Annotated in this window: 50 protein-coding genes, 1 tRNA gene and 1 riboswitch (1 of these 52 only partly in view); of the genes, 22 read left to right on the top strand and 29 right to left on the bottom strand. The window is 66.9% G+C overall.

All coding sequences use genetic code 11. The features are described from left to right. From infB to AUL32_RS10600, 4 genes are all read left to right on the top strand, one after another. Nucleotides 1-517, top strand: part of the annotated coding region (gene infB / locus AUL32_RS10615) for a translation initiation factor IF-2 (protein WP_082659520.1) (this coding region is incomplete at its 5' end). 1,995 nt of the annotated region lie to the left of the window's left edge; 517 of its 2,512 annotated nt are in view. 330 nt (nucleotides 518-847) lie between these two features. After that, nucleotides 848-1,276, top strand: coding sequence for a 30S ribosome-binding factor RbfA (gene rbfA, locus AUL32_RS10610; RefSeq protein ID WP_062114626.1), 429 nt, complete (start codon nucleotides 848-850; stop codon nucleotides 1,274-1,276). Continuing rightward, a complete protein-coding gene (gene truB / locus AUL32_RS10605; protein ID WP_062114623.1) occupies nucleotides 1,276-2,259 on the top strand; it encodes a tRNA pseudouridine(55) synthase TruB in 984 nt (327 codons plus the stop codon). The genes rbfA and truB overlap by 1 nt, the downstream gene beginning before the upstream one ends. Nucleotides 2,260-2,357: 98 nt before the next feature. Further along, entirely contained in the window at nucleotides 2,358-3,296 is a 939-nt protein-coding gene (locus tag AUL32_RS10600; RefSeq protein WP_062114620.1) for an alpha/beta hydrolase, read from the top strand. A 149-nt stretch (nucleotides 3,297-3,445) separates the two neighbouring features. Here the strand turns inward: AUL32_RS10600 and AUL32_RS10595 are convergent, their stop codons facing one another. Then, nucleotides 3,446-4,120, bottom strand: coding sequence for an HAD family hydrolase (locus tag AUL32_RS10595; RefSeq protein WP_061972905.1), 675 nt, complete (start codon nucleotides 4,118-4,120; stop codon nucleotides 3,446-3,448). 201 nt (nucleotides 4,121-4,321) lie between these two features. Between AUL32_RS10595 and AUL32_RS10590 the strand changes: the two genes are divergently transcribed. Together AUL32_RS10590 and AUL32_RS10585 are read left to right on the top strand one after the other, a co-directional pair. After that, the gene (locus tag AUL32_RS10590) at nucleotides 4,322-7,615 is read left to right on the top strand and encodes a GAF domain-containing protein (RefSeq protein ID WP_244497797.1); all 3,294 of its coding nucleotides are present in this window, start codon (nucleotides 4,322-4,324) and stop codon (nucleotides 7,613-7,615) included. 3 nt (nucleotides 7,616-7,618) lie between these two features. After that, entirely contained in the window at nucleotides 7,619-8,011 is a 393-nt protein-coding gene (locus AUL32_RS10585; protein WP_062114614.1) for a hypothetical protein, read from the top strand. A gap of 488 nt (nucleotides 8,012-8,499) precedes the next feature. On the opposite strand, the gene AUL32_RS10580 is transcribed toward AUL32_RS10585, so the two are convergent. Together AUL32_RS10580 and AUL32_RS10570 are read right to left on the bottom strand one after the other, a co-directional pair. After that, entirely contained in the window at nucleotides 8,500-10,971 is a 2,472-nt protein-coding gene (locus AUL32_RS10580) for an AMP-binding protein (protein WP_082659516.1), read from the bottom strand. Between the two features lie 1,013 nt (nucleotides 10,972-11,984). Beyond that, nucleotides 11,985-12,069 (bottom strand) — tRNA-Leu (locus AUL32_RS10570). Between the two features lie 369 nt (nucleotides 12,070-12,438). Between AUL32_RS10570 and AUL32_RS10565 the strand changes: the two genes are divergently transcribed. Then, nucleotides 12,439-13,464 (top strand): complex I NDUFA9 subunit family protein, encoded by a 1,026-nt coding sequence (locus AUL32_RS10565; protein WP_062114605.1) that lies wholly within the window; start codon nucleotides 12,439-12,441, stop codon nucleotides 13,462-13,464. A gap of 378 nt (nucleotides 13,465-13,842) precedes the next feature. Here the strand turns inward: AUL32_RS10565 and AUL32_RS10560 are convergent, their stop codons facing one another. Continuing rightward, on the bottom strand, nucleotides 13,843-14,649 hold the full coding sequence (locus tag AUL32_RS10560) for an undecaprenyl-diphosphate phosphatase (RefSeq protein ID WP_061972846.1): 807 nt from the start codon (nucleotides 14,647-14,649) through the stop codon (nucleotides 13,843-13,845). Nucleotides 14,650-14,919: 270 nt separating this feature from the next. On the opposite strand from AUL32_RS10560, the gene AUL32_RS10555 reads away from it, so the two are divergent. From AUL32_RS10555 to AUL32_RS10540, 4 genes are all read left to right on the top strand, one after another. After that, nucleotides 14,920-15,612: a glutathione S-transferase family protein gene (locus AUL32_RS10555; RefSeq protein WP_061972845.1), complete on the top strand. Its 693-nt coding sequence runs from the start codon at nucleotides 14,920-14,922 to the stop codon at nucleotides 15,610-15,612. 157 nt (nucleotides 15,613-15,769) lie between these two features. Continuing rightward, nucleotides 15,770-16,981, top strand: coding sequence for a tRNA epoxyqueuosine(34) reductase QueG (gene queG / locus AUL32_RS10550; protein ID WP_082659514.1), 1,212 nt, complete (start codon nucleotides 15,770-15,772; stop codon nucleotides 16,979-16,981). Further along, nucleotides 16,981-17,874: an SDR family oxidoreductase gene (locus AUL32_RS10545; protein ID WP_062114602.1), complete on the top strand. Its 894-nt coding sequence runs from the start codon at nucleotides 16,981-16,983 to the stop codon at nucleotides 17,872-17,874. Before queG ends, AUL32_RS10545 begins: the two co-directional genes overlap by 1 nt. Nucleotides 17,875-18,067: 193 nt before the next feature. Beyond that, a complete protein-coding gene (locus tag AUL32_RS10540) occupies nucleotides 18,068-18,460 on the top strand; it encodes a septal ring lytic transglycosylase RlpA family protein (protein ID WP_061972840.1) in 393 nt (130 codons plus the stop codon). 130 nt (nucleotides 18,461-18,590) lie between these two features. Here the strand turns inward: AUL32_RS10540 and AUL32_RS10535 are convergent, their stop codons facing one another. From AUL32_RS10535 to AUL32_RS10500, 8 genes are all read right to left on the bottom strand, one after another. Then, entirely contained in the window at nucleotides 18,591-20,024 is a 1,434-nt protein-coding gene (locus AUL32_RS10535; RefSeq protein WP_062114600.1) for an HD-GYP domain-containing protein, read from the bottom strand. Nucleotides 20,025-20,297: 273 nt separating this feature from the next. Beyond that, a complete protein-coding gene (locus AUL32_RS10530; protein WP_061972837.1) occupies nucleotides 20,298-20,831 on the bottom strand; it encodes a MucR family transcriptional regulator in 534 nt (177 codons plus the stop codon). A gap of 369 nt (nucleotides 20,832-21,200) precedes the next feature. Next, the gene (gene tenA / locus AUL32_RS10525; protein WP_061972835.1) at nucleotides 21,201-21,875 is read right to left on the bottom strand and encodes a thiaminase II; all 675 of its coding nucleotides are present in this window, start codon (nucleotides 21,873-21,875) and stop codon (nucleotides 21,201-21,203) included. Further along, nucleotides 21,872-22,522: a TenA family protein gene (locus AUL32_RS10520; protein WP_062114597.1), complete on the bottom strand. Its 651-nt coding sequence runs from the start codon at nucleotides 22,520-22,522 to the stop codon at nucleotides 21,872-21,874. Before AUL32_RS10520 ends, tenA begins: the two co-directional genes overlap by 4 nt. Next, nucleotides 22,519-23,337, bottom strand: coding sequence for a bifunctional hydroxymethylpyrimidine kinase/phosphomethylpyrimidine kinase (gene thiD / locus AUL32_RS10515; protein ID WP_062114594.1), 819 nt, complete (start codon nucleotides 23,335-23,337; stop codon nucleotides 22,519-22,521). The genes AUL32_RS10520 and thiD overlap by 4 nt, the downstream gene beginning before the upstream one ends. Beyond that, nucleotides 23,334-24,278 (bottom strand): ABC transporter substrate-binding protein, encoded by a 945-nt coding sequence (locus AUL32_RS10510; protein WP_374700945.1) that lies wholly within the window; start codon nucleotides 24,276-24,278, stop codon nucleotides 23,334-23,336. The genes thiD and AUL32_RS10510 overlap by 4 nt, the downstream gene beginning before the upstream one ends. Then, entirely contained in the window at nucleotides 24,275-25,060 is a 786-nt protein-coding gene (locus AUL32_RS10505) for an ABC transporter permease (RefSeq protein WP_062114589.1), read from the bottom strand. Before AUL32_RS10505 ends, AUL32_RS10510 begins: the two co-directional genes overlap by 4 nt. A gap of 138 nt (nucleotides 25,061-25,198) precedes the next feature. Next, a riboswitch (TPP riboswitch) is annotated at nucleotides 25,199-25,300 on the bottom strand. Nucleotides 25,301-25,742: 442 nt separating this feature from the next. Further along, nucleotides 25,743-27,113, bottom strand: coding sequence for a UDP-glucose dehydrogenase family protein (locus AUL32_RS10500; protein WP_156421424.1), 1,371 nt, complete (start codon nucleotides 27,111-27,113; stop codon nucleotides 25,743-25,745). A gap of 310 nt (nucleotides 27,114-27,423) precedes the next feature. Here AUL32_RS10500 and AUL32_RS25220 point away from each other — a divergent pair, with 310 nt between their 5' ends. Continuing rightward, on the top strand, nucleotides 27,424-27,585 hold the full coding sequence (locus AUL32_RS25220) for a hypothetical protein (RefSeq protein ID WP_156421423.1): 162 nt from the start codon (nucleotides 27,424-27,426) through the stop codon (nucleotides 27,583-27,585). Nucleotides 27,586-27,592: 7 nt separating this feature from the next. Here AUL32_RS25220 and cysQ read toward each other — a convergent pair whose 3' ends face one another. The 12 genes from cysQ to AUL32_RS10440 all read right to left on the bottom strand — a co-directional run bounded on the left by cysQ (nucleotide 27,593) and on the right by AUL32_RS10440 (nucleotide 39,247). Then, nucleotides 27,593-28,393: a 3'(2'),5'-bisphosphate nucleotidase CysQ gene (gene cysQ / locus AUL32_RS10495; RefSeq protein WP_062114638.1), complete on the bottom strand. Its 801-nt coding sequence runs from the start codon at nucleotides 28,391-28,393 to the stop codon at nucleotides 27,593-27,595. A gap of 126 nt (nucleotides 28,394-28,519) precedes the next feature. Beyond that, a complete protein-coding gene (locus AUL32_RS10490; protein WP_244493197.1) occupies nucleotides 28,520-29,149 on the bottom strand; it encodes a sugar transferase in 630 nt (209 codons plus the stop codon). A gap of 726 nt (nucleotides 29,150-29,875) precedes the next feature. After that, a complete protein-coding gene (locus AUL32_RS10485; protein ID WP_062114585.1) occupies nucleotides 29,876-30,208 on the bottom strand; it encodes a hypothetical protein in 333 nt (110 codons plus the stop codon). A gap of 186 nt (nucleotides 30,209-30,394) precedes the next feature. Next, complete coding sequence (locus tag AUL32_RS10480; RefSeq protein WP_061972825.1) at nucleotides 30,395-30,919, bottom strand: chemotaxis protein CheD; 525 nt, start codon at nucleotides 30,917-30,919, stop codon at nucleotides 30,395-30,397. Between the two features lies 1 nt (nucleotide 30,920). Continuing rightward, on the bottom strand, nucleotides 30,921-31,313 hold the full coding sequence (locus AUL32_RS10475) for a response regulator (RefSeq protein ID WP_061972823.1): 393 nt from the start codon (nucleotides 31,311-31,313) through the stop codon (nucleotides 30,921-30,923). A gap of 18 nt (nucleotides 31,314-31,331) precedes the next feature. Then, the gene (locus AUL32_RS10470) at nucleotides 31,332-32,396 is read right to left on the bottom strand and encodes a protein-glutamate methylesterase/protein-glutamine glutaminase (protein ID WP_280137575.1); all 1,065 of its coding nucleotides are present in this window, start codon (nucleotides 32,394-32,396) and stop codon (nucleotides 31,332-31,334) included. Further along, a complete protein-coding gene (locus AUL32_RS10465; RefSeq protein ID WP_082659512.1) occupies nucleotides 32,393-33,295 on the bottom strand; it encodes a CheR family methyltransferase in 903 nt (300 codons plus the stop codon). The genes AUL32_RS10470 and AUL32_RS10465 overlap by 4 nt, the downstream gene beginning before the upstream one ends. A 2-nt stretch (nucleotides 33,296-33,297) precedes the next feature. Then, nucleotides 33,298-33,762: a chemotaxis protein CheW gene (locus AUL32_RS10460; RefSeq protein WP_061972822.1), complete on the bottom strand. Its 465-nt coding sequence runs from the start codon at nucleotides 33,760-33,762 to the stop codon at nucleotides 33,298-33,300. Between the two features lie 6 nt (nucleotides 33,763-33,768). Further along, nucleotides 33,769-36,048 (bottom strand): chemotaxis protein CheA, encoded by a 2,280-nt coding sequence (locus tag AUL32_RS10455; protein ID WP_062114582.1) that lies wholly within the window; start codon nucleotides 36,046-36,048, stop codon nucleotides 33,769-33,771. A gap of 12 nt (nucleotides 36,049-36,060) precedes the next feature. Then, a complete protein-coding gene (locus AUL32_RS10450; protein ID WP_061972819.1) occupies nucleotides 36,061-36,426 on the bottom strand; it encodes a response regulator in 366 nt (121 codons plus the stop codon). After that, the gene (locus AUL32_RS25975; protein WP_244497787.1) at nucleotides 36,426-37,268 is read right to left on the bottom strand and encodes an STAS domain-containing protein; all 843 of its coding nucleotides are present in this window, start codon (nucleotides 37,266-37,268) and stop codon (nucleotides 36,426-36,428) included. Before AUL32_RS25975 ends, AUL32_RS10450 begins: the two co-directional genes overlap by 1 nt. Continuing rightward, nucleotides 37,268-39,247: a methyl-accepting chemotaxis protein gene (locus AUL32_RS10440; protein WP_062114579.1), complete on the bottom strand. Its 1,980-nt coding sequence runs from the start codon at nucleotides 39,245-39,247 to the stop codon at nucleotides 37,268-37,270. The genes AUL32_RS25975 and AUL32_RS10440 overlap by 1 nt, the downstream gene beginning before the upstream one ends. 469 nt (nucleotides 39,248-39,716) lie before the next feature. On the opposite strand from AUL32_RS10440, the gene AUL32_RS10435 reads away from it, so the two are divergent. From AUL32_RS10435 to AUL32_RS10400, 8 genes are all read left to right on the top strand, one after another. Next, nucleotides 39,717-39,995: an STAS domain-containing protein gene (locus tag AUL32_RS10435; RefSeq protein WP_061972815.1), complete on the top strand. Its 279-nt coding sequence runs from the start codon at nucleotides 39,717-39,719 to the stop codon at nucleotides 39,993-39,995. A 62-nt stretch (nucleotides 39,996-40,057) separates the two neighbouring features. Next, the gene (locus AUL32_RS10430; RefSeq protein WP_061972814.1) at nucleotides 40,058-40,426 is read left to right on the top strand and encodes a response regulator; all 369 of its coding nucleotides are present in this window, start codon (nucleotides 40,058-40,060) and stop codon (nucleotides 40,424-40,426) included. 5 nt (nucleotides 40,427-40,431) lie between these two features. Further along, the gene (locus AUL32_RS10425; RefSeq protein WP_062114576.1) at nucleotides 40,432-42,477 is read left to right on the top strand and encodes a chemotaxis protein CheA; all 2,046 of its coding nucleotides are present in this window, start codon (nucleotides 40,432-40,434) and stop codon (nucleotides 42,475-42,477) included. A gap of 11 nt (nucleotides 42,478-42,488) precedes the next feature. Then, a complete protein-coding gene (locus AUL32_RS10420; protein ID WP_061972810.1) occupies nucleotides 42,489-42,953 on the top strand; it encodes a chemotaxis protein CheW in 465 nt (154 codons plus the stop codon). Between the two features lie 71 nt (nucleotides 42,954-43,024). Beyond that, a complete protein-coding gene (locus AUL32_RS10415) occupies nucleotides 43,025-43,546 on the top strand; it encodes a chemotaxis protein CheW (RefSeq protein ID WP_061972809.1) in 522 nt (173 codons plus the stop codon). Nucleotides 43,547-43,619: 73 nt separating this feature from the next. Further along, on the top strand, nucleotides 43,620-44,447 hold the full coding sequence (locus AUL32_RS10410) for a CheR family methyltransferase (RefSeq protein WP_192845083.1): 828 nt from the start codon (nucleotides 43,620-43,622) through the stop codon (nucleotides 44,445-44,447). 5 nt (nucleotides 44,448-44,452) lie between these two features. Beyond that, nucleotides 44,453-45,565, top strand: a complete 1,113-nt coding sequence (locus AUL32_RS10405; RefSeq protein ID WP_061972805.1) for a protein-glutamate methylesterase/protein-glutamine glutaminase — start codon at nucleotides 44,453-44,455, stop codon at nucleotides 45,563-45,565. Between the two features lie 5 nt (nucleotides 45,566-45,570). Beyond that, nucleotides 45,571-47,373, top strand: a complete 1,803-nt coding sequence (locus tag AUL32_RS10400; RefSeq protein WP_062114574.1) for a hypothetical protein — start codon at nucleotides 45,571-45,573, stop codon at nucleotides 47,371-47,373. Nucleotides 47,374-47,573: 200 nt separating this feature from the next. Here the strand turns inward: AUL32_RS10400 and AUL32_RS10395 are convergent, their stop codons facing one another. Further along, nucleotides 47,574-48,455: a LysR family transcriptional regulator gene (locus AUL32_RS10395; RefSeq protein WP_062114572.1), complete on the bottom strand. Its 882-nt coding sequence runs from the start codon at nucleotides 48,453-48,455 to the stop codon at nucleotides 47,574-47,576. Between the two features lie 109 nt (nucleotides 48,456-48,564). On the opposite strand from AUL32_RS10395, the gene AUL32_RS10390 reads away from it, so the two are divergent. Together AUL32_RS10390 and AUL32_RS10385 are read left to right on the top strand one after the other, a co-directional pair. Next, on the top strand, nucleotides 48,565-50,061 hold the full coding sequence (locus AUL32_RS10390) for a CoA-acylating methylmalonate-semialdehyde dehydrogenase (RefSeq protein WP_062114571.1): 1,497 nt from the start codon (nucleotides 48,565-48,567) through the stop codon (nucleotides 50,059-50,061). Between the two features lie 684 nt (nucleotides 50,062-50,745). Beyond that, on the top strand, nucleotides 50,746-51,675 hold the full coding sequence (locus AUL32_RS10385; RefSeq protein ID WP_061972799.1) for an AEC family transporter: 930 nt from the start codon (nucleotides 50,746-50,748) through the stop codon (nucleotides 51,673-51,675). Between the two features lie 7 nt (nucleotides 51,676-51,682). Here the strand turns inward: AUL32_RS10385 and AUL32_RS10380 are convergent, their stop codons facing one another. From AUL32_RS10380 to AUL32_RS10365, 4 genes are all read right to left on the bottom strand, one after another. Continuing rightward, entirely contained in the window at nucleotides 51,683-52,327 is a 645-nt protein-coding gene (locus AUL32_RS10380; RefSeq protein WP_062114569.1) for a nucleoside triphosphate hydrolase, read from the bottom strand. A gap of 44 nt (nucleotides 52,328-52,371) precedes the next feature. Continuing rightward, entirely contained in the window at nucleotides 52,372-53,838 is a 1,467-nt protein-coding gene (cysG, locus tag AUL32_RS10375) for a siroheme synthase CysG (protein WP_244497799.1), read from the bottom strand. Between the two features lie 40 nt (nucleotides 53,839-53,878). Then, entirely contained in the window at nucleotides 53,879-56,551 is a 2,673-nt protein-coding gene (locus AUL32_RS10370) for a nitrate reductase (RefSeq protein WP_062114563.1), read from the bottom strand. Between the two features lies 1 nt (nucleotide 56,552). Beyond that, the coding region (locus AUL32_RS10365; RefSeq protein WP_441294106.1) for a cyanase at nucleotides 56,553-56,775 on the bottom strand (223 nt) is incomplete at its 5' end.

The raw sequence follows: 56,775 nt of genomic DNA, 5'->3' as shown, positions 1-56,775 counted from the left end.
CCGCATCGTGCATTCGGGCGCCGGTGCCATCACCGAGTCCGACGTGCAGCTGGCCGCGACCTCCAAGGCCGCGATCATCGGCTTCAACGTCCGCGCCAACGCCCAGGCCCGTCAGGCGGCCGAGCGCGAAGGCATCGAGATCCGCTACTACAACATCATCTACGATCTGGTGGATGACGTGAAGCAGGCGATGTCGGGTCTTCTCTCGCCCGAGCGTCGCGAGACGTTCCTCGGCAATGCCGAGATCCTGGAGGTGTTCCACATCACCAAGGTCGGCAAGGTCGCGGGCTGCCGCGTCACCGAAGGCAAGGTCGAACGTGGTGCGGGCGTCCGCCTTATCCGCGACGGCGTGGTCATTCACGAGGGCACGCTCAAGACGCTCAAGCGCTTCAAGGACGAAGTGTCCGAAGTGCCGGGCGGCCAGGAGTGCGGCATGGCCTTCCAGAACTACGACGATATTCGCCAGGGCGATATCATCGAAAACTTCCGCGTCGAGCACATCGCCCGCACGCTGTAACACCCAAGGCGGGCCGGCTGACCGGCCCGCGCCCCACGAGGTCTGGTTCAGATACTCCTGGGGGCGGAAGCGTCGAATGCCGAACACTGGCCTCGAAAAGGCCATGTCGGCACGCACGATGGGGCGACCGGCTCGGGCCGGGCCTCCCGTCCGAGAGTGGACTTGGAAGCCCGGCGGCGACGCCGGGCTCTTCTCTTCGTGCGTGGATGGAAGTCGCTTGCCTTCAGACGAAGGCGGCAGGACGTCGCTGAGCTGGAAACATCTCCGTTCGAACCGGTGCGGTCGCTCCCCGAGGGGGCGGCCGGCGGCGCAGCGTTGCAAGAGGCAAACATGGCAAAACACGCCAAGACTCCCAAGGGGCCGTCGCAGCGCCAGCTGTCGGTGGGCGAGAAGGTCCGCCACGCGCTGACCGAAACGTTGCAGCGGGGGGACCTGCGCGACCCGCTCCTGGAACGCGCCGTCATCACCGTGTCGGAAGTTCGCATGTCGAACGACCTGAAGCTCGCCACCGCCTATGTGACGGTGCTCGGCCAGAGCGAGATGAAGCCTTTCGTGGAGGCCCTGAACGGGCACGCGAAATATCTGAGGGGTCGGCTTTCGCCGGCTCTTCGGCAGATGAAGTACATGCCCGAGGTTCGCTTCCGCGAGGACGACAGTTTCGACAATTACGCCCGGATCGACGCGCTTCTGCGCTCGCCCGACGTGATGCGAGACCTGGAAGCGGCTGAAGGCGAAGACGACAACAAGGAAGAACGCTGATGGCACGGCGCGGCAAGAAGCCGAAGGGGCGCCCGATCTCGGGCTGGGTGATCTTCGACAAGCCGGTGGGCATGGGCTCCACCGAGGCGGTCGCCAAGATCAAGTGGCTGTATTTCGCGCAGAAGGCGGGCCATGCCGGCACGCTCGATCCGCTGGCGTCCGGCATGCTGCCGATCGCGCTCGGCGACGCCACCAAGACGGTTCCCTTCGTCATGGACGGGCGCAAGACCTACCGGTTCGCGGTGAGCTGGGGCGCCGAGACCACGACCGACGACACGGAAGGCCCCGTGACGAACTCCTCCGACATGCGCCCGAGCCGGACCGATGTCGAGGCGCGGCTTCCCGCCTTCATCGGCGAGATCCAGCAGGTGCCCCCGGCCTTCTCCGCCATCAAGATCGACGGCGAGCGCGCCTATGACCTTGCGCGCGCCGGCGAGACCGTGGAGATCGCCGCCCGCACCGTGACGGTGCACCGGCTCGAGATAGTATCCATGGACGAGGGCACGACCGTGTTCGAGGCGGATTGCGGCAAGGGCACCTATGTCCGCTCCATCGCGCGCGATCTTGGCCGCGAGCTGGGCTGCTTCGGCCACGTCACCGAACTGCGCCGCGTTCGCGTCGGCGCCTTCGACGAGGACGACCTGATCACGCTGGACGACCTGATGGACGCGGCGGAAGAGGGACTGGAAGAGCTGACGCAGGAGGCGATCGATTCCGGTGCGCGCCCGCGCGTCGTGCGCTTCGAGGCGCTGGACGAGTTCGTGCTCGACGCTGCCACGGCGCTGTCGGACCTTTACGAAGTGGCGCTGAGCGACGACCAGGCGGGCCGGGTCCTTTCGGGCAATCCGGTTCTCCTGCGCGGGCGCGATGCGCCGGCCTTCTGCGAGGAAGCCTATGCGACCGGCCATGGCCGCCTCGTCGCGCTCGGCTCGATCGACCAGGGCGCCTTCCATCCCAAGCGCGTCTTCGGCGGGCGCGGCTAAAGCGACGATTTCGCTGAAGCGCGAAACCTTCTTCGGCCCGGCTGCTTTAGAAGCGGCCGGGCCTTTGCTTGTCCGGGCCAACCGGATGAGGACGACGCATGAGGATCGACCCCGAGGCCGAGGCCGTGCTGCGCGAGATCGAGCGGGCTGCGAAGGGGCGCCCCGACCCGCGCAACTCCGCCGAGAAACTGGCCCAGGCGCGATCCGACACGGCCTCGCTCGCCCGCTTCTCCGCCCCGCCGCCCGCCTCGGTCCGCATCGAAGAGACGGAGGCGCCCGGGCGTAGTGGCCAAGCCATTCCCCTTCGGCTCTACCGCCCGGCCAATGGGGAGAAACTTCTCCTCTGGTTCCACGGCGGGGGCGCGATCGCCGGCTCGCTCGACACGCACGAAGCGCCGCTCATGGCGCTGGCCGAGCGCACGGGCCGCGTGATCGTCTCGGTCGGCTACCGTCTGGCGCCCGAAACGCGCTATCCCGGCCAGCACGAGGATTGCCTCGACGCGGCGCGGTTTCTCGTTAGCGGCGCGCTTGGCCTGCCAGCCGCCGGCTGGGCGATCGGCGGGGATTCGATCGGCGGCCTCTACGCCGCCTCCACCGCGCGGGCTCTACGCCGCGAAGGCGCGAGCCTGCTGCCCGAGGCGCAGGTCCTCCTTTATCCCAACACCGATCTTCGCGACACGCGCGCATGGCCCTCGCTGCGCGAGAACGAGGGGCGGATCATGACGCGCGATTCGCTGCGCTACGAGGCCGATCAGTCCGTGCCGCGCCATGCCGACCGCCTCACCCCCGTTGCCTCGCCGCTGCTCGCCGATGATCTCGCCGGGCTGCCCTGCAGCTTCCTCGCGGCATGCGAAGCCGACCCACTGCGCGACGAGGGAGAGGCCTTCGGTCGACGCTTAGACGCCTGCGGCGTGCCGCTGACGCACCGACGATACGACGGCATGATCCACGCCTTTCTCCAGATGAACGGGCGAATCAAACGCGCCGACAGGCTGATGGACGACATCGCCGCCTTCCTGCGCGGCGAGCGCGGCTGATGCCCGGCGCGGCGCAGAGGCGAAAAGGCGGCGTCGCCGCAACGGAACTGCCAGTCCCAGCCTCGGCTCTAAAGCCCTCGGCGGATTCGATGCCCGCAGCGTCGGCGCGCGGGAAAAGCGAGGAAGCTCCAGCCGCCCCGACCGCGCCACTAGAGACGACCGCCGACCTCGTCGAGATGGGCGAGCATGTCGGCGGGGTCCTCGTAGACGCGGTAAGCGCCCGCGCGCTCCAACTCGCCCGCCCCATAGCCCCCGCACAGGAGGCCGACGCCGAGCGCCCGGCAGCGCTGCGCGGCGAGCATGTCCCATATGGAATCGCCGATCACCATGGCCGTCTCGATCGGCGTGTCGAGACGCTCGGCTGCGGCAAGGAAAAGGTCCGGGTCGGGTTTGGCGTATTTCACCAGATCGCGCGTGATGACGGGGACCTTAGCCGGATCGACGCCGAGGGCTGCGAGATTGTGCGAGGCGGTTTCCATGCGGCCGCTGGTGGCGATCGCCCATTTGATACCGGCGTCGGTCAGCGTCTGCAGGAGGGCGCGCGCGCCGGGCAGCGGGCGGATGCGATCGGCCTGCCGGCCATAGGCCGCCGCGTGCCGCTGGCGCAGGCGCTCCAGGAGTTCGGGGCTGATGTCGGTCTCGGTCTCACGCAGCAGCTGGTTGGTGAACAGGCCGCCGCTCATGCCGATCTTGCGATGGATGCGCCAGACCGAAAGGTCGATGCCCTCCGCGTCCAGCGCTTCCTGCCAGGCGAGAACGTGATGATAGACGCTGTCCACCAGCGTGCCGTCGAGATCGAAGAGGAAGGCGGGTTCGATGCGCATGGCCGAGGCCTCTTTGATGGGTTGGCTCGTCCATCTTTTGTAGGGTCGCCTCACCAACCCGACAGAGCTTTTCTCGCCAGTGTCTCCCCAGCACAACCGGAGATACCGAAGCCGGCCCCTGTGGCCGCGAAGCGACTTTCCATCGCGCGAAAAGGAAGTTACGAACGCGCAGAGGCCTTCGGGCAGCAGGGGGCGTGCGCCGTGAGAGACGAGCCGGCAGGGGCTGGGGAAGACCTGGGCGCCGGGAAGAACCGGGGCGCTGGGGAAGACCGGGGCGCAGCGGAGGCCGCGCGGCTGGCGGCGCTTGCCGAATACGGCATTCTCGACACACAGCCCGAGCAGGGCTTCGAGGACATCGTGCTCTTGGCGCGCACGCTCTGCCGCGCTCCTGTCGCGCTGGTCAGCCTTGTGGACAAGGACCGGCAATGGTTCAAGGCGCGCTCTGGCTTCGACCCCTGCCAGACGCCGATCGAGCAGTCCGTCTGCCGGCATGTCCTGTCGCAGACCGAGCCGCTGATCATCCCCGACCTCACCCTCGATCCCCGCACGCGCCAAAACACGCTGGTCACCGGCGAGCCGCATCTGCGATTCTATGCCGGCGCGCCGCTGGTGACGCCCGCCGGCCAGGTGCTTGGCTCGCTCTGCGTGCTGGACCACGTGGCCCGGCCTGACGTCTTGAGCACGGGCGAGCTCGAAGGGCTCGTCGCCTTGTCGTGGCAGGTCATGAGCCAGCTCGAACTGCGCCGGGCGGTGGCCGATCGCGACCGCGCGCTTCTGCAGAAGCGCGAGGGCGACCGGCATCATCGGATGATCCTCGACAGCGCGCTGGACCATGCGATCCTCTCGCTCGACCGGGACGGGCGCATCACCGCCTGGAGCCGGGGCGCGGAGGCGATTCTCGGCTGGCGCCAGGACGAGATGCTCGGCGCCTCGGCGGATCGGTTGTTCACCCGCGAGGACCGTGCGAACGGCGTGCCGGCGCAGGATCTCGCCCGCGCCCGCAGCGAGGGGCACGCGCTGCGCGAGGGCTGGCGCCCGCGCCGGGACGGCTCGCGCTTCCTTGCCTCCAGCGAAACGCGCCCGCTTGTGTCCGAAACCGGCGAGCCCATCGGCTCGCTGCTGATCCTGCGCGACCGCACGGCCGAGCGCCAGCGCGAGCACCGGCTGGCGCTTCTGGCGGAAGTCTCGGCGGCGCTGCTTTCGGCCCCGACCACGGGCGACGGGCTTCGGCCCATTCTGCAGGCGGGGGCCGAGATCATCGGCTTCGACGAATGCTGCCTGTTCGACATCGCGCCCGATGGCTGCCACCTCTTCCTCACCCATGAGACCGGCCTCGACGAGGACACGCGCCGGCGCCTGACCGAGACCTCCGTGGAATGGCCGCTCTGCGGCATCGTGGCGCAAACCGGCGAGCCGCTGATTCTCTCCAGTCTTCTCGATGGCGACGAGCCGCGCCACGCCATCGCGCGCGAAATGCGCTTCGACAGCTATGCCGGCTTCCCGATCCTCAGCCAGGGCGTCGCCAAGGGCGTCCTGTCCTTCAGCCGGCACGAGGCGAAGCCGTTCGACGAGGAGACGGTCGCCTTCTTCGCCACCGTGGCGCGCTTCCTGTCGATCATGCGCGAGCGGATGGATGCCGACGAGAGCCTGCGCGCCAGCGAGCGCAAGTGGCGCGAACTGTTCGAGGAGCTACAGGAAGGCTTCGTGCTCGGCCGGCTCCTGCGCGACAAGGCGGGCGCGGTGGTGGACTGGCGCTACGAGGCGGTGAACCGCGCCTGGTGCGAGTTGACCGGCCTGTCCGCTGAGGCCGTGATCGGCCGCACGGTGCGGGAGCTGTTTCCCGATCTCGGCCCGGAATGGGTGAAGGGCGCTGCCGCCGCCGTCGAGGAAAAGAAGCCGCTGCGCTTCCTGCGAACGGTGGAGGCCATGGGCCGCTCTTTTGAGGGCGTCGTGCAGCCCGCCGGGCAGGACGGGTTCACGGCCCTGTTCGTCGAGGTGACCGACCGCGCCAAGTCCGAAGCGCGACGTGACGCGCTGGCCCGGCTCGGCGACCTTCTCCTACGCCATGACGACGAGGCGACCTTGCTTCGCGGGGCGGCCGAACTGGTCGGCGGCGCGCTGCAGGTGGCGCAGGCCGCCTATTGCGGCGTAACTCCAGACGGCACGCCCTCCGTGCGCCACGAATGGCGCCGGGGCGAAGCGCCGGCCAGTTCGCAACCCGGTGCCGATGCGCCGGCCCTCACCATCGAGCCAAGGCTCGGTCAGGGCCATACGATCACCGTGGAAGACGCCAGCGAATCCGGGGCGGGGGGAGGGGACCTGCGCGCCTCCATCCGGCATCCCGTGACCGAAGGCGGCCGGCTCGTCGCCGTGCTGGAGGTCGGCGACACGCGGCCGCGACGCTGGACGGAGGAGGAACTCGCCTTCGTCAGCGAAGCCGCCGCGCGCATTCGCGCCGCCATCGAGCGCGGGCGCGTCGAAACGCTGCTGCGCGACAACGAGCGGCGCCTTCTCACGCTGGTCCAGGCCCTGCCGCTGGGCGTTCTTCTGGCCGAGGCCAAGACGAGCCGCGTCATCGCCAGCAATCGGCGCATGGAAACCATCCTCGGCCGCACGGCCGCCAGCGTCCTGGCGCCGGGCGGCGACCATCTCTTCCTCGCCTATGACGGCGAGGGTCGGACCATCGACCCGTCCGCCTGCCCGCTGCCGCGCATCCTCAAAGGGGAGGCCGAGCGCGCCACGCTGGAAATGCAACTGGAACGGCCGGACGGCAGCCGAATCTGGATCGAGGTCGTGGGCGAAGCCATTCGCGACGCCACCGGACGGCTGCGCGGCGCGGTGGTCTGCGCCAGCGAGATCGAGGATCGCAAGCGCGCCGAGGCGCAGCAGCGCATCCTGGCGCGCGAACTCTCTCACCGATTGAAGAACACGCTGGCCGTTGTGCAGTCGATCGCGACGCAGACGTTGCGCTCGGCCACCGACATCGAGACCGCGCGCGTCACGCTCTCCCAGCGCATCCAGGCGCTGTCGCACGCGCATGAAATCCTCCTGATCGGCCAGCACGATTCAGGATCGGTCGAGGCCATCGTGCGCGGCGCGGTGTCCGCCCACGATCCCGGCGGGCGGATCGACTTAGAGGGGCCGAGCGTGCTGATCGGCCCCAAGGCCGCGATGGCGCTGGCGCTGATCGCCCACGAGCTGTCCACCAATGCGGTCAAGTACGGCGCGCTGTCGGTTCCCGAGGGACGGGTGACGATCCGCTGGTCGGTAGCCCCGTCCGCCACCGGCCTTTCGCCCACTCTGGAGTTCGACTGGTGCGAGACAGGCGGTCCGCCTGTCGTGCCGCCCAGCCGCAAGGGCTTCGGCACGCGGCTCGTCGGCATGGGCCTGTCGGGCGCGGCGGGCGGCGCGGTCGATCTCGCCTACGATCCGGGCGGCCTGCGATGCCGCATCACCGCGCCCTTGAGCGAACTCGAGATGGACGAGGAGACGTGACCCATGAGCCATTCCTTCCTGTCCGACCCTGAAACCGCCGTCGTCCTTCGCATCTGCCAGACCTCGCCGGGCTTCGTGCCCGTGATCCTGCGTGGCCGGCTGTTTCCGGTGCGCGAGATCAATATTGCCGACTATCCCGTCTCGTCCGACCTGTCGGTGGAAGACTTCGTGCTCGGCCTGGAAGTTCTGGGCTGCCGGCTGGTGCGCAATCGGGTGGACGACGTGACCGTGCGCGAGCCCCCCCATTTCCGCTCGCCCGCCTGGGCCGAGCGTGCGCGCCAGATTCAAGCTGTGATGTCGGATGCCTGGGAAGGCCGGCGCACGGCGCTTTCGGACTATCTGCACGACCGCGAAGACTTGGCCGGCGCTGAAACGCCGACGTTATCGGAGCGCTGACGCCGGGCTTAGGGTCGGCATCTGGGCGCGATGGCGCGTCTTCGTAGGGCGCTGATGCTACGTTCCCCGCTGCGATCTGTTGGTCGCAGCGGCCGGAAAAGACTTCGTTTGGACGTTTCCGAAGATGTCTATGAGGTGCACCGCCCTACTGGCAGAGCGCACCGAACTGTAGAAAAGATGGTTCCGCGAGCAATGACGCTTAAATTTTTCAAGACATCATCCAAATGAAACGAGCGATCGCAGCAAACTGCCAGTTAAAGCCGACTGGTTTTTCGGCGCGACCTATACGATCTGCTTTGGTAACGCGTAGCGCGTGGGCAAGCTTGTCATCGGCGGCTAAATTTACAGCCACCGAGTTTGCGGAATTGTGCAAAGGGAAAAGCCCTCGCTTAGGGCCGCCCGGTTACCCGTTCAGACCTTAAGCATCAGAAGAACCAGTGAGCTTGGTAAGGCTCAAAGCTGGAACCTTGTTTGAGACAGGCACATCCTCAACGCTGTTGCACGCGACGATTTGCATAAGTCTTCGCTATGGGTAGCGCCAGCTTGATGGTGTGGGAGATGGCAATCCCGATGGCGACCAACACGATTGTTAGGATGGTTGGTGGCATAACCTCGCGCAGACGCGGAATGGTCAGAGAATGCGAGATATATATAGCAAAACTTGCAAAGCTGATTTCCAAGAATAACCGTCTTACCAAGTCCGGCATCACCAGAACTGGAACGGCAACGAGGAGCATCACGGCCGCCAACTTATAAGCACCACGCATTTCACCCCCAAAACCGCCCCACCAAGGTACCGAAGCATAGTTGAGAAATGCCGCAAAGGCGGCGATACCCACAACCAGCGCAGTGCGCGTCCATGTGTTGGCGAAGTATATGCACCAGCCAAATGCGAAGAGATAGATGAATTGGTCGGGCGTCCGGTTCAGAAGTTCGTCGTGATCGAACGTAAGAATTGCAATGATCTTGATACCAATGGCCGCCGCGAGAAAGGCGAAACCGAATTTTGCAGGCTGGTCGCGAATAAATGTTCTGACCGCTGGTATGCAGGCAAATAAAATCAGAACCAGAATGCTCTGGATGTAAGCCTCAATGAACCAAAAGGGCGTCAGCAAGCTACCGACACGCCCGACAAAATTGCTGACCAGCAGGAACTCCGCGACGCTCCCATCCATCCGGCGCAGGCTGAAGGCGACGAGAACGAGGTAGTAGGGCAGCACGATCTTGAGGAAGACATCGCGCAGGATCGTCCATCGCTTCGACGATACGAGCCGCGCGCGTTGGACCCGCGCCATGCTGAGCCCAGCCAACATGATCAGAATGTCTACGCCAGCACCGACCTCCGCCTTGAAGGTATGGTGTGCCACCACCATAAGGGTCGCGATCGCGCGCATCGCGGTTTCCATGCTGATCGAGCGCATGGCGAGGACCCCGCCACTCTGTTCCCTGGGTTTGGGAAACAGCGCCTCAAGGTTCGCAAGCGGCAGGACTTCCCAGCCTTTGGGCAAGCTACCGAACCGGTCCTCGATCGCCGCGCTGATCACCACGAAAGTCAGAGAATCTCCCCCGAGCGAAACGAAGCTGTCTTCGTCGCGGATACATGGGCGATTGAACTCCGCCTCGAACAGGGCCCGTATCGTGTCGGCGTCCTGCGGCGCGATAGCCCGATCGATCTGGTCATGCAGCGAACGATCGGTTTCCTCCCGAACGAAGTTCTCGCCGAGAATGCGCCGCTGCACCTTGCCTGTCGCCGTGACGGGAAAGCGTTCGACCTGCGTTAGCTTCAGCGCATTGCCGACCACGAGCCCTCGCTTGCGCAGCACCGCTTCGGTGGCCGCGCGCAACGCCGCCTCGTCATGAGGACCCGGCAGATGGGCCAGAAGCATTCCATCCCCGCGCAACGGATCGGGAATGCGCGCGAGCGAGACGGCGGGCGAGGAGGTAAGCGCCTCGCGCAGCTCGGCTTCGATCAGTTCGGGCGAGATCTTGATGCCGCCGCAATTGATAAGATCGTCGGCTCGGCCCTGGTAGAAAAGATTGCCGTCCCGCATCTCGCCGAGATCGTTGGTGGTCAGCCAGCCGTCCGCATCCGTAAGGGGCGAAAAGGCTCCGTCGGCCATAGCGAATTTTGCCACATGCGGCCCGCCGATGCGGATGCGTCCGTCCTCGGCGATCTCGACGCGGGTCTGTCCGACGGGCCGGCCGACCGATTCCAGTCCCTCACCCTCCGTGGCGTTCAAATCGAGGAAAGTTGTGCGGGACGCTTCGGTCAAACCGTAATGTTGCACGATGCGCGCATTGGGAAAGAGCGCCTTCAACGCCTCTTTCTCCGAGCGCGACATGTACTGACTGCCAATTTCGATCCACCGCATGTTGCGCCCGGACGATCCGATCGCGTCGGCATTCTTGAGGAGAATTCGCAGCAGCGTCGGTACGGCCGAAAGCGCGTTGATTTCCTCACGCCGAAGCATGGCGGCGATTTCAGCGACATCGAAGCCGCGTGGGGGGATGAAGGCCTGACCGCCAACGGCCGCACAAGCTCGGAACCGTCCCAACCCGAAGGAATAGTTCGGCGGAACACCGACATACTCGCGCACGGAACCGTCGAGCGACATCACTGTATTGAGGCGCTCTACCGTGTCGTTTAGGGCCTCGTAGGTTAAGCAGATGCCCTTCGGCATGCCCGTCGTACCCGAGGTGAAGGTCACCTGCGCTATATCGGAGCCGCCAGGGAATCTTCGCAAGCCGGATACCCAACCCGTCCGGTCGTCCGGCTCGACCACATCGACAAGCTCAAGACCAGGCCGCTTTTCGCTTATTCCGCTTGCCGAAACGATCAAGAAAGGTCGGCGCTTTTCATAGAGTTCGAACACCGCCTCCACGAAGCCTACGGAAGACTTTGCAATTATTGCCGTCACGGCGATCGAACGAGGCGGGATGTTTCCTGCTAGACGGTCCAACGGGACACTCCGATGCGTTGGTATATAGCTAGACCGGGCTTTGTGGAGGATGGCGCGGATCTGGGTAGCTTAATGAATCATCTATATCACATATTGCATTGCATACCTCTCTTGCGGCAATTGCGAGAGAGGCGACACGCCGAACGGGTGCGTCCATATAATGCGAGAAACCCCCGGGCCGTGCAGTTGACCTCGCTTGCGAACTCGCCCCGCCAAGGATCGAAGCTACGAAGGCACAGGGCATAGCTGATCCGCGTGCTTACAGGCCCAACATCTACGGACTGCGCTGCATTGCCGTCTTGGCTGCAGTTTTGTTCCACGCTGCCCGTTTGCCGGGCGGGTTCGTGGGTGTCGATATCTTCTTTGTCATCGCCGGTTTTCCGATTTCGCGTATCATCCTCCGCGCAGTGGACAGGGGCGACTTCTCGATTGCCCGCATTTGCGAGTGCCACATCGTGCCGGCGCTTGGCGGAGTAATTGGCGCCCGCCCGCGTGACGATCTTCGAATTTGTGTCTGAGCAGCGCTATGACGCGCCTCGTGCGCTTACCATGAACAAACTCTATGGGTATCTTTCGGATACGACCCTACCTCTCCATATGCATAATTGGAGTCAGGCTCCGTCTCGGGAGGCTCTGGCTGAAGTCGCAGCGCACCACCCCTGCCGCACCCTTGATGTTGGAGCGCATCTTGTGACGCACAGGGTTGGGCCCGCGAGCCTTCCTAGGGTCTGCGGTATCGATCGTCCTAGAGGAAAGGCTAATGTCGGGGAGGGTTCGCGAGTCCGTCATAGCAACGGTCTGGGCCCGGAGCGGGATTGCCAGCTTCATCCCCCGGCACCTTCGCCTTCACGTCGGCTGGGATGCGCTGAACGAACTGCTGATTTTTAGTACCGGGACGCTTCATCGGACGGGCCATCGCAAGGGGCATGTTGTGCAGTCCTGTTGTACAGGCCGCCCCATGCAATCCCTTGTAATCGCTTAAGTCTCGGGCTTCCCTGAACAATCAGGGGAATTGGTGCCCAGGAAAGGACTCGAACCTTCACGCCTCGCGGCACACGGACCTGAACCGTGCGCGTCTACCAATTCCGCCACCTGGGCACGAGCGGTTCAATAGAAGGCGGCGGCGGCCGTGTCAATCGCGTTCGCGACAGGTTTGTGAAATGGGGGTGAGAAAATGGGGAGGGGCTTGGCCAATCATCTCCTCGGATTCCATTAAGTCATTGAGATCGATGACTTAATGGCCTCTCTAAGAGAAGAGTAAGAGCGGCGGCTTGGTCGCTCGGAGATGGATGGGAGTCGATTCACGGGAGGGAAAGCCCCTCGAATCGCGGTGCGGGCGGGGCGACAAAAGGGCTTTTGCGATGCGGCTTCTTTTCCGATTCACGCATTGCAGCTAAAGCAGAGCGCAACACATGGCGGGGTGCCGGACGTGAAGTGCCGGCTCTCTTGAAACGAGGCGATGAGGTCATGGCAGTCGATACGAAGAAGCAGATCACGGTGTTCGGGGGATCGGGCTTCCTCGGCCGATACGTCGTCCATGCGCTCGCCAAGCGCGGCCATCGCATCCGCGTCGCCTGCCGCCGGCCCGACCTCGCCTACCACCTCCAGATCGCCGGCACGCTCGGCCAGATTCAGGCCGTGCAGGCCAATCTGCGCTATCCCTGGTCGATCGACCGGGCGATGGAAGACGCCGACCATGTGGTGAACCTCGTCGGCATCCTGGCCGAAGCCGGCAAGCAGACCTTCACCCATCTCCAGGCCGAAGGCGCCGGGCTGATCGCGGAAGGGGCCGCCAAGCGCGGCATCGGCATGGTGCAGCTGTCGGCCATCGGCGCCGACGCGCAGTCCCCGTCCGAATATGCCCGCACCAAGGCGGAAGGCGAGGCGCGGGTCTTCGCCGCGCGGCCGGATGCGGTGGTGCTGCGCCCCTCCATCGTCTTCGGCATGGAGGACCAGTTCTTCAACCGCTTCGCCAACATGGCGCGCCTGTCGCCGTTTCTGCCGCTGATCGGCGGTGGCAAGACGCGCTTCCAGCCCGTCTTCGTCAACGATGTGGCGACGGCCGTGGCCGATGCGGTGGAAGGCAAAGTCGCGGGCGGGCGCGTCTATGAACTCGGCGGCCCGAACGTTCTGACCTTCCGGGAGATGATGGAAGAGATGCTGCGCATCGTGGAGCGCCGCCGCCGCTTCCTCGATATCTCGTTCAGCCGTGCGGCCTCGCTCGCCAAACTCGTGGGCAAGCTGCCCGGCGCGCCGCTGACGCCCGATCAGGTCGAGCAACTCCAGCACGACAATGTCGTGTCGGACGCGGCCAAGCAGGAGGGGCGCACCTTCGAGGCCTTCGGCATCAGCCCCCGCACGCTCGATGCCGTGCTGCCGACCTATCTCGTGCGCTTCCGTCCGCAGGGACAGTTCTCCAAGCCGCAGCCGCATGACGACCGCCCGGCCGAGGACACCTCGCTCCCCGGCGACCGGGGCGTCGCCAAGCCCTGAGCCCTCGCTTTGGTCCAAATCGGAGGCATGAAAAAAGGAGGGCGCGAGCCCTCCTTTTTGTTGGTGCAGAGGGCTGCTTGGCCGCCCTTTTCGCTGGGCCCGCTCAGCGCAGGGCCAAGAGGACGCCGATGCCGATCGCGCCGACCACGATGCGCCACCTCATGAAAAAAAGGACGGCGTGAGCCGTCCTTTTTTGTTGGTCGCAGAACGAGTTGGCTGCCTCCGGCCGGGCAGCGCCGGCTCAGCGCAGGGCCAGGAGGACGCCGATGCCGATGGCACCGACCACGATGCGCCACCTCACGAAAAAAGGACGGCGTGAGCCGTCCTTTTTTGTTGGTCGCAGAACGAGTTGGCTGCCTACGACCGGGCGGCGCCGGCTCAACGCAGGGCCAGGAGGACGCCGATGCCGATCGCGCCGACCACGATGCGCCACCAAGCGAAGGGGGCGAAGCCGTAGCGCGAGACGAAGGACAGGAGCGAGCGTACGACGACAAGGCCGGAGAGAAAGGCCATGACGAAGCCGATCGTGATCGTCACCGCGTCGTCGGCATTGAGATACTGATAGTTCTTCAGGAGGTCGAAGGCGAAGGCGCCGGCCATGGTGGGCATGGCGAGGAAGAAGGAGAACTCGGCCGCCGAGCGCTTGTCCGTGCCGAGCAGCAGCGCGCCGGCGATGGTGGAACCCGAGCGCGAGGTGCCGGGGATCATGGCGAGGCACTGGAAGAAGCCGATCTTCAGGCAGAGCGAGAGCGGATAGGATTCGATGTCGGTGTAGCGCGGCTGGCGCGGGATGCGGTCAATGACGAGGAGCAGGACGCCGCCGACCAGCAGCGCCACGCAGATCACCATCGGCGTTTCGAACAGGACGCCCTTGATGAAGCCGTGGGCGAAGGCGCCGATCACCGCCGCCGGCAGGAAGGCGACGAGGATGCCGAGCACGAAGTGGCGGGAGCGGGGCGAGGAGGGCAGCGTCACCGCCAGATGCCAGAGCTTGCCGAAATAAACGGACAGGACGGCGAGCACCGCGCCGAGCTGGATCAGAACCTCGAACGTGTTGGCGGTGGACTTGAAGCCCATCAGTTCGCTGGCGAGAATGAGATGGCCGGTCGAGGACACGGGGATGAATTCGGTCAAGCCTTCGATCAAGCCGAGGATCAAGGCTTCGAAAATATGGATACTGTCCATGCATCGTCCTGTTGGGCGCAGGCCCGGGTGGCGGCTGCCCGAGCGGGTCGGGCGGGGCGGGTCATCTTATGGGCGACGAAGCTTTCCGCGGTATGACGCCGCTTGCCCGTCTTGCGCATTCGAACGATTCGATTATGTGCTCGCCAAGCTGCGGATCGCAATCGTCTTCACGATCCGCCAAGGTTTTCGGTCGTAGGGTTGCCGCTCTGCGGCTGTGCCGTTCGTCCGTCTGGTCCGATCCGCCCGGAAGCATCGAGTTCGTCGCCGTTCATGTTGACCCTCCATCATCATCCCATGTCCGCCGCCTCCCGTTTCGTGCGGCTGATTCTCGGCGAGTACGGCGAACGCGCGGAGCTGATGGACGAGCGCCCCTGGGAGCGCCGGCCCGAATTCCTGGCGCTGAACCCCGCCGCGACCGTGCCCGTGCTGGTCGAGGACGGCGTGACGCCGATCGTCGGCGGTATGGTGGCGGCCGAATATCTCGACGAGACGCGCGGCGCTTTCCAGCGCGAGCGCCGGCTTCTGGCCGAAAAACCGGCCGAGCGCGCCGAGATTCGCCGCCTGACCGAGTGGTTCCTCGGCAAGATGGACTCGGAGGTCACGCGCTATCTCGTGCGCGAGCGCGTCTTCAAGCTGGAGATGCGCGCCAACGAGGGCGGCGGCTCGCCCGACGCCTCAGCGATCCGGGCCGCGCGCGCCAATCTCAAGAACCACATGCGCTATATCGGCTGGCTCGCCGAAAGCCGGAACTGGCTGTCCGGCCCCAAGCTCTCCTACGCCGATCTCGCGGCGGCCTCGGCCGTGTCGATCCTCGACTATCTCGGCGAGGTCGCCTGGGAGGAGGAGCCGGCCGCCAAGGACTGGTACATGCGCATGAAATCGCGCCCCGCCTTCCGGCCCTTCCTGGCCGAGCGCGTGCGCGGCCTGCCGCCGGCGGCGCATTATCCCGAACTCGATTTCTAATCGCGGTCTCGAACTCGATTTTTAATCGAGGTCCCGAAGCGGGCTTTGAGGCTAGGCCGGGACGAAGCTTGCGAGCAGAGCGCTCATTGGTCCTTCGCGAAGGGGACGAACGCCGCCCCGCTGCCCATCCGGTGCGCGATGGCCTATATCCCGCCTCATGGCCGATCCGCTTTCCCTTTCCGCCCTGAGGCGATTCCTGGACGACGACGCCCGTCGCCTGGGCTTTTCCGCGCTGGGCGTGGCGCCGGCGGCGGAGCAGGGCCTCAGCGGCGCGCGGCTCGACGCCTTCATCGCGGACGGGTTCCACGGCACGATGGGCTGGCTGCCCGAGACCGCCGAGCGCCGCCGCTCCGTCGAGGCGCTCTGGCCCGAGGCGCGGGCGGTGATCGTGCTCGGCCTGAACTACGGGCCGGACGAGGACCCGCTGGCCCTCCTCGATCGACCCGACCGAGGTGCGATCTCGGTCTATGCCCGGCACCGCGACTATCACGACGTCATCAAGGGCAAGCTGAAGGAACTGGCCGGGCGGCTCGTGGCGCGCGCCGGCTCGCGCACCGATGGGCGCCTGCATGACGCCAAGGTCTTCGTGGACACCGCGCCGCTGATGGAAAAGCCGCTGGGCGAAGCGGCGGGGCTCGGCTGGCAGGGCAAGCACACCAATCTCGTCTCGCGCGCATTCGGCTCGTGGCTCTTCCTCGGCTCGATCGCCACCACGATCCCGCTCCTGCCCGACCGGCCGGGGCGCGATCTTTGCGGCTCCTGCCGCGCCTGCCAGGACGCCTGCCCGACACAGGCTTTCCCCGAGCCTTACCGGCTCGATGCGCGGCGCTGCATCTCCTATCTCACCATCGAAACGCGCCATCCCATTCCGCGCGCGTTTCGCGCGCCCATGGGCAATCGCATCTATGGCTGCGACGACTGCCTCGCCGTCTGCCCCTGGAACAAGTTCGCTCAAAGCGCGGCGGAGGCGAAGCTGCGCGCGCGCGAAGACCTCAAGGCACCGGCGCTCGCCGAGCTTCTCGAACTCGACGATGCCGGCTTTCGCGCGCTGTTCTCGGGCTCGCCGGTGAAGCGCGTCGGGCGCGACAAGTTCGTGTCGAACTGCCTGATCGCTGCCGGCAATAGCGGCTTGCCCGCGCTTCTGCCGAGCGTGGAGCGCCACCTCGCCGACGCCGCCCCGATCGTGCGCGCCATGGCGGTCTGGGCGCTGGCGAAGCTCGATCCCCTTCGTTGTCTGGACCTTCGACCAAGCGCGCTGGCGGGGGAGGAGGACCTGATGGTGCGTGAGGAATGGGACGCCGCCCTCGATCCGCTGGAAATTCCGCCTTCCGCGCCCGATCCGACCTTCCCGCAACGGAGCCATGCCTGATGAATCTCGCCGCCTCGCCCCGCCCGCTCGGCCCCCCCGACACGCGGCTCTTCACCTTCGGCTGCGGCTACAGCGCGGGCCATTTCGTGTCGGGCCTGCCGGTGGAGGAGGTGGTGGGCGTCACCACGCGCTCGCTGGAAAAGGCCAAGGGGTTCGCGGCGCGGGGGCTGCAACCCTTCCTCTTCGACGGGACGGGGCCGGGCGAGGGGATCGAAGCGGCGCTGGCCGAGACCACGCATCTTCTCGTCTCGATCGCGCCCGGCGAAGAGGGCGATCCCGTGCTGCGCCAATATGGCGAGCTGATCGGCTCCGGCATGCCCGACCTCCAGTGGATCGGCTATCTCTCGACGGTCGGCGTCTACGGCGACCATGGTGGCGAATGGGTGGACGAGACCACGCCGCTGCGCCCCGTCTCCAAGCGCTCGCGCGAGCGGGTCGAGGCGGAGGCGGACTGGCTTCTTCTGGCGCGGCGGCGCCGCGTGCCGCTGTCCATCCTGCGTCTGTCCGGCATCTACGGGCCGGGGCGCAACACGTTCGAGAACCTAAAGGCCGGCAAGGCGCGCCGCTTGGTAAAGCCCGGCCAGGTCTTCAACCGCATCCATGTCGAAGACATCGCGGGCGCGCTGCGGCTGCTGGCGGCGCGCCGCGAGAACGCCATCGTCAACGTCACCGACGACGAGCCCGCCCCGCCGCAGGATGTGGTGACCCATGCAGCCGCGATCGGGGGATTCGACTTGCCGTCGGAGGTGGATTTCGATTCGGCGGATCTGACGCCGATGGCACGATCTTTCTATGGAGAGAACAAAAGAGTGGGAAATGCGCGCCTGAAATCGCTCGGTTACGAATTTTTTTTCCCGACGTTTCGTGAAGGGCTGGCGGTTCTGAAGCCTTGAGTCAAAAGGGATTCGTTCACCGATTATTTCATTAATATGTCAGTAATTTATTTTTCGTGATGGAACGGTCCCTTTTTCGCCTTTTCCGACCCGCACTCGGGTCCGGTCGAACGGCGGGGGCCACGAGGGGATTTCGTTAAGGAATTCAAAAGGCTCGGCCCGCGCGCGTAGGAAACGGATCGGGTCCGGACATTTGAACGCAAGAACGCTCGTCGTGGCAGCTTCCACCTTGGCCACGTTGTCTCTTCTCGCCACCCCGCAGGCGGCCATGGCCGCTGGCAAATCCAGCTGCGGGGGCGCCTCCTGGTACGCGCTGACCTCGCGCACCGCATCGGGCGAGAGAATGAACCCATCGGCCATGACGGCGGCCCACAAGACGCTGCCGCTCGGCTCCAAGGTGAAGGTCACGAACCTGCGCAACAACCGCTCGGTCGTGGTGCGCATCAACGATCGCGGTCCCTTCATCAAGGGCCGTCTCATCGACCTGTCGAAGGGCGCCGCCGCCAAGCTCGGCTTCGTTTCCGCCGGCCATACGCAGGTCCAGATCGAGCCCGCCGACGGCTCCAGCCCAGCCACCTGCGGCTGACACTCTCCCACTCTTCTATCCGCGTGTCCCGGCCGTCTCCCCGGCCTTTGCGCACGCGCCCGAATCGGGCGGCCGCTGCCGCCCGTTCTCCTCACTCGATGCTCTCTATTCCTTATGCCGGGCTGTCGCCTCAGGCGACGATGCGCAGCGGCGCCGCGCTTGCCGCGATCGATCCGTCCTGCCGCAGCTCTTCCGCCGAGCCGGCGCCGATCAGCGAGGCGTCGATACGGGCCAAGCCGAGCTTCAACGCCTCGACGCAGACGGGGTCCACCGCCGTTCCGCTGTCGGTATCCAGGATCGCCAGCGCCCGGCTGACCGGCATGGCCGCGCGATAGGGCCGATCGGCCGTCAGCGCGTCGAAAATATCGGCCACCGTCACGATACGGGTTTCCAGGCCGATCTCATCGCCCTTCAGCCCCAGCGGATAGCCCTTGCCGTCGAGCCGCTCGTGATGGCCGCCGCCGACTTCGGCCAGTTCCGCGAAGGCCGAGATTTGCGAGAGGATGGTGCGGCTGTGGCTGGAATGCTGGCGCATCACGGCGAACTCCGCGTCGGTCAGCGGCCCCGGCTTGTCGAGGATCGTGTTGGACACGCCGAGCTTGCCGATATCGTGCAGCAGCGCCGCGCGCTTCATCCAGCGCCGCCGGTCGGCCGAAAAGCCCAACGTCTCGCAGATCAGGTCCGTGAACAGAGCGACGCGCTTGCAATGCCCCGAGGTGAAGGGGCTCTTGGAATCCACGACCTCCGCGAAGGCCTCGGCGATGTCATCGAGATAGTCCTCGTCCACGAAGGCGGAGCGGTCCTCGTGCGGGGGAAAGAGATCGGCCTCCGCGCCTTCCAGACGCGACCAGAAGTCGGGCTGGGCGGCGCAGGCGCGAAAGGCGGCAACGAGACCGGGGTCGAACCACCGCCCGCTGCGCGCCTCCACCTCGCCCAGCGCCGCCTCGCGCCCGGCGCCGCGATGAAATACGTCCGCCACCTGGGACAGGAGAGCGATGCGCGCGAAGAGCGGAATGGCCTCGCCGGTCTTCCCCGCCGGCCGTCCCTTGCCGTCCCAATGCTCGTCCAGCGCATGAATGCCGCTGGCGACGCTTTCCGAAAAGCGCAGGCGCCGGGCGATGCCCGCGCCCCGGTCGCAGCGCGTTTCGATCAGCTCGTTCGAGATGTCGCCGCCGTGGCGAAAGATATGGGCGATGGCGCGGAAGCGCTCGGCAAGGCCTGCGGTCAGGCCGGTCTGCTCGATGACGAAGCGCAGTACCTGCGGCAGGCCATCGTCCAGCCGCTTGAATTCGCGTTTGAAGGCGAGATCGTCCGCGAGATAAAGCTGGCAGAGCCGCGCCGCGTTGGAGGAGCAGCCGAGATCCTTGAGGGTGACGGTGTAGCGAAGCTCCTGAAGCGTCGCCTCGTCCAGCCCGATGGCGGCACCGATGCGCGTGCCGATGAAGGAGGCTCGCACGCAATGGCCGGCCGGCTGGCCTTCGGTGAGATCCAGCGCGTGGCTGAGCGCGCCGATCAGCTCTGACAGGCGGATGGAGGACGCGAGGCGCGGAAAGGCTGGACGCATGGAAACCGGCGGCTGACAGAGCTGCCGACAGTCTTAAGCCACGGACACTTAAAGCGCGTTTAGGGGAATGGCGAAAAAGCGCGGGGTTGGCGACGGCGAGGCGAGCCGCGCTGGAATTCCGGCTTGCGCTAGCCTCGGGGTACGGCCTCATGGCGCCCCGCGCGCGCCGTCTCACACCGCCTGTCCCCCAACGCAAATCGTCCCCCGGCAGGAGCCTGCCGGGGGACGATGCGGTCGGATCGGAAGAGCGAAGCGCTCAGGCGAGCAAAGCGCTCAGGCGTCGGTGTCGGCCGCGGCCTTGCTCTTGCGCGGCGCGCGGCGCTTGGCGGACTTTTCCTCAGCGGGCGCTGCTTCGGGCTCCGGCGCGGGCGTCGGCTCGACGACCGCTTCGGGGGCCGCGATCTTGCGGCCGAGACCGATGCTCTTGGCCAGCTCCGAGCGCTTGGCCGCATAGTTGGCGGCCACCATCGGATAGTCGGCCGGCAGGCCCCACTTCTGACGATAGGCCTCGGGCGTCAGATCATAATGTGTCATGAGATGGCGCTTCAAAGATTTGAATTGCTTACCATCTTCGAGGCAGACAATATAATCCGGCGTCACCGACTTCTTGATCGACACGGCGGGCACTAGCGGCGCCGCCTCGGCTTGCGCTGCCTCTGTGGGGGTGTCGAATTTCAGCGCGTCAAAGACGATGCTGATCAGGCTGGGCAGATCATCGCGCGGAACGTGATTGTTGCTAACATAGGCTTTGACGATCTGCGCCGCGAGATAACGCTGGGACGACACCTGATCCGAATTGTCTTCCATGTCCTGACAGACCCCTTACAAGATGGATAGCCACGGCCGGCTGGGCAGAAAAATAACTGATCGTGTATTTGCCTTTATCACTCTTGTATTTCAAGCCGGCATCGAGAATTTCTTAGACCTTTTGCCGCAGGAGAGGGCATCGGAGACGAGATCGGCTGCCGCGCCCATCGAAAAACGCGTATCGCGCCTGTCGATACGCGCATAAGGCGAAAGATCAACCCCAAATCGAATCACTCAAATTCTTGGAAAAAGACGGATTGGGTGAAGTAGGCGGAGCAAATCCTTTTGCTCCCGTAGCAAAGATCGCGGCCAGAACGCCGGATCATTCAGGGTTATGATTGCAAGAACTCTTGCAACCCATAAGCCTTGTCAGGCGTCGGACCCGAGGCCCATCTGCCAGAAATCGCGCTCCAGCCGACAGGCCGTCGCGAACAGACCCACCAACTCCTCGAAGCGGCGCTCCGTCATCGAGCGGGCGGCGAGGTCTTCGAGATGGAGGCGCGCCGCCTCGGCGACGCCCTGATAGGCCTCGCCCGCATATTCCCCGATCCATTCGCGATAGGGATGATTCTCCAGATGCTCCGGCCCGAGCGAAGCGGCCAGCCGCGCGCCGATCTCGCCATAGCCGATGACGCAAGGGGCGAGCGCGGTCTGAAGGTCTAGCAGGTCGCCCGAGGCGCCGCAGTCGAGCACGAAGCGCGTGTAGGCGGTGGTGGCGGGCTCCTCGCGCGCCTGCTCCAGATCCCGCGCCGACAGGCCCCAGCGCTCCGACAGGCGAAGATGAAGGTTCAGCTCGACATCCAGAATGGCCGAGAGGCCCGTCTGCGCCCGGCGCATGTCGGCCAGCGAGCGGCTCTTGTAGGCGGCGAGCGCGTTGGCTCGGGCGAATTGGATCAGGAACAGGTAGTCCTGCACGAGATAGCGGCGAAAGGCGCTCTCCGGCAGGGCGCCGACGCCCATGTGCCAGACGAAGGGATGGTTGACATAGCCGTCCCAGTCTTCCTGCGCCGCCGCCTTCAATCGTTCGAAGACGGTGCCGGTCATCGACCGGTCTCCCGGTAGGCGGCGTCGAAGAAGCGGCGCTCCAACGCCACCGCGCGGCCGAACAGATCCTGACACAGCGCGGCCTCGGCCGGACCCACCCGGTCGAGTTCGGCGCGCAGGAAGGCCACGAAGTCGCGAAAGCCGGGATTGTCGTGCAGCGTGATCCATTCCCGGTGGACGAAGCTCTCGGGCAGGGGCGCGACGGCGCGCGAGGCCCAGTCGAGATAAAGCCATTCGGCCACCGTCAGCACGCTGAGCGCTGCGGCATAGGAGCGCCGCTCCGCCGCCTCGCGCATCAACCCCTTGAAGCCGGCGGTGGCCTCCGTGTCCGGCTCGCCGGCGCGCCGCTCGGCGGAAACGCCGAGCGCGGTGAAGGCGCGCTCGAAATAGGTGTTCTCTTCGCCCGCCACCAAGCCGGCGAAGCGGGCAAGGCGCAGCCGCGCCTCGAACCGATCGCTCGCCGCCATGGCCGCGCCGATCAACGTCAGAAAGGCGTCGAGAAAGCGGTGATCCTGGATGAGGTAGTCCGCCATGATGTCTGGCGCGACGGTGCCCTCTATGAGCTCGCGGGTGAAGCGGTGCCCCGCCGCCTCGCTCCAAAGCGGCTCTGTGCCGGCGCGCAGCTGGTCGGTGAAGCGAGGGCTCATGAGACGTCCTGTCCGGCCTTGGGCCAAAGCGCGTGGAAGTGATGCACGGGACCACGGCCCGAGCCAAGGCGCCAGGCGGCGCCGGCCGCGAGCGCGGCCTGGAGATAAAGACGCGCCTCGCGCACCGCGCTTTCGAGGTCCAATCCCTTGGCAAGGCCCGCCGCGATGGCCGCCGCCAGGGTGCAGCCCGTGCCATGGTCGTTGTTCGTCTCGACTCGTGGAAAGGCAAGGCGCAGCAGGCTAGAATTGGACACGAGAAGATCGACGCTGTCCGGCCCTTCGCGGTGCCCCCCCTTCATGAGAACGGCGCGCGGGCCGAGGGCGAGCAGCCGCTCGCCCTGCCCGAGCATGGCCTCCTCGCTCGCGGCAGGCTCAGTGCCCAAGAGAAGGGCGGCTTCCGGCAGGTTGGGGGTCAGCACGTCGGCGAGCGGCAGAAGCTCTTCGCGCAGCGCCTCCAGCGCGTCCGCGTCGATCAGCCTGTCGCCCGAGGTGGCAATCATGACCGGGTCCACGACGGCGCGCCGCCCATGGGCGCGCAGGCGCTCGGCGATCGTGCGGATCACCGGCTCGCTCGACACCATGCCGATCTTGATGCCGCCCACCGTGAAGTCGCCGAGCACGGCGTCGATCTGCGCGGCGACGATGGCGGGGGGGAGCGTCTCGACGGCGGTGACGCCGCGCGTGTTCTGCGCGGTGACGGCGGTGAGAACGCTGGTGCCGAAGACGCCAAGCGCGGAGAAGGTCTTGAGATCGGCCTGGATGCCCGCGCCGCCCCCCGAATCCGAGCCCGCGATGGTCAGCGCGACCGGGATCACCGCTTCAGCTCCACCGCATAATCCGCGATCGGCGGCACGGCGGGGATCAGCCCCTTGTCCTTGAGGAAGCCGGCGAAGCGGTTCATGCCGGCCGTGTCCAGCGCGCCGGGGCGCTTGGCGAAGCGCGGCAGCGTGTCGGCGAAGGCGGTGCGGTTCAGCGTGTCGTCGAGATCGGGATAGGCCTTGAGGAAAAGCTGAAGCGCCTCGTCGGGATGGTTGGTGAGGAAGAGCGTCGCCTCTTCCACCGCGTCGAGGAAGCGCGGCAGGCGCGGGTCGGTGGCCAGATCGCGGCGCGTGACGTAGATCAGCTCGTCATAGGGCGGCACGCCGTTCTCCTCGGGAAAGAAGAAGCGACCCTCGTGCTTTTCGAGCCGCATCTGCGTCGCCTCGAAATTGCGATAGGAGCCGATCGTGGCGTCCACATTGCCGGCGCTGAGCGAGGCGGTGAGCGCGAAGTTGACGTTCACCAGCTCGACGTCGGGCAAAGCGAGGCCGGCCGAGCCGAGCATGGCGGAGAGAACCGCCTCCTCCACGCCCGCAACGGAATAGCCGATGCGCTTGCCCTTCAGATCGGCCAGCGTCTTGATCGGCCCGTTCGCCAGCACCGCGACCGTGTTGAGCGGCGTTTCCACCAGCGTGCCGAAGCGCACGAGCGGCAGCCCGGCCGCATGGTCGAGCATCAGGCTCGGCTGGTAGTGGAGTGCGATATCGGCCTGGCCCGCCGCCAGAAGGCGCGGCGGCGCGGACGGGTCGGCCGGCGGCACCAGTTCCACGTCCAGCCCGTGGCTGGCGAAGATGCCCTTCTCCTTGGCGACGACCAGCGGCGCATGGTCGGGGTTCACGAACCATTCGAGCAGGACGGTCAGCTTGTCGGCTGCGAGAGCCGGCGTCGCCAGGAGCGAGACGGCCAGCGCGGCGGCCGAGAGGAAAGGACGCATCAGGAGGACTTTCTTCGAAGGAGGGAGGGAAAGGGGGAGGGGCCGCTTTCGGCGGCCCAAGGGGCGAGGCGGGGGGCGAACTCGTCCACCAGTGCGCGCAGCGCCAGCGTCATCGCGGCGAGGATGGCCAGCGCCGCGAACATCAGGTCGGTTTGCATCCGGGCATTGGCCTGGATCATCACGAAGCCGAGCCCGCCCGAGGCGCCGACCCATTCGCCGATCACCGCGCCGAGCGGGGCAAGGGGGGCGGCGACGCGAAGGCCGGTGATCAGCGCCGGCATGGCGAGCGGAATGCGAACGAAGCGCAGCGTCTGCCAGTGGCTCGCCACGGTGAGCGCGGTGGCGTCGAGCAGTTCGGGCTCGGTGCGTCGCAGCCCGTCCGCGAAGGCCGAGGCGACGGGAAAGAACAGAACCAGCGAGGCCATCATGACCTTCGAAGCGAGGCCGAATCCGAGCCAAAGCACGAGCAGGGGCGCCAGCGCGAAGACCGGCATGGCCTGGAGCACGAGAAGCAGCGGCCAGGCCACGCGCCCGAGGCGCGGCCAGAGCACCACGCCAAGCCCCGCCAGCGCGCCGGCCAGCGAGCCGAATAGGAGGCCGAGCACCGTCTCGATCAGGGTCAGCCAGCCATTGGCCAGAAGAAAGCCGGCGCGTGTCCAGAGCACCTCGGCGACCCGAAGCGGCCCGGGCAGCATGTAGGGCGGCGGCTGCGCCAGCGCGACGAAGAGCCCCCAGGCCAGAAGCACCGCTAGAAGCCCGAACAGGGTAGCGCGAAGGGCGCGCATATCGGCCTAGACCCCGCAGCAGGCGAGGCGGGGCCAGTCGGGGCGGCAGGGCGGATGGTGGCGCATGCGATCTCCTCAGCCCCAAAGCAGGGTCCGCAAGAGATCCGGAGTGAAGCGAAGAAGGTGCGCGGGCAGCAGAGCGCCGCCCATTCCCGTTCCTACGCCGGTATGACCCGGATCAGGTTCAAGGGTTCGGCTCCCGCCATCTCAGCGCCTCGCGGCACACCCCTCGGAATGAGCCAAGTGATGCCGGCCTCGTTCTGCTTTGTCAACCGAAGCGCCCAGGGGGGGGGGCGGCCCAAAGCGTGCCGTTCGACGGCGGAACGGTGCCGCGTGATGCCTCGTCGTTCGCGTGCCGCCAAACGCTCGGGATGCGAGAACGTATCGGCGAAGACGAGCAACAGTCCCAGTGTCCATAGCGACAGACGAACCTCTGCCCGTGTGGAACGGCTCGCCTTTGGACGGCGGCGGAACGTCGCCAAACTGCCGGACCCGACCGGGTCGTAAGCAGTCTCTTGGGACTTGGAACGAAACCTACCGGGATTGGATGCCTTGAGCCCTTTGTCCCGCCCCGTCGTCGCGCTTGCTTGAGCGAAGCCACCGGCATCCCTCAAGCCTTGCTCTTCGTGAACAGGCCAAAATCCCTAGCCCATCCTCTGCCCACCGGTCTCGTCCCGATGTCTCAGGCCGGCAGAAGCTCGGGCGCGGGCACGCCGGCCCGGCCGATCGAGAGATAACCGAGCCCCGCCTTCGCCACTTCGGCCGGCACGAAGACGTTTCGGAAGTCGACGATCATGGGCGTGCGCAGGAGCCGCTTGTAGTCGGCCAGCGGGCGCTCGGCGAACTCGCGCCATTCGGTGGCGAGCACGCAGAGATCGGCCCGGTCCAACGCGGCGTCCATGCTCGGCGCATAGTCCACCGCCTCGCCCAGAAGCTCGCGCGCATGGTCCATGCCCTGCGGGTCGTAGGCGCGCACCAGCGCGCCCTGGCCGGCGAGCTGTTCGGCCACCAGAACGGCCACGCTGTCGCGCACGTCGTCGGTCTCGGGCTTGAAGGTGAGACCAAGCAAGGCGACCGTCTTGCCACGCACGTCGCCGCCGGCGGCCGCCACGACCTTGGCCACCATGCGATGCGGCCGGGCGCGGTTCACCGCGATCACGGCCTCCACGATGGTCGCCGGGCTCAGCGCCTTCTCGCCGATATGGACCATGGCGAGCGTATCCTTCGGGAAGCAGGAGCCGCCATAGCCGGGGCCGGGCTGCAGGAAGGCGCGGCCGATGCGCTTGTCCGAGCCCATGCCGCGCGAGATGTCGGAAATATTGCCACCGACCTTCTCGCAGATGTCGGCCATCTCGTTGATGAAGGAGACCTTCGTCGCCAGAAACGTGTTGGCGGCATATTTGATGAGCTCGGCCGAGACGATGTCGGTCGAGATCAGCTCGAAGCCCTGGGCGGTGAACGGGCGGTAGAGCGCCTCCATCATGGCGCGGGCGCGCTCCGTTTCCGTGCCGACCACGATGCGGTCGGGCTTCATGAAATCGGACAGCGCGTTGCCCTCGCGCAGGAATTCCGGGTTCGAGGCGATGTCGAAATCCAGCGTCGGATTTTCGCGCGCGATGATCCGCTTGATCTCCATGCCCGTGCCGGCCGGCACGGTGGACTTCGTCACGATCACGGCCGGGTGACTCAGCGCGCGGGCGATGTCGCGGCTGGCGGCGAAGACATATTGAAGGTCGGCATTGCCGTCGAGCTTGCGGGTCGGCGTGCCGACCGCGATCATGACGATGTCGGCGCCCGATACGGCTTCCGCGATATTGGTGGTGAAGCCCAGGCGACCGGCTGCCGCGTTGCGGTGGACGACCTCGTCCAGCCCCGGCTCGTAGATGGGAATGAGGCCGGCGCGCAGCTTCTCGATCTTGGCCGGAACCTGATCGACGCAGATGACATGGTGACCGGCCTCGGCCAGGCAGGCGCCGGAAACGAGACCGACATAGCCCGTGCCGATCACGGCGAGTTTCAGGGCGGAGCGTTCGGGGAGCGGCATGTCGTGCATGGCACAATCCATCCTTGGCTAAGTCATGATCGCCGAACTGCTTCTTCGCAGATGCAGCATGGAACTCGTGCTCTTTTACGCGCTGCGCTTCTCACCCGCAATCAACGCGAAGGCGAAACTTTATTCTTTATTTACTGTGTTCCGTCGAAGCCGACGCGCGCGGCTTGCTCGCCGAAAGATGGACGCAATTTGACGGATCGACGCAAGTATCCGTTCAGCCCTGGGGCTTAGTCTCTCAAAACAGGCACGTGTCGGCTCGGCTCCTTAAGGGGTGCCGTCGTCGGCGAGCGCAGCAAGGCGAGGTTTCGAGATGTCCCATTTGACGGCAGGTTTCGCGCCCGGTCTGGTTGGCGCTTCGAACAGTCGGGCAAGCGACGCGCACGAGCGGCTGAAGCCGGCGAAGGGCATCCTCCTCGGTCTGGCGATCTCGTCCGGCTTCTGGGCCGGGCTCGCCGTTCTGGTTCTGCGCTGACCGCGCCTTACCCGAGGGTTCTGTGTAAGCCGGGGTCACCGATCGCCAGAAAGGCGCCGTTCTCGAAGTCGGTGTCCTGGCAAATGCCTCGCTTGCCATAGCGCAGGGGCTGCCCGTCGGGTGTGATGACGCGTCCGCCGGCGCTTTGCAGAATCGCCTGCCCCGCTGCCGTGTCCCATTCCATGGTGCGGCCGAAGCGGGGATAAAGATCGGCCTCGCCCGCCGCCAAGAGGCAGAATTTCAGGGACGACCCGCGCGAGGCGACATCGCAGATCGCATGGCGATCCAGCCAATCCGTGGTCTCGGTCGAGCAATGCGAGCGGCTGGCGACGGCCACCGGCGGATGCGGCGCCGGGCGCACGCTCATGGCGCGACGCGAGACGACCTCTCCTGCTTCGACCTCTCCCTGCCACGCGTTTTCGCCTTCGCCTGCGAACACACGGCCGAGGCAGGGGGCGTAGATGACGCCGAGCGTCGGCGTCCCGTCCTCCACCAGCCCGATATTGACGGTGAACTCGCCGTTGCGGCCGATGAACTCGCGCGTTCCGTCCAGCGGATCGACCAGGAAGAAGCGGGAGCCGATGGCGGGAACGCGGCCCTCGGCGGCTTCCTCTTCGGCGACAACGGGTATGTCGGGGAAATGGCGGCCGAGCGCGTCCAGAAGAATCGCCTCGGCCACGCGGTCCGCCTCCGTGACGGGGCTTCCGTCCGGCTTGGTTTCCACAGAGGCCCCGCGCTCGTAGACCGCCATGATGGCGGCTCCTGCTCGCAACGCTGCGGAAACGATAAGATCGAGGCGTTCAGACATGACGATGCCGGACATTCCTTTGATCGGACGGCCCGGCTCTTAACGTGTGCTGCCCAAGGCGCCAAGGGCAATGGGCGGTATCGCAGGGTCTCGAAGCCGCGCCGGAGCGCGGCGTGAGGTCAGACTTTAGCAGCTGCCGTCGCGCTTGAGAACGACGCCGATCGTCTTGAAGAGAATGCGCAGGTCGAGAAGGATCGACCAGTTGCGGACATAGTAGCTGTCGAACTTCACGCGGGAGCCGTAGCTCGTGTCCGAGCGACCATTGACCTGCCACATGCCGGTGACGCCGGGGCGAACACGCTTGTAGGCGGAGATGCGGTGCGAATAGCGCGGGATCTCGTCGTCGACGATCGGGCGGGGGCCGACGAGGCTCATGTCGCCGCGCAGCACGTTGATGAGCTGGGGAAGCTCGTCGAGGCTGGTCTCGCGGAGAATTCGGCCAAGGCGGGTAACGCGCGGATCGTTGCGCAGCTTCTGCGAGGCTTCCCATTCGGCCTTCGCGACCGGATCGCTCTGCAGCAATTTTTGCAGCAGTTCGGCCGAGTTGGTCGCCATCGACCGGAACTTGAAGCAATGGAAGTGCTTGCCGTCGAAGCCGACGCGCTTGTGGCCGAAGAAGATCGGACCGGGATCGGTGATCTTCATCAGCATCATGATGAAGAGCATCAGCGGGCTGAGAATGACCAGCGCGCTGGCCGCGACCAGGATGTCCAGGCCGCGCTTCGCGTGGCCGCCCAGCGGCACGTAGGCTGCCACGGGTACGTCCTTGCTGACATCAGTCAGGGATGAGAACTTTGCCATGCCCATGCCTCGAAACGGTTGGTTCGTGTGTGGAGAGCTTTATGGCGTGGAGGCCACTATCGGCAAGCAACTCTACGCAACCTGGGCCTACGTTGGCAATAATTGGTTAACCTTCGTTATAGGTAACCTACCGAAGGATCATCCGCTCTGTTCTTACCCGTTCGAGTTGTGATGAAAGAATTCGTGGAAGAAGATCATGGTGACTTCTGATGCCCAATCCGATCAGTGAATGTCGATCTGCTTGCTTTGGAGGATGATTTTTCGACCGCAATGTAAACAATGATTAACTTTAAATGGGTTTGCAGTGCAATACGATGAGAGCTGAACTGTCGGACGACAAAGGGAGTATCCTTAAGCGATAATAAGTATAGATGGCCTCGGGCTGCCTGATATGAATCGAAGTGTACAAGCCTGTAAGGAGGATGGCGAAAATGAGAACTTCACCCGATCGGGGTATCTCAAGGGTACCTTACGAAAGCATAGGGTCGTAACGGAGCCCGATTTTTGCAGTTGCTCCCATCGAGTTCTCACGCGCGTTGTGCTCTGCAGCAAAACGTGATCTTCGACATAAAACGTGATCGAAAAATTGGGGTTTGAAAGCGCGTTCACCCAAATGAATCGATTTTTATCCCCGGTTTAACCTCGAAAACACGTCCGATGTGGCTTGGGCAGCACGTGCCCTCAGAAGAAATCGACCTCGCCTGATTCGGTATTCTCTTCGGCATCGCCCAAAAGGCGGGCGCGAAGACCCGACAGGGTCATGGGCTCGAAACAGGACGCTGGCGCGAAAGCATCACCCGCCGAGCCGGAGAGGCATTGGAGCAGGCCGGAAAGCTCGCCCAGATGCTGGGAGGACGTATCGATTGCCTGGGCGGTGACGAGCGCCTCGGTCGAGGGCCCGGAGCCCGCCTCCACAAGGGCGTGAAGCGAGCGCACGGCTTCGGCTTGGCGCGACAATTCCTGCCCGATCCGCTCGAGCACGAGCGACAGCGAAACAGCGGAAGGCTGGGACATGAAACTCTCCTTGCCGCCTCGTTCGGCGGTCTTTCAGGATAGGCGCAAGGGGAGCGGCCGCGGCCGGAAATCCCTCGGCGGATCGGAGCGGGCATGTCGCACGCCAAAGTGCGGTGCAGCAAGGCCTGGGCTGGGATGCGAGGGCTGAAAGGCGACGCCCGTTCGACACCGCCATGGATCATGGAATCAGAAGAACTCGACCTCACCCTGCACCGAGGATTCGGCCGGGACAGGCGGGGGAGCGGGATCGGGAACGTCGATGAAGCGCTGGCGGGCCCGCCCGCCGACGGGCCAGAACTCGACGCGTCGGACTTTCGTCCCGCCCAGGCTCGCGCTGACGAGCGGGATGTTTTCCATCGCCAGGAAGCGCTTGGCGAAGGCGCAGTTGTCGGCGCCGATCTCGCCCCGGCTCATGCCGGTGCTGGCGCCGCCGAAGAGCTTGCCGAGCAGGCGCTCGCGCCGGGCGCCGCGCTCCAGGAGCCCGTTCACCAGAAGCTCCATGAGATAGACGCCGTAGCGCTCCGACGCGCCGCTGCAGGTCCCACCGTCGCCGGCCAGAAGGAAGTGGTTCATTCCACCGGCCGGCGCGAGGGGATCGAAGATGCAGGCCGTGACGCACGAGCCGAGCACGGTGGTCAGGCAGGTCTTCGCGCTGGTCGCGACGCGGATCTCACCCTGAGGAACGTGAATTCGGCTCTCGCTGTTCGGCATGTCAGGGCAGGTTGCCGGTCACCGCCTGGATGGCCTTCTGCAGCGCCGCCGGCTGCACGGGCTTGGGCAGGTAGTTGTTGACGCCGAGCTTGATCGCGCGCTGCAGCACTTCGCGGTCGCCCGAGCCCGTCAGGAGGATGAAGGGCGTGATGCGCGTCGCGGGATAGGTGCGGATCGCCTGCAGGAGCTGAAGCCCGTTGAGCTTGGGCATGTTGTAGTCGGACACGACGATATGGGCCGGGCTCGACATCATCATCTTCAACGCCTCCTCGCCATCCTTGGCGAAGGGGATGTTGGCGAAGCCGATCTGTTGCAGCGCGTCGCGCATCAAGAGACGGCTGGTGGTCTGGTCGTCCACGATCAGGATCTTGATCGTCTGCTTGGTGAGCGACATGGGCGTCAGGCTTTCGTGTCAGGCGCCGAAGACGGCGCGGTGTATGGTTTCGAGCGGATGCTCCTCGTCGATGGCTCCGAGCGAGAAGGCCGCACGCGGCATTCCGTAGACGAGGCAGGATTCCTCATTCTGGCCGATTGTCCTCCCTCCGGCTTTACGAATCTCCAATGCACCCTGGGCTCCGTCGCTGCCCATGCCGGTTAAAACGACGGCAAGGCTTCTATTTCCGAAACGACGGGCGACGGAGTGAAAGAGAACGTCAACCGACGGGCAATGTCCGCTGACGGGAGCCGCCTCCACGAGGGAGCAGGTCGGCACGGCACCCAGCGCCATCAGGTGCCGCTTGCCACCGGGCGCGATGTAGATATGGCCGCGCTCCAGCGTCATTCCGTCCTCGGCCTCACGCACGCTGGCGGGCGAAAGCCGCTCCAGCCGCTGAGCGAAGCCGCGCGTGAAGCCGGCGGGGAGATGCTGCACCACGAGCGTCGGCGGCGCGGTGGCGGGCCAGTCCGAAAACAGCTCGGTCAAGGCCTCGATGCCGCCGGTGGAAGCGCCGATGGCGATGATCTCGGGCGTGCTCTTGCCCGGGGCAAGGCTTGCCGTGGTTCGGGGCAAGGCGGTGCGCGGCGCCGCCGGGGCGCGCGCGAGCCGCGCCGAGATGCCCTGCAGCCCCTGGCGGGAGGCCGCCGCCATGCGAAGCGTGTGGCCGAGCCGGGCGAAGGCCTCGTCCTTTGCCCGGCGCGGCTTGGCCAGGCAGTCGAACGCGCCGATCGACAGAGCCTCGATCGCCGTCGCGGTGCCGGGGCCGGTCTGGTTCGACACCATGACCACCGGCATGGGGCGCAGCCGCATGATCTTTTCCAGGAACTCGATGCCCTGCATGCCCGGCATCTCGACGTCGAGCGTCACCACGTCGGGGTCGAGCGCCTTGATCGCCTCGCGTGCCTCCGCCGCCGTGCCTGCCTCGCCGACGACCTGGATGTCGTCCTCCTCGCGCAGGGCGGTTCGGATCAGCATGCGCATGGTGGGCGAATCGTCGATCACCAGCACGCGGACCGGCGCGGTTCCAACCGCCCGCATCATGCCGGAAGTCTCCGATAGGTCGTGGTGGCCTCGTGGGTGAAGAGCTTGGCCGCCGGGCCGGTGAGGCGCTCGGAATGGCCGGCATAGAGCCAGCCGCCGGGCCGGATGTGCTGGCCCATGCGCGACCAGAGCGATTCGCGCAGCGGCTGGTCGAAATAGATCGCGACGTTGCGAAAGAAGACGATGTCGAACTGCCCGTTCATCGGCCATTCGTCCAGAAGGTTCAGCTCGCGGAAGGTGACGAGCGAGCGCAGCTCGGGCCGCACCTGGAAGAGGCCGTCCTCGTTCGGGGGCAGAAAGCCGAGCTGGCGGTCGGCCGGCGAAAGAACCGCCAGCGTCGCCTCGTCGTAGAGCCCGGCGCGCGCGGTGGCCAGAACGTTGCGGTCGATGTCGGTCGCCAGGATCTTGACGTCGTGGCGGCCACAATCGGGCGCCACGGCGAGGATCGACAGGGCGATCGAGTAGGTCTCATGCCCCATGGAGCAGCCCGCGCTCCAGATCCGCACCCGACGCCCGCGCGCCGCCTCGGCCAGAAGGCCGGGCAGAACCTCGCGGCGCAGATGCTCGAAATGGTGCGGCTCGCGCAGGAAGAACGTGTAGTTGGTGGTCAGCGCCTCCACCATCTTCTGCAGTTCGGCCGTGCCCGCCGCGGAGCTGACGAGATCGCAATAGCTCGCGAAGGACGTCAGGCCGACCGCCCGGAGCCGCTTTACCAGACGCGAATAGACCAGCGAGGTCTTGGCGTCTCCCAGATGGATGCCGGCCTCGTCGCGAATGATCCGGGCGATGCGGCCGAACTCCTTCGGCGACAGGTCCGGATCGTCGCTCGCCTTCCCCAGGGGCGAAGAGGCGGGCCCCAGAGACGGCGTGGGGCCCGATGGGGACAGGGCGGGCGCCATGGCTAGTTCAGCCGCAGGCGCTCGGGCAGCATGCGCTCGGGCATGATCCGGGCGATCATCCGCTCTTCCATGGCGATCACGGAGGAAACGAAGGCCTTGGCCGAATCCTGCGCCAGGTCCGGCGCGCCCTGCATCAGCTCGGGCGAGATGGACAGGATGTCGGACACCGCGTCCACCAGAAGGCCGAAGGTCTGGTCCTCGGCCTGGACGACGATGATGACGTGGCGCGGGGTCGGGTCCTCCAGCGGTAGGCCGAGCCGGGCGGCGAGATTCACCACCGGCAGAACCGTGCCGCGAAGGTTGATGACGCCGAGGATGTAGTGCGGCGCATGGGGCAGGGTGGTGGCCGGCGTCCAGCCCCGGATTTCCCGCACCGCCTTGATATCGACGCAGAATTCTTGGGGACCGACGCGGAAGGCGACCATCTCGACGCCGTAGCCGATGGATTTGCGGGCCGTGTTCGACATGATGGTTTACTCCGCCGCGACGTTGTCGATACCGAAGATGAAGTTGTCGAGCGTCCGGTCGCCCGCGATGGCCTCGACATCGACGATCAGCGCCACGCGCCCCTCGCCCGAGATCGTCGCCGCCGAAATGCCGTGAACCGGACGGTAGTTCTTCTCGAGACTCTTGATGACGACCTGCCGCTGGCCGCGGATGTCGTCCACCAGAAGCGCTACGCGGCGGTTGTTGTCGCAATCCACCAGCACGGCGACGGAGGTGAGGGGGTCCACCGGGTCCTTGCGGTAGCCCAGCGCCACGCCGACATCGATGAGCGGCACGATCTGGTCGCGTACATGCACCGTGCGCCCCTGGCCGACATACTGGACGTCGCCGGGCTGGGGGCGGAAGGTGAAAACGATGGTGCTGAGCGGTATCACCAGCGTCTCCTCCTCGACGCGCACGATCATGCCTTCGAGCACGGCCAGCGTCAGCGGCAGGCTCATGGTGAAGGCCGAGCCGAGGCCGGGGCGCGAGGAGATGGACAGGCGTCCGCCGAGCGCCTCGATCGATGACTTCACCACGTCCATGCCGACACCGCGCCCGGAAATGGCCGAGACTGTGGTGGCGGTGGAGAAGCCCGGCAGCATCACCAGCTGGTCGGTTTCCTCGTCGGAGAGAACCGCGTCGGCCGGGATCAGGCCCTTGTCGATGGCGATCTGCTTGACCTTGGGCCGGTTGATGCCGCCGCCGTCGTCCGAGATCTCGATGATGATGCGGCCCGAGCGATGGGCGGCCGAGAGCGTCACCGTGCCCTCCGCCGGCTTGCCCTTGGCGACGCGGTCGTCCGGCTTTTCCAAGCCGTGGTCGATCGCGTTGCGGATCATGTGGGTGAGCGGATCGGACAGGCGTTCCACCACGGTCTTGTCGACCTCGGTGTTCTCGCCATGGGTGACGAAGTTGACCTTCTTGCCAGTGGCCGAAGCGGTTTCGCGCACGAGGCGCGGCATGCGCTGGAACACCGACTTCACGGGCTGGGCGCGCACGGCCATGACGCTGTCCTGCAGCGTGCGGGTCAGGCGGTCCAGTTCCTCGATCGAGCTGACGACCTCGGAGCCGGTGGGAAGCCCGGCTTCCTCGACCTTCTGGGCCAGCATGGTCTGCGTGGTGACGAGTTCGCCGACCAGATCGATCAGCTTATCGACGCGGTGCAGTTCGACGCGAATGACGACGGCGGGCGCTTCGGCCTCGCCCTTGCTGCCGGCTTTACCCTTGTCGTCCTTGTCGTCCTTGCCCTCGGCTTTCGCGGGCTCAGACGTTTCGGGGGCCGGCTTCAGCGAGGGGAGGGGGGAGCCCTCCGCGCTGTCGGTGGATTCGGAAGGCGCTTCGGTCGCGATCTCGCCCTGCAGGCGGGCAAGCAGATCGGCAACCGACAGGCCGCCCGCATCGTCGCCGCCGATCGCGCCGAAATCGGGCACGGAACCGCCGCGCGCCTTGATCTCCAAGTCGCAGTCCCATTCGGCGAATTCGAAGATCTCGCGGACCTTGGCCTCGGTGGCGTTCTCGCCGTCGAGCTCCACCTCGAAGGCGAGATAGGCGCCTTCCGGGTCGATCGCGTCGAGCAGCGGCACGTCCGAAATGTCGCAGCGAACCGTGGCCTCGCCGAGCGCTGCGACCTCGCGCAGGAGAACCGCCGCCTCGTTGGCCTTGGCGTAGAGGTCCTTGCGCGGCCGGAAGCTGATGCGGATCGCCGGGCCGTCTTCCTCGCCCTCGCTCGCGGCCGCGTCTTCGCCGAGGCCTCCGCCCAAGCCGGTGCCGAGGCCCATCGCGCCCCAGTCCATGGCGATCGGCGTGAACTCGAAATCGGCCAGGCTCAGGCCGCCGTCGCCCTCGTCGTCGTCATCCGCCGCCGAATGGCCGCCCTTGGGGCCGCCGATCAGCGCTTCCAGTTCGACGATCAGCTCCTTGGAGCGCTCCTGGTCGCCATCGCCGCCGTCGCGGCCGGCGGCCACGAGATCGCGCAGATGGTCGGCCGAGCGCAGCATGACGGGCATCACCGTTCCGTCGGCGGCCAGCCGATGGGAGCGAACCTCGTCGAGAACGGTCTCGAACGTGTGGGCGAACTTGACGAGCTTGTGCAGGTCGAAGGCGCCCGCGCCGCCCTTGATGGAGTGCACCGCGCGGAAGACGCGGTTCACCGTGTCGTCGTCGGTCTCGCCGCCTTCCATGGCGGTGAGGCCGTCCTCCAGCTCCTGAAGCTGGTCGTCGCATTCTTGAAAGAAGACGACCCTGATTTCGTCAAGTGCGCTCATGGGCGGGGTTCCTCAGGCGACGACGCGGTTGATGGCGGCGATCAGCCGGGCGGGATCGAACGGCTTCACGATCCAGCCCGTGGCGCCGGCGCGGCGCGCGCGGTCCTTCTTGGCGGTGTCGCTTTCCGTGGTCAGGACGATGATCGGAATGGCGCGCTTGGCGGCGTCGAGGCGCACCGCCTCGATGAATTCCAGCCCGTTCATGCGCGGCATGTTGATGTCGGTGATGATCGCGTCGGGCTCGCTGGCGCCCAGCACTTCCAGCCCATGCAGTCCGTCCTCGGCCTGCAGGACCGTGAAGCCGGCCGGCTCCAGCGCCGAGCGCAGAAGCTCGCGCATGGTGCGCGAATCGTCGACGGTGAGGATGGTCTTGGACATCAGGCGGCCTCCCTCTGGAGCAGCTCGTCGCAGGTGAGGCCCATGAGGCCGAGGTCGCGCTCGAAGGCCTCGGACACGCCGCTCAGGCGAAGCGGAACGCCGTCCGCGACCCAAGTGCGGTTCGCCGAGATCAGAAGCTGGAGGCACTGGCCGCCGAGCCGCTTCACCGCGCTGGCGTCGAGCGCAAGCGGCGTGCCGCGATGGGCGAGAAGCGTCGTGTGCAGCCCGGCCGAGGCGGTGATGTCGAGCACCGGCGGGAGCGCCAGCACGGCCTCGCCCTCGACGGGCTCGGACGCCGCCGCAGGGGCGGGCTCGGCCGCAGACTCGCCGGGAAACGCGCTGAGGCTGGCCAGAAGAGCGGCCATCTCGGCATCGACGTTCGCCGAGCCTTCCGCTTCGTCCGCAGGCGCGTCCGCAAGGGATGCCTCCTGCAGGGCCGCCGGGGCGGCATCGTCCATCCCGGCGTCGGACATCTGCATGTCGGGCGCCTCGAACTCGGCCGCTTCGAACGAGGGTTCCTCGAGTTCGGCCGTCTCGACATCCGCCGTGTCGAGGCTGAGGGCCTCGATCTCGGAGGCGTCGAGTTCCGCCACGTCCGTTTCCTCCGCGACGTCGATCTCGGAAGCCTCGATCTCGGAGGCTTCGACTTCCGACGCCCCGATCGGAAGCGCGTCGCTTTCGGGAGCGGCGTCTTCGCCGGTCGCCTCGTCGGCGCTCTCGTTCTCAGTGGCGGCCATTTCCGCTTCGCTCGCCGCCATCATGGCGAGGATTTCGGGCGGCAGGGCCACGATCAAGTCGTCCGTCCCCTTGGCCGCGTCGGTGGCAGGCTTGTTCGAGTTCATCAGAATTCCTCCCAGCCCAGTTCTTCGGCGGCAGCGCTCGCGGCGGCGGCCGGAGCGGCGGCAACGGCGACCGCGATGGGCCGGGGTGCTGCCTGCTCAACCGCGCGGGGGGCGGGCGCCGGTGCCACTTGGGGCTTCGTCGCCGTCTTCATGGCGGCGGACATGGTGCGCAGCTGCGCCACGACGCCGTTCGTGGTGTCGACCTGGAACGAGGACACGAGGCGGCCCAGCTGTTCGGTCTCGGAGCGCAGCGACAGCGTGGCGGCGGTGGTTTCCTCCACCATGGCCGCGTTCTGCTGCGTCACGCGGTCCATCTTGTTCACGGCGTCGTTGACGTCTGCGATGCCGATCGACTGCTCGCGGGCGGAGCCGGCGATTTCCTGAACCAGGGCGTCGATCTGCGTGACCTGCGAGGCGATGCGCGTCAGCACCTCGCCCGAGCGGTTCACGAGGTCCACGCCGTTGCCCACATGCGTGGAGGACGCGCCGATCAGCGTCTTGATTTCCTTGGCCGCTTCCGAGGAGCGCTGCGCCAGGGCGCGCACTTCCAGCGCCACCACCGCGAAGCCGCGGCCGGCATCGCCCGCACGAGCCGCCTCGACACCGGCGTTCAGCGCCAGGAGGTTGGTCTGGAAGGCGATCTCGTCGATCACGCCGATGATGCGGGCGATCTGCTGCGAGGACTTCTGGATCGCGTTCATCGCGTCCACCGCCTCGCGCATCACCTCGCTGGAGCGCTCCGTGTCCTGGCGCGCCACGGCGACGGAGGAGGCGACGGAAGCGGCGTTCTCGGCCGAGTGCTTCACCGTAGCGGTGATCTCGTCCAGCGCCGAGGCCGTCTTGTCGAGGCTGGCGGCCTGCTGCTCGGTGCGGCGCGACAGGTCGTCGGCGGCATGGCCGATCTCGCTCGTGCCGTTGGCGATCGAGGACACCGACTGCGCGACGCGCCCGACCATGTCGTGCAGATGCGTGGCGGCGGCGTTGAACTCGTTGCGCAGCTTGGTGTAGCGCGGCGGGAACTCGGCCTCGATGCGGCAGGTGAGGTCGCCTGCGGAGAGGCGCGTCAGCGCTTCCTGCAGCGCGTCCACGACGCCGGCCTGCTCGCCCACGGCGCGCAGGCGCTCGCTCTCGGCCTCGCGCTGCTTGGATTCGCTGTCGCCGCGCACGCTGTCCAGCTCGGCTTCGAGGGTGGCGAGCTTCTGGCGGGCCTGGCGCAGGGCCGCGCCGGTCCGCGCCACGGCGCCGATCTCGTCGCCGCGCCCGGCCGCCGCGATCTCGCCGTCCGACTTGCCTTCGGCCAGACTCGCCAGTTCCTGGCTGGTGCGGCGGAGCGGCGAGGCGACGCCGCGAACGAGGAGCGCGCAGGACAGGCCGGCCAGAACCATCGGGAAACCGAGGGCCAGCGGCAGCGTGGTACCGTAGGCGGAGCGAAGCTCGGCCTGGCGCGCGGCGGCGCCGGCGAGCGCCAAATCGTCGCTTTCGCGAAGCGAGCGCACCAGCGCCAGCATCGGGCCGGCATCGGCGCTGTCGGCTGCGGAAATGGTCGCGTCCGCGCGGGTCTTGGCGGAGAGGGGCGCCTGCGGCGCGCTGGCCACGAGACGCTCGACGTCGAGGCGGAAGTCGGCGTCGAGGCTCTTCAAGCGCTCCAGACGGGCGGCGTCCGTGCCGTTCTCGAAGCGATTCTGAAGCGAGGCGGCGGCGGAGGCCATGTCCTGGCCGGCGCTCTTGAAGCGGGCCTCGGCGGAATCATTGGGCTGATGGATCAGGGCGAGCGCCGCGTTGCCGCGCGCCGCGACGGCCCGCTCCAAGGCATCCGTCGCCCGGGCCCGTTCCAGAAGATCCTGATAGGAGGCGGTGGCCGCGTTGGACGCGGCGACGCTCTGGTGGATCGCGGCGCCGCCCATGCCGAAGCCTGCCGCCGTCACAGCGAAGGCGAGAAGGAGCTTGCGCGATGTGGGGATGTTCTTGAACGCGAGCATGGCGTCTCCGGAGCAGGCGCGTGCGGCGACCGCGATTGGCGAAACGGGTTGAACGAGCGTCCGGCGCGGAACGGGATCGGCGGCACGTCGCCTTGAGCGGCGAGGGAGCCGAGCGTCCAGGGCCGGCCTGTTCGCCGACCGCATCCGATTTGGATTCGATCGTCTTCGAGTCTCGTTGTAACAACCAACCTATAAAATTGTGTTGAGTGGCACTCGCTGGATTCAGGGAAGCATTCGTTAAGTTTGCTGCTTTCCAAATAGGCGCGTCGGCCGGCATACTGCTTGGCACGCCTCGCGCGATCTTTGCATGCGAGCTTTCCTTCGGGAAGGATTCATTAAGTGAGGCCGGAGGCGAAGAAAAGCTTCCGTTGACTCTGAGCGGACGAAGTATCGGGCGGCTCTCGGATTTAACGGCTACGCAATCTGTTTCAGACATTTTGACGAGGTCCGAAAGCGAGGCCAAGTCGCGATGTCTTCTTCAACCAACACAATCGCCCTGTCCGGCTCCTACGAGCTGTCCCGTCTCGCCGAGTTGCGCACGGAACTGCTCGAGTTTTCGGGACAAAATCCCGAAGGGCCGGTTCATCTCGACCTCGAAGCCGTGGATCGCGCCGATGTCGGCCTCGTCCAGCTTCTGGCGAGTTTTGGCGCCTCGCTCTCGGCCAAGGGACGCGAGCTGACGCTCGCCCTGTCCGGCGCCGTCGAGACCCTGTTCCAACGTGCCGGCGTTCCCGTGCCCGGTCGCTGATCGCGGCCTTTCTTCCTTCCTCCTCCCGAACGTTCAATCCCGTACCCAGAAAGGTGCAGTCCGTGACAAAGTCCGTACTTTGCGTCGATGACTCCGCCAGCATTCGTCAGATGGTGTCGTTCACGCTCGAAAGCGCCGGCTACGCGCCCGACACGGCCGTGGACGGCGCCGATGCCCTGACCAAGCTGGACCAGAACAAGTACCAGCTCATCATCACCGATCTGAACATGCCCAATCTCGACGGGATCGGCATGATCAAGAAGGTCCGCGAAATGCCCCAGCACGCGGGCATCCCGATCGTCATGCTGACGACCGAGTCGGACGAGGGCAAGAAGCAGGAAGGCAAGGCCGCCGGCGCCACGGGCTGGATCGTCAAGCCTTTCGACCAGACCAAGCTGGTCGCCGTCGTCAACAAGCTGATCGGAGCCTGATTTCCATGGGCGGCGATATGCTCGAAGTCTTCCTCAACGAAGCGCGTGATCTTCTGGAACAACTCGAAGCAGCGCTGCTCGACTTGGAAAAGAGGCCGACCGACCGCGAGTTGATCAACACCACCTTCCGCGCTCTTCACACGCTGAAGGGTTCGGGCGGCATGTTCGGTCCTCCGGCCATGGCGGCCTTCGCTCACGAACTGGAAAACGCCTTCGAGAAGGTGCGCCAGGACAAGGCCGCGGTCACGCCCGCGCTCGTCAGCCTTCTTCTCCAGGCGGCCGACCAGATCCGCAAGCTCCTGTTCGAAAGCGACGGCGACCATTCCGCCGAAAGCCGCCGGCTGGCCGACGCGCTTCTGGCCGAGGTCGACGGGGCCGGCATTTCCGCCCCGGCGGCCGCTGCCGCAGCGGCCGCGCCGGTCGCCGCTTCCGCCGGCGAAGGGCTGCAGCGCTTCCGTATCCGTCTGCGCCTCGAGCGCAACGCTCTTTCCTTCGGCACCAATCCTCTGGCGCTGCTGGACGAGCTGCGCGAGCTCGGCCCCTTGAGCGTCGCCGCCGATCTTTCCGCTCTGCCGGGTCTGGAAGAGCTGGTTCCGACCGAGCTCTATCTCGGCTGGGACATGGAGCTTTCCACCTCCAAGGGCCGCTCGGCGATCGAGGACGTGTTCATCTTCGTGGACGGTCCCGACGCGGTCCGCATCGACGAGCTCGCCGACGAGGAAGCTCGGGCCCCCGCCGCTGCCGCGCTGGCTGCCCCGGCCCCGGTTGTCGCCGCGCCCGTTTCCGCCGTGCCCGCCGCGCCTGCGGTCAAGGCCGCCGCGCCCACGCCCGCTCCCGCGCCCAAGCCCGCCAAGGCCGATGGCCCGAGCGAGGGCAAGGCCGCGGCGCAGGAAGCCAATGTGCGCGTGTCCGCCTCGCGCCTCGACATGCTGCTCGACCAGGTCGGCGAGCTGGTGATCGCTCAGGCCCGCCTGTCCGCGCTCGCCCGCAACCGGCACGACCCGGTGCTCACCACGGTGGCCGAGGAGATCGAGCGTCTGTCGTCGGATCTGCGCGACTCCGCCATGGGCATGCGCATGGTGCCGATCGAGACGCTGTTCGGCCGCTATCGCCGCGTCGTGCGCGACATCTCCTCCGATCTCGGCAAGGACATCGACCTCCAGTTCTCCGGCGAGGAGACCGAGCTCGACAAGACCGTGCTCGATCGCCTCGGCGATCCCATGGTCCACATCATCCGCAACTCGTGCGACCACGGCATCGAATCGGCCGAGCGCCGCGAGGCCGCCGGCAAGTCGAAGCGCGGCCTCCTGCGCCTGTCGGCCCGCCAGGCCGGCACGGAAGTGGTGATCACGATCGAGGACGACGGCGCCGGCCTCAATCGCGCCCGCATCCTGGAAAAGGCTCAAGCCGCCGGCATCGTGCCGGAAGGCGTGACGCCGCCCGATCGCGAGATCGACGAGTTGATCTTCCATCCCGGCCTCTCCACGGCGGCCTCGGTGTCCAACCTGTCGGGCCGCGGCGTCGGCATGGACGTGGTGAAGCGCACGATCAACGAGCTGCACGGCACGATCGAGATCGAAACGCGCCCCGGCGAGGGCACGCGCTTCATGCTGCGCCTGCCGCTGACGCTCGCCATCATCGACGGTCTTCAGGTGGCGATCGGCGATGCGCAGTGCATCCTGCCGCTCACCAGCGTCGAGGAATGCGTCGAGCTGGCCGCAGTGGAATCGCGGGCTTCGGGCGGTCGCAACTTCGTCGACATTCGCGGCACGCTCGTGCCGCTCCTGTGGATGAACGAGGTCTTCGGCACCAATGATCGCGGCGCGATCGTGGTGGTCACCGAAAGCGAGGCCGGCAAGCTCGGCGTCGTTGTCGACCAGGTCGTGGGCCAGCACCAGACGGTCATCAAGCCGCTGTCGCCGCTCCATGCCAAGACGCCCGGCCTTGTCGGCGCGACGATCCTGGGCGACGGCGCCGTGGCGCTCATTCTCGACGTGAACCCCCTCGCGCGGTTCGTGGGCCAGCCCCGCGCCGAACGCATCGCAGCCTGACGGAGCGCCCCATGTCGCAGATCACCGAGACCAACGATCCCTCGCTGCAGGACTATCTGACCGTCGCCCTCGGGGACGACCTCTTCGGGATCAAGGTCGCCCTGGTTCACGAGGTTCTCGACCCGCCCGCGATGACCCGCGTTCCCAACGCGCCGGCCTTCGCCCCCGGTCTCGTCAACGTGCGCGGCAATGTCCTGCCGCTCATCGACCTTCGCAACCGCTTCGGCATGGAGCCGACCACGGACACCGAGTCCACCCGGCTCATCGTGTCCGAGGTTGCCGCCGCCGGCGAGACCTTCCATGTCGGCATCAAGACCGATGCCGTGTTCGAGGTCATCCACGTTCGCGCCGCCGAGGTCGAGGCCATGCCGGAATACGGCACGCGCTGGCCGAGCCGCTATCTCGACGGCGTGGTGCGCCAGGACGGACGCTTCGTGGTGCTGCTCGATGTCGAGCGGCTCCTGGAAGACGCCTGAGCCGGCCCCGCCGTCACCCTCACCCTTCATTCCTATGCGCTGCCGCCGAGCCGATTTCACAGGATGAGAGCATGAACACGCCCTTCCAATCCTCCCGCGCCGACGACGAGGACGACGACAGCAACAACGAGATGCTGACCTTCCAGCTGGGCTCGGCCGCCTTCGCGGTGAACGTGCGCCAGGTGCGCGAGGTTCTCGATCACAAGCCGATCCAGCGCATGGCCAACGCGCCCGAAAGCCTGCTCGGCATGATCGACGTGCGCGGCGTCGGCGTCCCGGTGGTGGATCTCAAGCGTCGCCTCGCTATGCCGGTCAGCGAGCATCGCGAGATCGGGCCCGAGACGCGCATCGTCGTCCTCGAGTTCGAGCTGGACGAACATCTCCACACGCTGGCCGTGATCGCGGACGCCGTGCACGAGGTGGCCGATCTGTCCGACCAGACGCTGGAAGCCCCGCCCCATGTCGGCGAGGCCTGGAGCAACGACTTCGTGCAGGGCCTCGGCCGGCGCGGCGAATCCTTCCTGACGCTCCTCAAGGTGGAGAAGCTGTTCGGCGCCACCGATCGCGCGCTTCTCGCAGCAAAGGCGGCCTGAGATCATGCCAGGCGCCGCTCGTTCCCAGACTTTCATCGATCCGGCGCCCGAGGCGATCCCTCAATGGACCCGCGTGGAACTCGGCGACAAGGCCTTCGAAAGCCTTGTCCGCCTCGTCCACGAACATTGCGGCATCACGCTTTCGTCCGTTAAGAAGACCATGCTGGAGACGCGGCTTCGCCGCCGCCTCCACGCCAATGGTCTGGACAATTTCGACGACTACGTCGCGCTTCTTCGCTCCCCCACGGAGCGGGCGCAGGAGTTGCAGAACTTCGTCGACACCGTCGTCACCAACGAGACCTCGTTCTTCCGCGAGCGCACGCATTTCGACTATCTCGACGCGGCCGAACTCGACCGGCTGCTCGCCAATTCCGGCTCGCGCCAGCTGCGCGCCTGGAGCGCGGCCTGCTCGTCCGGGCAGGAGGTCTACACGCTCGCCATGGTGCTCGACGCCGCGTCCGAGGGCGCCGCGCGCTGGGACTGGAACATCCTGGCGACCGACATCTCGGTGAAGGTGCTGACGGCCGCGCGCGAGGCGATCTACCGCGCCGAGGACGTGGCCAACGTGCCCCAGCCGATGCGCGACCGCTACGTGCTGCGCGCAAAGGACCCCAAGAGCGAGGCGGTGCGCATGGCGCCCGAACTGCGCCAGCGCGTCCAGTTCGGCCAGTTGAACCTGATGCACAGCGAGTATCATGTGAAGTCGAAGATGGACATCATCTTCCTTCGCAACGTGCTCATCTACTTCGAGCCCAAGACCCAGGAAGCGGTGGTGGCCAAGCTGTGCCGCCATCTTCGCCCCGGCGGTCTCCTGTTTCTAGGCCATTCCGACACGACGCGCTCCGGCTCGCTGCCGCTGCGGCTCGTTCGCGGCAACATCTATCAGCGTCTGGAGGACTGATCGCCATGAAGCCTATTCGCGTCCTCATCGTCGACGACAGCGCCAGCGTCCGCCAGGTCCTGTCGGAGATCGTGTCGGCGGAAGCCGACATGGTGGTCATGGGAACGGCCTCCAACCCGTATTTCGCCGCCGAGCGGATGCGGGACGAAGTGCCCGACGTCATCATCTGCGACATCGAAATGCCGCGCATGGACGGCATCACCTTCGTCCAGAAGCTGATGAGCCAGCGTCCGATCCCGGTCGTGATCTGCTCCTCGCTGGCCGAGACCGGCTCCAAGATGGCGCTGCAGGCGCTGGAAGCGGGCGCGGTGGAAATCATCGCCAAGCCCAAGATGGGCACGCCGCAGTTCCTGCTGGAATCGCGCACCCGCATCGCCGACGCCGTGCGCGCCGCCTCGCACGCCACCGTGCGCGCCCGCAGAGCTCCGGCCGCGCCGATCGCGCCGCAGGCCAAGCTGACGGCCGACGCCGTGCTGCCGCCCTCCACCGGCCGCCCGATCGACCGCACCACCGACAAGGTCGTGGTGATCGGCGCCTCCACGGGCGGAACCGAGGCGCTGCGTCGCCTTCTGGAAACGCTGCCCGCCGACGCGCCGGGCATCGCCATCGTCCAGCACATGCCCGCCGGCTTCACCTCGGCCTTCGCCAAGCGTCTCGACGGCCTGTGCCAGATCGAGGTGCGCGAGGCGGTGACGGGTGATCGGCTGATGCCGGGCCTGGCGCTGATCGCGCCCGGCAACCAGCATCTCCTCCTCCAGCGCTCGGGCGCGCAGTACCATGTCGAGGTGCGCGACGGCCCGCTGGTGACACGTCACCGCCCGTCCGTGGACGTCCTGTTCCGCTCGGCGGCGCGCTCGGCCGGCGCCAACGCGCTCGGCATCATCATGACCGGCATGGGCGACGACGGCGCCAAGGGCCTTCTGGAACTGCGCCAGACCGGCGCCCACACGATCGGCCAGGACGAGGCCACCTGCATCGTCTACGGCATGCCCAAGGAAGCCATGAAGGCGGGCGCGGTGGAGCAGGAACTGCCCCTCGAGCGCATTCCGGCCGAAATCGTCCGCTTCGGCCACGACCAGCCCCTTCGTTCCGCGGCCCGCGCCGCCACCGCACGGTAATCCCGATGGCCAGTTCAACCGCTCCCGCCTCGACCATCGAGATCATCGACTCCGCTCTCAGCGACGCGCACACAGCGCCGCTGCGCGAGGTCCTGACCCTCGTCCACCAGTGGAACGTCTCGTCCGAGGCCGTGTATCTCGGCGCCGGCAACGATCTCCAGACGCTGCACCGGCGCATCGGCACGGTGCGCGACTCCATCCGCCAGTCGACGGAGGCCGTCGCCTCGACCGAGGGCGATCAGGTGGAGACGCTTCTGTCCGAGGCGGCGTCCACCGCCACGCAGCTCGAAACGCTGGCCGGCGAGCGCTCGCGCATCCTGCGCGTCCTGTCGGAAGGCGTCGTGACCGCGTCCGAGGGCGCCTCGGCCGTCGCGCTCGTGTTTCGCCTTCTCGACTATGTCGTGCTCGTCGCGCGCACCCATGTCGAGGGCATGACGCAGGCGCGCGACGTGCTCGTGCCCTTCACCGAGCATGTCCACGAACTCGTCGGCTCCGGCCAGACCGTCGCCCGGGCGCTCGACGCGCGCGTGCGCACCGTTCAGGGCCACATTGCCGAAAGCCGCGCCATCGACGCGCGCGTCGGCGGGCGGGCGCTGGTGGGGGAGGCAAGCCTTGCCTTCCAGTTCCGCTCGCTCAACCGGCGCTTGGCGCAGGAGCGCGACGCGGCGTCGACCACGCGCGAGGCGGCCCACCGCTCCTTCTCCGTGATCCGCGACGCCGTCGGCGGCGTCGTCATGGGCCTTCAGTTCCACGACATCGCCCGCCAGCGCCTGGAACACACGCTGACCAATCTGGAGCGCCTGTTCCTACTGGCCGAGACCGGCCGTCTCACGCATGACGGCGCGCCCTTCGAGGGCAAGTCGCGGCTCCTGACGATCCGCCGGATCGTGGAACTCGAGATCGCCCAGCTGACCAGCCTGACCGAGCTCTACGAGACCAAGATGGGCGAGGTTCACGCCAATCTCGACGTCCTGGCCGTCGAGATCGTGGAAAGCAGCCGTCTTCTGTCCTCGCTCTTCTCCGACGACGCCGGCAATGGCGGCAAGAGCGCCATCGCGGTTCTGGAAGCGGAGGCCACCAAGGTGCGTCATCGCTTCGAGCGCGGCGAGGACGACCGCCGCCAGATCGCCGCCTCGCTGCACGAGTGCGTCGAGGCCGCCGGCCCGCTGATCGCCATGACGGACGAGTTGGCCTCGCTCGAGCACACGCTGCGCCTTGCCGGCTTCAACGCCGCCGTGCGCGCCGCCCATGTCGACTCGGGTGACGAGACGATCGGCTACATCGCCCGCGAGATCCGCGAGCAGGCCACCGTCGCCAAGTCGCAGGCCGACCTCGTGCGCGAAGGCATCGAGATGGCCGTGTCGGCGACGCGCGAGCTGGAAGGCACGATCCTGCCGCAGATCGCCACGTCCGAGACCTGGATCGCCGAGCGCTTCAACACCGCGACCGACATCCTGTCGCGCATCGAGGCGGCCTGCCTCGACAAGCTGCGCGACGCGGCCACCAACGCGCGCGGCCTCGACGAGCGCATCCGCACCATCGCCAGCCTGATGACGCCGCATGTCGAAGGCTGCGCCCTGATGCGCCAGACGATCGACCAGCTGCGGGTGATCCGCGACGGACTGCCGGACGAAGCGATCACGCCGGAAGACGCGCTGCGCCTGCACAGCCTTCTGGCCGGCCAGTATACGATGGCCGAGGAGCGGGCGATCTTCGAAGCCTCGTTCCGCGGCGTCGGCCTGCCCCCCGCCGTCCAGGCCGCGGCCGCCGCGCCGGCGAGCGACGATATCGACGATCTCCTGTTCTAAGAGACGGGTTCGATCGAACGAGCTAAGAGGCCGGACGGGCAGGAATGCCCGCCCGGCCTTTGTCTTGAGAGGGTCTTGGAGCCTGTCCGAGATCGATGCCGGGCCGGTCTCCTGCGGTCTTCGTTCACGCGACCCAAGATTTTGCCCAGCCGCATGCGGCCTGCCGACGCGGCCTCGTCTCCCCTGATGACTGATCCATCTCAGCCGAACAGCGCCCGCTCGGCCTGCACCAGTTCGGCGATGAAGTCGGCCACCGTGCGGATGCGGGCGAGGTCCCGCGCCGTCTCGTGCGTGGTCAGCCAATATTCGCGCCGGATCTCGCGCTCGGGCAGAACCCGCTCCAGCCCCGGCCGCCCCGCCGCCATGAAGGCATGGAGAATGCCGATCCCCGCGCCCGCCGCCACGGCCTCGGTCTGCCCCAGCGCGGAGGAAATCTCGAAGCGGCTTTGCCAGTCGGCCAGGATTTCGCCAGCATAGTGCAGCGAGGGGCTGTAGACGAGATCCTCGACATGGCCGACCAGCCTATGCTGCCGGAGGTCCGCTGCCGTTTCGGGCCGGCCGAACCGGTCGAGATAGCGGCTCGCGGCATAGAGGCCGAGCGCGTAGGTGACGAGCCGGCGTGCCACGAGCCGCCCTTGCGCCGGCCGCTCCACCGTGATCGCGATGTCGGCCTCGCGCCGCGAGATGGAAAAGGCGCGCGGCACCGGCACGAGCTGGATCGTCAAGCCGGGATGGCGCTCGGTCAGGGCCCAAAGGCGCGGCGCCAGGAAGGCGGTGCCGAACCCGTCCGGCGCGCCGATCCGCACGGTGCCCGAAAGCTGCGCCTCGCTGCGGCCGAGGCTTGCGCGCGCCGTCAGCATCTCCGCCTCCATCCGCTCGGCGGCGGCGAGGAAGTCGGCGCCCTCGCGCGTCGTCTCGCAGCCGTTCGGCCGCCGGTCGAAGAGCTTGGCGCCGAGTGCCGCCTCCAGCGCGTCGAGCCGCCGGCCGACGGTGGCATGGTTCAGCCCCAGCCGGCGCGAGGCGGCCAGAATCTGCCCGGCCCGCGCCACGGCCAGGAACACGCGCACATCATCCCAATTCACCGCTCGTCTCCGGCGCTTCAATCCACGCACAACGGATGCGCAGGAGTTTTGCTTGATTTCAAGTCCGCGCTGCGGCTCTCTGGCGCCCAACGAAAATGGGAGAACGGCCATGAAAGAGATCGGGCACTTCATCGACGGCGCACATGTCGCGGGCACGTCGGGCCGTACGGCGGATGTGTTCAACCCCGCCACGGGGCAGGTGAGCGCCCGCGTCGCGCTGGCCAGCGAGGCCGAGCTTCAAAGCGCGGTGGACGCCGCGCGGGCCGCCCAGCTCAAGTGGTCGGCCGTCAACCCGCAGCGCCGCGCCCGCGTCTTCATCAAGTTCGTCGAACTCCTCAACACCCATATGCAGGAACTGGCCGAGCTTCTGTCGGCCGAGCACGGCAAGACGGTCGAGGATTCCAAGGGCGACATCGTGCGCGGGCTGGAAGTCTGCGAGTTCGTGATCGGAATTCCGCACCTTATCAAGGGCGAGTTCACGGAGGGCGCCGGCCCGGGGATCGACATGTATTCGATCCGCCAGCCGGTCGGCATCGGCGCGGGCATCACGCCCTTCAACTTCCCGGCCATGATCCCGATGTGGATGTTCGCCCCCGCGATCGCCTGCGGCAACGCCTTCATCCTCAAGCCCTCCGAGCGCGATCCCTCCGTGCCGATGCGCCTTGCCGAACTCATGATCGAGGCCGGCCTGCCCAAGGGCGTGCTGCAGGTCGTCAACGGCGACAAGGCGGCGGTGGACGGCATTCTCGCCCATCCCGAAATCTCTGCCGTGTCCTTCGTCGGCTCGACGCCGATCGCGTCCTACGTCTATGCCGAGGCCACCAAGCGCGGCAAACGCGCCCAGTGCTTCGGCGGCGCCAAGAACCACATGATCATCATGCCCGACGCCGATCTCGATCAGGCGGCGGACGCGCTGATCGGCGCGGGCTACGGCTCGGCCGGGGAGCGCTGCATGGCCATCTCCGTCGCCGTGCCGGTGGGCGAGGCGACCGCCAACGCGCTGATCGAGAAGCTGGTGCCCAAGGTCGAGGCGCTGAAGATTGGCCCTGCCACCGACAGCACCGCCGATTTCGGTCCGGTCGTCACCAAGGCCGCCAAGGAGAAGATCCTCTCCCTGGTCGAGAAGGGCGTCGCGGAAGGCGCCACGCTCGCGGTGGACGGGCGCGGCTTTAAGATGCAGGGCTACGAGGACGGGTTCTTCGTCGGCGCCTGCCTGTTCGACCATGTCCGCCCGGATATGGACATCTACACGCAGGAAATCTTCGGCCCGGTTCTCACCGTGGTGCGCGCCAAGGATTATGAGGAAGCGCTCGCGCTGCCGACCCAGCACGAATACGGCAATGGCGTCGCCATTTTCACCCGCGACGGCGATGCCGCCCGCGACTTCGCCTCGCGCGTGCCGATCGGCATGATCGGCATCAACGTGCCGATCCCGACCCCGCTCGCCTACCACTCCTTCGGCGGCTGGAAGCGCTCCTCCTTCGGCGATCTCAACCAGCACGGGCCCGATTCCATCAAGTTCTGGACCCGCACCAAGACCGTCACCAGCCGCTGGCCGTCGGGCATCAAGTCGGGCGCGGAATTCTCCATGCCGGTCATGCGGTAAAGCCCTCCGGGCGAGGGGAGGCGCGCCCGGAGGGCTCGGGCGACCGAGGCGCCGCGCGGATGAAGCGGGCGCGCCATCGCGCCGGCCCGTTCCCTGGTGCGGGCTTGCGGCTTCCCATCGCTCCCCAAACCTGCCAAAGGCCGGCGGCATCCCGCCGGCCTTTGCCGTTTCCGCTTCAAACCGCGGAACGACAAAGGCGGGCGGGGAGGCGGGGCGAGAAATCTTGTCCGTTGGCGAAATGCGAGGCTGACATGATGCCGGCGGCGGAGCGTCGCCTGTTCGTGGCGACGTCAGCGGAGACGGGAACCGGCCGGCCGAGCCCGAAGGTCGTAGAGGCTGTTTGACAATTCGGTCGGGTCGGTCCGCCGCCGCTTGGTTGCCAATCCTCGCCGATGCCCGCCTCGCGTCATTCAAGTTGGGCGCCTCGCGAACGTTGCAAAATCACTCGGCGGCCTTCTACCGCCGAGTTGTCAAACAGCCTTTTGGAGCGCCTAACAAAACCTCTGGGCGGAGGTTGGTCGAGGGGTTTCCGTCGGTGACGAGGAGCGAAGCGCAGTCGATGCTGGCGGCAGGGCCAAGCATTCGCGACGAAGTCCACGGCGGAAAGACCCGACCAGCCAACCCCACGACGTTCTGTCAGGTGCTCTCAGTCTCGAATCCTCATTCCAAGCGAACCGCCGCCCCATGATCCAGACGCTCGTTTTCGTGCTGACGCCGGTCTTCTTCATGCTGGGGCTCGGCTTCGTGGCTGGGCGAAGGCATTGGGTGAACCCGCATGCGACCGAGATGCTCGGCGCCTATATCGCCAAGTTCGCGCTGCCCGTTTCGCTGGCTCTGGCCATCGTCACCGCGCCGCGCCAGCTGCTCGCGCCCGAGCTGGTGCCGACGGTCGTCTACGGCGCTTCGCTCCTGTCGGGCTTCGCGATCGGCCTTTGGTACGCCAAGCGCGCCGGCTTCACGCCCGTCACTGCCGCGCTTTATTCGCTGACCGTCGGCATGCCCAATCTCGGCGGCATCGGGCTCGCCCTGTTCCAATCGCTGGAGGGGCCGGACGCCGCCGTGTCGCTGGCGGTCGCCAATCTCGTTGGCACGCTCACCGTGATCCTGGCCTGTTTCGTCCGGCTGGAGATGCAGCGCGGCGGCCATCCGCTACGCGCCGTCTCGGCCGCGCTCCTGAAGCCCATGACGATCATCCCGACGCTCGGCTTCGTCGTGGCCTTTCTGGATCTGCCCTTTCCCGATCTTTTCGTCTCGGCGCTGCGCCCGCTCGCGCAGTCCACCGCCGGCGCCGGCCTGTTCCTGACCGGCGTCATCCTGTCGACGCAGCAGCTTCGCCCGACCCGCGCGGTGATGTGGGGCGTCCTCGCCACCAATATCGTGCAACCCGCCGTCGCGCTTCTCGCCTGCACGCTCATCCATCTGCCCGGCACGCTGGAAACGCGCGCCATCGTCGCCATGGCGATCCCCTCCGGCTTCGTCGGAACGATCCTCACCTCGGTCTATCGCGAGGGCGGGGCGGAGGCCGGCGGCGTTCTCGTCGCCTCCTCCGCCCTCTCGGTCGTCACGCTGCCGTTCTGGATCGTGCTGGCGCTCTGGCTGGGGGGCGGCGCCTGATAGGAACTCAGGCGCCGCCGTCGCTGCGGATGGCGATGTCCGCCGGCAGGCTGTTCGACAGGACGCGGCGCATGTTGGGCAGGTCGTTGCCTTCCAGCTTCTCGATCAGGGCTTCCGGCCCGTAGTCGAAGCCGAGCCAGCGCTCGGTCAGGCGCTCGATCAGCACCTCTTCGCGCGCCTCGATCATCACCGTCAGGTCGAAGAGGGCGCCAAGATCGCGCCAGCCCGGCTCGTCCAGAAGGAGATAGTTGCCCTCCGCCAGGATGATGCGCACGTCGGGCGCGATGATGCGCGCGCCGGCGCGGGCGATCTCGATCGAGCGGTCGAAGACCGGCACGGCGACTTCGCGGCCCTCGTCGCGCTTCAGGCGCTCCAGCATGGCGCGGAACCCGTCGAGGTCGAACGTGTGCGGCGCGCCCTTGCGCGGCCGGTCGCCGCGCGCGTTCAGAACCAGATCGTCGAAATGGTAGCCGTCCATCGGCAGGATGTCGGCGACGCCGGCGCGTCGGGCGTTCAGCCGCTCCTTGAGCGACTCGGCCGTCGTGGACTTGCCCGAGCCGGGCGAGCCGGCGATGGCGACGATGCGCCGGCGCTCGCCCTCTTCGCTGAGAAGCGCGTCGGTCAGGGCTGCGAGCGTCGAGCGTTCGGTCATGGCATCCTGTCTCCCCGGTTCGGGAAGGCACTCCGCTCCCCGCGTCAGGACGCCTTTGCCTGAAGGCGGGAGGTTTCGCCAGCCCCCCGGTCGCGCTCCGGCTCGAAGCCAGTCAGGCTTTCCGGCTCGCAGTCTGCGAAGACGCGGCCGACGCCGATCAGGATCGGCCGTTCGACGCCGATGCGCCCGACGATGTCGGCCAGCGTCGCCAGCGTGCCGACGAGGCGCGTTTCCTCCGGCCGCGAGATCGAGGCGGCGACGGCGACGGGCGTTTCGGCCGGAAGCCCATGGGCGATCAGCTGCTCGGCGATGCGCGGCGCCATGCGCCCGCCCATGTAGAAGATCGTTGTGGCATGGTCGTCGGCCAGCGCTTGCCAGTCGAGATCGTCCGGCAGGCCGCCTTTCTGCGAATGGCCGGTGACGAAGCGCACCTGCTGGGCGCGATCCCGGTGCGTCAGCGACACGCCGAAGCCGGCGGCGAGCGCCGAGGCCGCCGTGATGCCGGGCACGATGGCGACGGGAATGCCCTCGCGCTTGAGCTCCGCGATCTCCTCGCCCGAGCGGCCGAAGACCGAAACGTCGCCCGACTTCAGGCGCACGACATGCTTTCCGGCCTTGGCGAACTGCACCATCATCCGGTTGATGTCTTCCTGGCGGCAGGAATCACGGCTCGCCCGCTTACCGACCAGCATGCGCTTGGCCTCGCGGCGGGCCAGCTCCAGAATGTCGTCGGACACGAGATCGTCGAACAGGATGACGTCGGCCGCCTGCAGGGCGCGCACGGCCTTCAGCGTCAAGAGTTCCGCCTCGCCGGGGCCGGCGCCGGCCAGAGTGACGCGCCCGCCCGCCTGCGGGCGGTTGGCGAGGTCGCGCACGAAGCGGCGGGCGTCGGCCTCGGCCACTTCGTCCGGCGCGCGGCGGGTGAAGGCCTCGTCGGAAAAGCGCTCCCAGAAGGCGCGGCGCGCCGGGCCAGGCTGGAGTCGGTCCATCACCTCGGCGCGCACCTTGGCGGCGAGCCTAGCCCAGCCGGTGAGCGTTGCCGGCAGCAGCGTCTCGATGCGGCGGCGGATGGCTTGGCCGAGGATCGGCGCCGCGCCGTCGGTCGAGATGCCGACCACGACCGGCGAGCGGTTGACGATCGTGCCGAAGCGGAACTGGCAGAAAGCCGGCTTGTCGATGACGTTGACGGGAACGCCGGCTTGCCTCGCCGCGCAATAGAAGCTCTGCGCCTGAGCTTCCGTCTCGCAATCGGCCACGGCGAGCGCCGCGCCCTCGAACACGTCCAGCGCCCAGGGCCGGTCGTGATGCCGGATCGCGCCGTCCGCGAAGCGGAGGGCGAGCACGGTGCGCATCTCGTCGGAGAGGTCGCCCGCCTCGCAGTAGAGATCGACATGGGCGCCGGCCGCGGCCAGAAGCTCGGCCTTCCAGGCCGCGCCCTCCGAGCCGCCGGCCATGGCGACGCGCTTCTCCTTCAGGTCGAAGAAGACCGGCAGCGTCGCAAGCTCGCCCATGCGCTGCGGGCGCGTGCGGGCGGCCTGGGAGCTGGCTTCGTCAGCGGAGTTCGAGAACGCGCTCGGCATCGATCAATCCCTGAAGTTCCGTTCGGCAGGAGCCACAATTCGTCCCGGCCTTCAAGTCCCGGCCGATGGCGGCGACGCTGGTGCAGCCCTTTTCGCGGATGGCTCTTTTGATGTCGTTCACGCCGACGCCGAAACAAGAGCAGACCAAGGCGCCGGGGTCGGGCCGGTCGGAGCCCGGTCGTCCGGCGAGAAGCCGGAAGCGGGTCGCCGATTCCATCGGCGCGCCGTCGAGACAGGACACGGCATAGGCGCGCGACACGGCGACGGGCTCGGGCGAAAGCCAGAGCGCGCCGAGAAAGCGGGTGCCCTGAAAGCAAGCGAAGCGATGATGCCCCGCCCGGTCGGCATAATGAAGAAGCTCGGCCTCGGGGGGAAGGGCAAGAACCCGCTGCGCGAACGCTTCGGGGTCGGTGACCGCATCGGTGCCGGCAAGCTCCAGCCGCCAGCCGCCCACGGCCCGCGCCAGCGCCCAATAGGCGCTGGCGGCGGCATGCGGCTCGGCCGTGGACACGGCGAACCCATACCAAGCGGCCTCGAATTTCGACAGCGCGGCAGGGGCCGCCTTGGAGGCGGGCTGGCCGGAAACGGGGTCGGTGCGGCCGGGGATCAGCGTGTTGATGCGCGCGGCGCCGGAGAACTGCCCGGTCCAGTGCATGGGGGCGAACAATGTGCCGCTTGGCACCCGGTCTGTGACGAGCGCTCGCAGGATCGCCGCACCATGGTCGGTCTCGACCCGGACGAGTTCGGCTTCCGCCACGCCGAGGCGCCGGGCGTCCTCGGGGTGGATCTCGCAGAAGGGCTCGGCCAGATGCGCCGAAAGCCGCGCCGAGCGCCCGGTGCGCGTCATCGTGTGCCACTGGTCGCGGATGCGGCCGGTGTTGAGCACGAAGGGGCGGCGCTCGCAGGTCTCTGGCGCTGCGGCGGGGGCAACAGTGAGGAAGCGTGCCTTGCCATTGGCCGTGAAGAAGCGCCCGTCGGCGAAGAAGCGTGGGCGGGAGGTGCCATCAGTGGCGACCGGCCATTGCACGGGCGCCAGCGCTTCGTAGGCGGCTTCGTCCAGCCCTTGCAGGCCGGCAAGGTCGAAGTCGCGCGTGCCGCCGTTCTCGAAGGCGGAGAGCGCGGCGTGTTCCCGAAAGATCGCGGCCGGGCCGTCATAGCGGAAGGCCTCACTATAGCCCATGCGACGGCCGACTTCGGCCAGTTGCCACCAGTCCGGCCGCGCTTCGCCGGGCGCGGGGAGGAAGGCGCGCTGGCGCGAGATGCGGCGCTCGGAATTGGTCACGGTGCCCGACTTCTCGCCCCAGGCGCTGGCCGGCAGGAGGACATGGGCATAGGGCACCGTGTCGGTGTCGCGCACCACGTCGGAAACCACGACGAAGGGGCAGCGGGCCAGCGCCTCGCGCACCATGTCCGCCTCGGGCAGCGAATCCACCGGATTGGTGCCCATGATCCAGAGCGCTTCGACGCGGCCCTCGTGAACCGCGCGGAAGAGATCGACCGCTTTGAGGCCGGGCTTTGCCGGCAAAGCGGGCGCGTTCCAGAAGCGGCGCACGATGTCTTCATGCGCCGACTGGCCGATCTGCATATGGGCGGCGAGCTGGTTGGCGAGCCCGCCGACCTCGCGCCCGCCCATGGCGTTGGGCTGGCCGGTGACGGAAAAGGGACCGGCGCCCTCGCGTCCGATCCGGCCCGTCGCCAGATGACAGTTCAGGATGGCGTTCACCTTGTCGGTGCCGCCGGCAGACTGGTTGACGCCCTGGCTGTAGACGGTGACGGTGCGCTCCGTCTCCGCGAACAGCGTGAAGAAGCGCCGGAGGGTTTCGGCCTCGCAGCCGGTCTCGGCCGCGAGGCGGGCGAGGTCGAGATAGGGGCGGGCGGCGTCCAGCGCGGCCGCAAACCCTTCCGTGTGCGCCTCGATGAAGGCGCGATCCATCGCCCCAGCCTCTTCCAGATGCGCGAGCAGGCCGAGAAACAGCGCCGTATCGCCATCCGCCCGAAGCGGCAAGTGCAAATCACTTTCCGCCGCCGTCACGGTGCGGCGCGGGTCGATCACCACCAGGCGCAGCGAGGGGCGCGCGGCGCGGGCCGACATGATGCGCTGGAATAGGACGGGATGGCACCAGGCGAGATTGGAGCCGACGAGAACCAGAAGGTCCGCCTTCTCCAGATCCTCATAGGTGTTCGGCACCGTGTCGGCGCCGAAGGCCCGGGCATGGCCGGCCACCGACGAGGCCATGCAGAGGCGGGAATTGGTGTCGATATTGGCCGAGCCGATGAAGCCCTTCATCAGCTTGTTGGCGACGTAATAGTCCTCCGTCAGGATCTGGCCGGAGACGTAGAAGGCGACCGAATCCGGCCCCTTGCGCGCGATGGTCTCGGCAAAGCGCGCCGCGACATGGCCGAGCGCCGCGTCCCAGCTCGCCCGCTCGCCTGCGATCTCGGGATGGAGAAGCCGGCGGTCGGGCACGAGTGTCTCGGCCAGCGCCGAACCTTTGGAGCAGAGGCGGCCGAAATTGGCGGGATGCTCCGGATCGCCCGCGATGCCCACCGTGCCGTCCGGCCGGGGGGTGGCGAGGACGCCGCAGCCGACGCCGCAATAGGGGCAGGTGGTGCGGGTCGAACCCGTCTCGGCCAGCGTGTTCATCTCACCACGCGTTGTAGCCGAGATACTTGCCGCTCATGCGGATCTCGATCCGGTCCCCCTTGGGGTTGGGCACCTTCTCGACCTCCATGGAGAAGTCGATGGCGCTCATGATGCCGTTTCCGCACTTCTCCTGGATCAGCTCCTTCAGCGTGTCGCCATAGACGCCGACGATCTCGTAGAGGCGGTAGATGCAGGGGTCGGTCGGGACGCTGCGGTCCCAGACC

Source organism: Aureimonas sp. AU40, assembly GCF_001463785.1.
Lineage (GTDB): Bacteria > Pseudomonadota > Alphaproteobacteria > Rhizobiales > Rhizobiaceae > Aureimonas.
Note: the sequence above shows the minus strand (reverse complement) of the source record. Positions and strands in the feature narration are given on the sequence as shown.

What these genes read in the sequence shown, in the direction of transcription:
- AUL32_RS10420 (WP_061972810.1), top strand. Translation starts at nt 42,489, where the DNA reads ATGTCGCAGATCACCGAGACCAACGATCCCTCGCTGCAGGACTATCTG.
- AUL32_RS10595 (WP_061972905.1), bottom strand. Translation starts at nt 4,120, where the DNA reads ATGCGCATCGAACCCGCCTTCCTCTTCGATCTCGACGGCACGCTGGTG.
- AUL32_RS10555 (WP_061972845.1), top strand. Translation starts at nt 14,920, where the DNA reads ATGTTGACCCTCCATCATCATCCCATGTCCGCCGCCTCCCGTTTCGTG.
- AUL32_RS10545 (WP_062114602.1), top strand. Translation starts at nt 16,981, where the DNA reads ATGAATCTCGCCGCCTCGCCCCGCCCGCTCGGCCCCCCCGACACGCGG.
- AUL32_RS10450 (WP_061972819.1), bottom strand. Translation starts at nt 36,426, where the DNA reads ATGTCCAAGACCATCCTCACCGTCGACGATTCGCGCACCATGCGCGAG.
- AUL32_RS10585 (WP_062114614.1), top strand. Translation starts at nt 7,619, where the DNA reads ATGAGCCATTCCTTCCTGTCCGACCCTGAAACCGCCGTCGTCCTTCGC.
- AUL32_RS10480 (WP_061972825.1), bottom strand. Translation starts at nt 30,919, where the DNA reads ATGCCGAACAGCGAGAGCCGAATTCACGTTCCTCAGGGTGAGATCCGC.
- AUL32_RS10370 (WP_062114563.1), bottom strand. Translation starts at nt 56,551, where the DNA reads ATGAACACGCTGGCCGAGACGGGTTCGACCCGCACCACCTGCCCCTAT.
- truB (WP_062114623.1), top strand. Translation starts at nt 1,276, where the DNA reads ATGGCACGGCGCGGCAAGAAGCCGAAGGGGCGCCCGATCTCGGGCTGG.
- AUL32_RS10415 (WP_061972809.1), top strand. Translation starts at nt 43,025, where the DNA reads ATGAACACGCCCTTCCAATCCTCCCGCGCCGACGACGAGGACGACGAC.
- AUL32_RS10500 (WP_156421424.1), bottom strand. Translation starts at nt 27,113, where the DNA reads ATGCACGACATGCCGCTCCCCGAACGCTCCGCCCTGAAACTCGCCGTG.
- AUL32_RS10425 (WP_062114576.1), top strand. Translation starts at nt 40,432, where the DNA reads ATGGGCGGCGATATGCTCGAAGTCTTCCTCAACGAAGCGCGTGATCTT.
- queG (WP_082659514.1), top strand. Translation starts at nt 15,770, where the DNA reads ATGGCCGATCCGCTTTCCCTTTCCGCCCTGAGGCGATTCCTGGACGAC.
- AUL32_RS25975 (WP_244497787.1), bottom strand. Translation starts at nt 37,268, where the DNA reads ATGAACTCGAACAAGCCTGCCACCGACGCGGCCAAGGGGACGGACGAC.
- AUL32_RS10475 (WP_061972823.1), bottom strand. Translation starts at nt 31,313, where the DNA reads ATGTCGCTCACCAAGCAGACGATCAAGATCCTGATCGTGGACGACCAG.
- AUL32_RS10465 (WP_082659512.1), bottom strand. Translation starts at nt 33,295, where the DNA reads ATGGCGCCCGCCCTGTCCCCATCGGGCCCCACGCCGTCTCTGGGGCCC.
- AUL32_RS10520 (WP_062114597.1), bottom strand. Translation starts at nt 22,522, where the DNA reads ATGAGCCCTCGCTTCACCGACCAGCTGCGCGCCGGCACAGAGCCGCTT.
- rbfA (WP_062114626.1), top strand. Translation starts at nt 848, where the DNA reads ATGGCAAAACACGCCAAGACTCCCAAGGGGCCGTCGCAGCGCCAGCTG.
- AUL32_RS25220 (WP_156421423.1), top strand. Translation starts at nt 27,424, where the DNA reads ATGTCCCATTTGACGGCAGGTTTCGCGCCCGGTCTGGTTGGCGCTTCG.
- AUL32_RS10390 (WP_062114571.1), top strand. Translation starts at nt 48,565, where the DNA reads ATGAAAGAGATCGGGCACTTCATCGACGGCGCACATGTCGCGGGCACG.
- AUL32_RS10600 (WP_062114620.1), top strand. Translation starts at nt 2,358, where the DNA reads ATGAGGATCGACCCCGAGGCCGAGGCCGTGCTGCGCGAGATCGAGCGG.
- cysG (WP_244497799.1), bottom strand. Translation starts at nt 53,838, where the DNA reads ATGGGCGAGCTTGCGACGCTGCCGGTCTTCTTCGACCTGAAGGAGAAG.
- AUL32_RS10435 (WP_061972815.1), top strand. Translation starts at nt 39,717, where the DNA reads ATGTCTTCTTCAACCAACACAATCGCCCTGTCCGGCTCCTACGAGCTG.
- AUL32_RS10560 (WP_061972846.1), bottom strand. Translation starts at nt 14,649, where the DNA reads ATGGACAGTATCCATATTTTCGAAGCCTTGATCCTCGGCTTGATCGAA.
- AUL32_RS10400 (WP_062114574.1), top strand. Translation starts at nt 45,571, where the DNA reads ATGGCCAGTTCAACCGCTCCCGCCTCGACCATCGAGATCATCGACTCC.
- AUL32_RS10440 (WP_062114579.1), bottom strand. Translation starts at nt 39,247, where the DNA reads ATGCTCGCGTTCAAGAACATCCCCACATCGCGCAAGCTCCTTCTCGCC.
- AUL32_RS10565 (WP_062114605.1), top strand. Translation starts at nt 12,439, where the DNA reads ATGGCAGTCGATACGAAGAAGCAGATCACGGTGTTCGGGGGATCGGGC.
- AUL32_RS10505 (WP_062114589.1), bottom strand. Translation starts at nt 25,060, where the DNA reads ATGCGCGCCCTTCGCGCTACCCTGTTCGGGCTTCTAGCGGTGCTTCTG.
- AUL32_RS10530 (WP_061972837.1), bottom strand. Translation starts at nt 20,831, where the DNA reads ATGGAAGACAATTCGGATCAGGTGTCGTCCCAGCGTTATCTCGCGGCG.
- tenA (WP_061972835.1), bottom strand. Translation starts at nt 21,875, where the DNA reads ATGACCGGCACCGTCTTCGAACGATTGAAGGCGGCGGCGCAGGAAGAC.
- AUL32_RS10385 (WP_061972799.1), top strand. Translation starts at nt 50,746, where the DNA reads ATGATCCAGACGCTCGTTTTCGTGCTGACGCCGGTCTTCTTCATGCTG.
- AUL32_RS10485 (WP_062114585.1), bottom strand. Translation starts at nt 30,208, where the DNA reads ATGTCCCAGCCTTCCGCTGTTTCGCTGTCGCTCGTGCTCGAGCGGATC.
- AUL32_RS10455 (WP_062114582.1), bottom strand. Translation starts at nt 36,048, where the DNA reads ATGAGCGCACTTGACGAAATCAGGGTCGTCTTCTTTCAAGAATGCGAC.
- cysQ (WP_062114638.1), bottom strand. Translation starts at nt 28,393, where the DNA reads ATGTCTGAACGCCTCGATCTTATCGTTTCCGCAGCGTTGCGAGCAGGA.
- AUL32_RS10535 (WP_062114600.1), bottom strand. Translation starts at nt 20,024, where the DNA reads ATGCGTCCAGCCTTTCCGCGCCTCGCGTCCTCCATCCGCCTGTCAGAG.
- AUL32_RS10380 (WP_062114569.1), bottom strand. Translation starts at nt 52,327, where the DNA reads ATGACCGAACGCTCGACGCTCGCAGCCCTGACCGACGCGCTTCTCAGC.
- AUL32_RS10460 (WP_061972822.1), bottom strand. Translation starts at nt 33,762, where the DNA reads ATGTCGAACACGGCCCGCAAATCCATCGGCTACGGCGTCGAGATGGTC.
- AUL32_RS10470 (WP_280137575.1), bottom strand. Translation starts at nt 32,396, where the DNA reads ATGATGCGGGCGGTTGGAACCGCGCCGGTCCGCGTGCTGGTGATCGAC.
- AUL32_RS10405 (WP_061972805.1), top strand. Translation starts at nt 44,453, where the DNA reads ATGAAGCCTATTCGCGTCCTCATCGTCGACGACAGCGCCAGCGTCCGC.